Origin of the sequence: Paraburkholderia bannensis (assembly GCF_014200455.1) — a bacterium.
Lineage (GTDB): Bacteria > Pseudomonadota > Gammaproteobacteria > Burkholderiales > Burkholderiaceae > Paraburkholderia > Paraburkholderia bannensis_A.
Window position 1 is genome coordinate 57,364 of record NZ_JACHBW010000006.1, and the last position, 57,671, is coordinate 115,034.

At 63.0% G+C, this 57,671-nt stretch carries 49 protein-coding genes and 1 pseudogene (2 of these 50 only partly in view); 32 read left to right on the forward strand and 18 right to left on the reverse strand.

The genetic code is table 11. The annotated features are described in order from the left end of the window. On the forward strand, positions 1-258 hold the end of the coding sequence (locus F4827_RS11655; RefSeq protein WP_183724100.1) for a glycosyltransferase family 4 protein. The gene continues 900 nt to the left of window position 1, outside the view; the window shows 258 of its 1,158 coding nt (coding positions 901-1,158); the start codon falls outside the window, past its left edge; the stop codon is at positions 256-258. A gap of 96 nt (positions 259-354) precedes the next feature. On the opposite strand, the gene F4827_RS11660 is transcribed toward F4827_RS11655, so the two are convergent. Genes F4827_RS11660 through F4827_RS11670 form a run of 3 tightly spaced genes read right to left on the reverse strand, consistent with a single transcriptional unit; the run spans position 355 to position 3,489 of the window. Next, a complete protein-coding gene (locus F4827_RS11660; protein ID WP_183724101.1) occupies positions 355-1,317 on the reverse strand; it encodes an NAD-dependent epimerase/dehydratase family protein in 963 nt (320 codons plus the stop codon). After that, positions 1,304-2,347, reverse strand: a complete 1,044-nt coding sequence (gene gmd, locus F4827_RS11665) for a GDP-mannose 4,6-dehydratase (RefSeq protein WP_183724102.1) — start codon at positions 2,345-2,347, stop codon at positions 1,304-1,306. The genes F4827_RS11660 and gmd overlap by 14 nt, the downstream gene beginning before the upstream one ends. Positions 2,348-2,391: 44 nt before the next feature. Then, on the reverse strand, positions 2,392-3,489 hold the full coding sequence (locus F4827_RS11670) for an acyltransferase (RefSeq protein ID WP_183724103.1): 1,098 nt from the start codon (positions 3,487-3,489) through the stop codon (positions 2,392-2,394). A 409-nt stretch (positions 3,490-3,898) separates the two neighbouring features. Here F4827_RS11670 and F4827_RS11675 point away from each other — a divergent pair, with 409 nt between their 5' ends. The 3 genes from F4827_RS11675 to F4827_RS11685 are packed head-to-tail and all read left to right on the forward strand — an operon-like array spanning position 3,899 to position 10,092. Beyond that, positions 3,899-6,082, forward strand: a complete 2,184-nt coding sequence (locus F4827_RS11675) for a hypothetical protein (RefSeq protein ID WP_183724339.1) — start codon at positions 3,899-3,901, stop codon at positions 6,080-6,082. Between the two features lie 39 nt (positions 6,083-6,121). Next, on the forward strand, positions 6,122-7,588 hold the full coding sequence (locus F4827_RS11680; protein WP_183724104.1) for a flippase: 1,467 nt from the start codon (positions 6,122-6,124) through the stop codon (positions 7,586-7,588). After that, on the forward strand, positions 7,585-10,092 hold the full coding sequence (locus F4827_RS11685; RefSeq protein WP_183724105.1) for a glycosyltransferase family 4 protein: 2,508 nt from the start codon (positions 7,585-7,587) through the stop codon (positions 10,090-10,092). Before F4827_RS11680 ends, F4827_RS11685 begins: the two co-directional genes overlap by 4 nt. A gap of 129 nt (positions 10,093-10,221) precedes the next feature. Here F4827_RS11685 and F4827_RS11690 read toward each other — a convergent pair whose 3' ends face one another. Further along, positions 10,222-11,379, reverse strand: a complete 1,158-nt coding sequence (locus F4827_RS11690) for an acyltransferase (RefSeq protein WP_183724106.1) — start codon at positions 11,377-11,379, stop codon at positions 10,222-10,224. 269 nt (positions 11,380-11,648) lie between these two features. Here F4827_RS11690 and F4827_RS11695 point away from each other — a divergent pair, with 269 nt between their 5' ends. Then, positions 11,649-11,792, forward strand: coding sequence for a hypothetical protein (locus F4827_RS11695; RefSeq protein ID WP_183724107.1), 144 nt, complete (start codon positions 11,649-11,651; stop codon positions 11,790-11,792). A 334-nt stretch (positions 11,793-12,126) separates the two neighbouring features. Next, entirely contained in the window at positions 12,127-13,017 is an 891-nt protein-coding gene (galU, locus tag F4827_RS11700; RefSeq protein ID WP_183724108.1) for a UTP--glucose-1-phosphate uridylyltransferase GalU, read from the forward strand. A 71-nt stretch (positions 13,018-13,088) separates the two neighbouring features. Here the strand turns inward: galU and F4827_RS11705 are convergent, their stop codons facing one another. After that, the gene (locus F4827_RS11705) at positions 13,089-13,604 is read right to left on the reverse strand and encodes a nucleoside deaminase (protein WP_183724109.1); all 516 of its coding nucleotides are present in this window, start codon (positions 13,602-13,604) and stop codon (positions 13,089-13,091) included. Between the two features lie 42 nt (positions 13,605-13,646). After that, entirely contained in the window at positions 13,647-14,747 is a 1,101-nt protein-coding gene (locus tag F4827_RS11710) for a BMP family ABC transporter substrate-binding protein (RefSeq protein ID WP_183724110.1), read from the reverse strand. Positions 14,748-15,112: 365 nt separating this feature from the next. Here F4827_RS11710 and F4827_RS11715 point away from each other — a divergent pair, with 365 nt between their 5' ends. Further along, entirely contained in the window at positions 15,113-16,711 is a 1,599-nt protein-coding gene (locus tag F4827_RS11715; protein ID WP_183724111.1) for a protease pro-enzyme activation domain-containing protein, read from the forward strand. A 159-nt stretch (positions 16,712-16,870) separates the two neighbouring features. Further along, a complete protein-coding gene (locus F4827_RS11720) occupies positions 16,871-18,538 on the forward strand; it encodes a S10 family peptidase (RefSeq protein WP_183724112.1) in 1,668 nt (555 codons plus the stop codon). 32 nt (positions 18,539-18,570) lie between these two features. On the opposite strand, the gene F4827_RS11725 is transcribed toward F4827_RS11720, so the two are convergent. Continuing rightward, positions 18,571-19,095, reverse strand: a complete 525-nt coding sequence (locus F4827_RS11725; protein WP_183724113.1) for a nucleoside 2-deoxyribosyltransferase — start codon at positions 19,093-19,095, stop codon at positions 18,571-18,573. A 608-nt stretch (positions 19,096-19,703) separates the two neighbouring features. Here F4827_RS11725 and F4827_RS11730 point away from each other — a divergent pair. The 3 genes from F4827_RS11730 to F4827_RS11740 are packed head-to-tail and all read left to right on the forward strand — an operon-like array spanning position 19,704 to position 22,586. Then, complete coding sequence (locus F4827_RS11730) at positions 19,704-20,300, forward strand: contractile injection system protein, VgrG/Pvc8 family (RefSeq protein ID WP_221303663.1); 597 nt, start codon at positions 19,704-19,706, stop codon at positions 20,298-20,300. Beyond that, positions 20,257-22,347: an RHS repeat-associated core domain-containing protein gene (locus tag F4827_RS11735; protein WP_311673190.1), complete on the forward strand. Its 2,091-nt coding sequence runs from the start codon at positions 20,257-20,259 to the stop codon at positions 22,345-22,347. Before F4827_RS11730 ends, F4827_RS11735 begins: the two co-directional genes overlap by 44 nt. After that, positions 22,344-22,586, forward strand: coding sequence for a hypothetical protein (locus tag F4827_RS11740; protein WP_183724115.1), 243 nt, complete (start codon positions 22,344-22,346; stop codon positions 22,584-22,586). Before F4827_RS11735 ends, F4827_RS11740 begins: the two co-directional genes overlap by 4 nt. A 35-nt stretch (positions 22,587-22,621) precedes the next feature. Here the strand turns inward: F4827_RS11740 and F4827_RS11745 are convergent, their stop codons facing one another. Further along, positions 22,622-22,903, reverse strand: a complete 282-nt coding sequence (locus F4827_RS11745; RefSeq protein WP_311673192.1) for a SymE family type I addiction module toxin — start codon at positions 22,901-22,903, stop codon at positions 22,622-22,624. A 14-nt stretch (positions 22,904-22,917) separates the two neighbouring features. Beyond that, a complete protein-coding gene (locus F4827_RS11750) occupies positions 22,918-23,325 on the reverse strand; it encodes a helix-turn-helix domain-containing protein (RefSeq protein ID WP_183724342.1) in 408 nt (135 codons plus the stop codon). Positions 23,326-23,460: 135 nt separating this feature from the next. Between F4827_RS11750 and F4827_RS11755 the strand changes: the two genes are divergently transcribed. Then, positions 23,461-24,897 carry a CHC2 zinc finger domain-containing protein gene (locus F4827_RS11755; protein WP_183724116.1) on the forward strand — a complete coding sequence of 479 codons (1,437 nt, stop codon included), beginning with the start codon at positions 23,461-23,463 and terminating at the stop codon, positions 24,895-24,897. Here F4827_RS11755 and F4827_RS11760 read toward each other — a convergent pair. After that, a complete protein-coding gene (locus tag F4827_RS11760; RefSeq protein ID WP_311735589.1) occupies positions 24,786-25,154 on the reverse strand; it encodes a helix-turn-helix transcriptional regulator in 369 nt (122 codons plus the stop codon). The genes F4827_RS11755 and F4827_RS11760 overlap by 112 nt on opposite strands. A 105-nt stretch (positions 25,155-25,259) precedes the next feature. On the opposite strand from F4827_RS11760, the gene F4827_RS11765 reads away from it, so the two are divergent. From F4827_RS11765 to recD, 15 genes are all read left to right on the forward strand, one after another. Beyond that, the gene (locus tag F4827_RS11765; protein WP_260175135.1) at positions 25,260-25,940 is read left to right on the forward strand and encodes a CHC2 zinc finger domain-containing protein; all 681 of its coding nucleotides are present in this window, start codon (positions 25,260-25,262) and stop codon (positions 25,938-25,940) included. Positions 25,941-26,309: 369 nt separating this feature from the next. Continuing rightward, positions 26,310-26,645, forward strand: coding sequence for a hypothetical protein (locus F4827_RS11770; RefSeq protein WP_183724118.1), 336 nt, complete (start codon positions 26,310-26,312; stop codon positions 26,643-26,645). Next, positions 26,638-27,084 (forward strand): DUF2947 family protein, encoded by a 447-nt coding sequence (locus F4827_RS11775; protein WP_183724119.1) that lies wholly within the window; start codon positions 26,638-26,640, stop codon positions 27,082-27,084. Before F4827_RS11770 ends, F4827_RS11775 begins: the two co-directional genes overlap by 8 nt. A 78-nt stretch (positions 27,085-27,162) precedes the next feature. Then, entirely contained in the window at positions 27,163-27,426 is a 264-nt protein-coding gene (locus tag F4827_RS11780) for a PAAR domain-containing protein (RefSeq protein ID WP_183724120.1), read from the forward strand. 519 nt (positions 27,427-27,945) lie between these two features. Further along, complete coding sequence (locus F4827_RS35815) at positions 27,946-28,110, forward strand: hypothetical protein (protein ID WP_311673198.1); 165 nt, start codon at positions 27,946-27,948, stop codon at positions 28,108-28,110. Further along, on the forward strand, positions 28,098-29,015 hold the full coding sequence (locus tag F4827_RS11785; RefSeq protein WP_311673200.1) for an MFS transporter: 918 nt from the start codon (positions 28,098-28,100) through the stop codon (positions 29,013-29,015). The genes F4827_RS35815 and F4827_RS11785 overlap by 13 nt, the downstream gene beginning before the upstream one ends. Before the next feature lie 194 nt (positions 29,016-29,209). Next, a complete protein-coding gene (locus F4827_RS11790) occupies positions 29,210-30,073 on the forward strand; it encodes a transporter substrate-binding domain-containing protein (RefSeq protein WP_260175136.1) in 864 nt (287 codons plus the stop codon). A 134-nt stretch (positions 30,074-30,207) separates the two neighbouring features. Beyond that, positions 30,208-31,449 carry an NAD(P)/FAD-dependent oxidoreductase gene (locus F4827_RS11795; RefSeq protein ID WP_183724122.1) on the forward strand — a complete coding sequence of 414 codons (1,242 nt, stop codon included), beginning with the start codon at positions 30,208-30,210 and terminating at the stop codon, positions 31,447-31,449. Between the two features lie 180 nt (positions 31,450-31,629). After that, positions 31,630-32,886: an autotransporter strand-loop-strand O-heptosyltransferase gene (locus tag F4827_RS11800; RefSeq protein ID WP_183724123.1), complete on the forward strand. Its 1,257-nt coding sequence runs from the start codon at positions 31,630-31,632 to the stop codon at positions 32,884-32,886. Between the two features lie 95 nt (positions 32,887-32,981). Further along, a complete protein-coding gene (gene ugpA, locus F4827_RS11805) occupies positions 32,982-33,863 on the forward strand; it encodes a sn-glycerol-3-phosphate ABC transporter permease UgpA (protein ID WP_183724124.1) in 882 nt (293 codons plus the stop codon). Beyond that, complete coding sequence (gene ugpE, locus F4827_RS11810) at positions 33,863-34,708, forward strand: sn-glycerol-3-phosphate ABC transporter permease UgpE (RefSeq protein WP_183724125.1); 846 nt, start codon at positions 33,863-33,865, stop codon at positions 34,706-34,708. The genes ugpA and ugpE overlap by 1 nt, the downstream gene beginning before the upstream one ends. Before the next feature lie 45 nt (positions 34,709-34,753). Then, complete coding sequence (locus tag F4827_RS11815; protein WP_409258790.1) at positions 34,754-35,866, forward strand: sn-glycerol-3-phosphate import ATP-binding protein UgpC; 1,113 nt, start codon at positions 34,754-34,756, stop codon at positions 35,864-35,866. A 219-nt stretch (positions 35,867-36,085) separates the two neighbouring features. Beyond that, positions 36,086-39,688, forward strand: a complete 3,603-nt coding sequence (gene recC, locus F4827_RS11820; RefSeq protein ID WP_260175137.1) for an exodeoxyribonuclease V subunit gamma — start codon at positions 36,086-36,088, stop codon at positions 39,686-39,688. Continuing rightward, entirely contained in the window at positions 39,685-43,518 is a 3,834-nt protein-coding gene (recB, locus tag F4827_RS11825) for an exodeoxyribonuclease V subunit beta (RefSeq protein WP_183724127.1), read from the forward strand. The genes recC and recB overlap by 4 nt, the downstream gene beginning before the upstream one ends. Next, positions 43,515-45,746, forward strand: coding sequence for an exodeoxyribonuclease V subunit alpha (gene recD, locus F4827_RS11830; RefSeq protein ID WP_260175138.1), 2,232 nt, complete (start codon positions 43,515-43,517; stop codon positions 45,744-45,746). The genes recB and recD overlap by 4 nt, the downstream gene beginning before the upstream one ends. A 121-nt stretch (positions 45,747-45,867) precedes the next feature. Here recD and F4827_RS11835 read toward each other — a convergent pair whose 3' ends face one another. From F4827_RS11835 to F4827_RS11850, 4 genes are all read right to left on the reverse strand, one after another. Next, complete coding sequence (locus tag F4827_RS11835; RefSeq protein ID WP_183724128.1) at positions 45,868-46,293, reverse strand: organic hydroperoxide resistance protein; 426 nt, start codon at positions 46,291-46,293, stop codon at positions 45,868-45,870. Between the two features lie 290 nt (positions 46,294-46,583). Then, complete coding sequence (locus F4827_RS11840; RefSeq protein ID WP_183724129.1) at positions 46,584-47,150, reverse strand: TetR/AcrR family transcriptional regulator; 567 nt, start codon at positions 47,148-47,150, stop codon at positions 46,584-46,586. A 132-nt stretch (positions 47,151-47,282) separates the two neighbouring features. Beyond that, on the reverse strand, positions 47,283-47,918 hold the full coding sequence (locus tag F4827_RS11845; protein ID WP_183724130.1) for a LysE family translocator: 636 nt from the start codon (positions 47,916-47,918) through the stop codon (positions 47,283-47,285). 101 nt (positions 47,919-48,019) lie between these two features. After that, the gene (locus F4827_RS11850; protein ID WP_183724131.1) at positions 48,020-48,730 is read right to left on the reverse strand and encodes a CerR family C-terminal domain-containing protein; all 711 of its coding nucleotides are present in this window, start codon (positions 48,728-48,730) and stop codon (positions 48,020-48,022) included. 188 nt (positions 48,731-48,918) lie between these two features. Here F4827_RS11850 and F4827_RS11855 point away from each other — a divergent pair, with 188 nt between their 5' ends. The 4 genes and pseudogenes from F4827_RS11855 to F4827_RS11870 form a co-directional block, all read left to right on the forward strand. Next, positions 48,919-49,977: an HlyD family secretion protein gene (locus F4827_RS11855; protein ID WP_233177945.1), complete on the forward strand. Its 1,059-nt coding sequence runs from the start codon at positions 48,919-48,921 to the stop codon at positions 49,975-49,977. Further along, a complete protein-coding gene (locus F4827_RS11860; RefSeq protein WP_311673206.1) occupies positions 49,970-51,574 on the forward strand; it encodes an MDR family MFS transporter in 1,605 nt (534 codons plus the stop codon). The genes F4827_RS11855 and F4827_RS11860 overlap by 8 nt, the downstream gene beginning before the upstream one ends. A 19-nt stretch (positions 51,575-51,593) precedes the next feature. Further along, a complete protein-coding gene (locus F4827_RS11865) occupies positions 51,594-53,081 on the forward strand; it encodes an efflux transporter outer membrane subunit (protein WP_183724134.1) in 1,488 nt (495 codons plus the stop codon). Positions 53,082-53,199: 118 nt separating this feature from the next. Next, positions 53,200-53,307, forward strand: a pseudogene (locus F4827_RS11870) (2-keto-3-deoxygluconate permease); the annotation flags it as partial. A 159-nt stretch (positions 53,308-53,466) separates the two neighbouring features. Here F4827_RS11870 and F4827_RS11875 read toward each other — a convergent pair. Both F4827_RS11875 and F4827_RS11880 read right to left on the reverse strand, forming a co-directional pair. Continuing rightward, positions 53,467-54,000: a cytochrome b gene (locus tag F4827_RS11875; protein WP_183724135.1), complete on the reverse strand. Its 534-nt coding sequence runs from the start codon at positions 53,998-54,000 to the stop codon at positions 53,467-53,469. Next, the gene (locus F4827_RS11880) at positions 53,997-55,055 is read right to left on the reverse strand and encodes a catalase family peroxidase (protein ID WP_260175139.1); all 1,059 of its coding nucleotides are present in this window, start codon (positions 55,053-55,055) and stop codon (positions 53,997-53,999) included. Before F4827_RS11880 ends, F4827_RS11875 begins: the two co-directional genes overlap by 4 nt. A gap of 216 nt (positions 55,056-55,271) precedes the next feature. Between F4827_RS11880 and F4827_RS11885 the strand changes: the two genes are divergently transcribed. Next, a complete protein-coding gene (locus F4827_RS11885) occupies positions 55,272-55,664 on the forward strand; it encodes a GFA family protein (RefSeq protein WP_183724136.1) in 393 nt (130 codons plus the stop codon). Positions 55,665-55,713: 49 nt separating this feature from the next. Here the strand turns inward: F4827_RS11885 and F4827_RS11890 are convergent, their stop codons facing one another. Both F4827_RS11890 and F4827_RS11895 read right to left on the reverse strand, forming a co-directional pair. Next, a complete protein-coding gene (locus F4827_RS11890) occupies positions 55,714-57,156 on the reverse strand; it encodes an NAD-dependent succinate-semialdehyde dehydrogenase (protein ID WP_183724137.1) in 1,443 nt (480 codons plus the stop codon). 280 nt (positions 57,157-57,436) lie between these two features. Further along, positions 57,437-57,671, reverse strand: the 3' portion of a protein-coding gene (locus F4827_RS11895; protein WP_183724138.1) for a phosphocholine-specific phospholipase C. It continues 1,925 nt past the right edge of the window; the window shows 235 of its 2,160 coding nt (coding positions 1,926-2,160); its start codon lies off the right edge, out of view; it ends in the stop codon at positions 57,437-57,439.

Below are 57,671 nucleotides of genomic sequence, written 5' to 3' on the forward strand. Positions count from 1 at the left end.
TCGCTTTCCGCGGGCACGCCGGTGCTGGTCACGCCCGTGGGGGGCCTGCCTGAAGCGGTGGCCGGGTTGTCGCCGGATCTGGTGTTGCCGGAGACGGGCGCGGCGGCGATTGCCGAAGGCATCGACGCGGCGCTGTCGGGCCGTATCAAGCTGCCCGACGAAGATGCGTGCAAGGCGTATGCGCGCGAGCATTTCGATAACGCAGTGATCGCGCGGCGCGTGGCCGATGTTTACGCTGAAGCGATTGCAGCGCATTAAGGTCAAATCGCCGGCTGAAATGAAATCGCCGCCCAAAGGGGCGGCGATTGATTAAACAAGCAAACGAAACAAGCAAATTAAACAAGCAAGCGGGATTCAAAGAGGATGCAGCCGTTTGCGCGCTTCTTCATACATCCAGCGCAGCGTTGCTTCAATCGGCGTGCGTTCGCTTTCGCCCACCAGCGAGCGCAGCTTCGCATCTGAACCCACGAGATGGCGTACCTCATTGGCCCGCACGAAACGCGGATCGACCTTCACTTCGATTGCATAGCCCGCGATGCGCGAAAGCGTCGTCAGCAATTCGCCCAGCGTCCAACCCGTGCCTGAACAGACGTTCACCGTTTTGCCGCGCGGCGCGACTTCAATGAGCTTTGCGTAAGCGTCGACCACATCGCGCACATCGGAGAAGTCGCGGCTCACGTCGGTATTGCCGAGCGAAATCGTGCGATCGCCGCGTGCGTAATGCTCGACGATCTTGGGCAGCAGGAAATCGGTGCTCTGGCCCACGCCCGTGTAATTGAACGGGCGCGCGATCACCAGCGGCAACTGGGCATTCCAGCGCTTCGCAACATATTCCATCGCCAGCTTGCTCACTGCGTAATCGTTGGCGGGCTGTGGCGCAACCGTTTCGTCGATCACGCCAGGCGTGACGTTGCCATAGACGTTCGCGCTGCTGGCGAGCAGCACCGCGCGCGGCACATGGCGCTGATCCGCGAGCGTATCCAGCAGATTGCGCGTGCCGACCACGTTGACGACATAAGTGCGGGCAACGTCGCCATCGGCAACATTGGCGACTGCCGCGAGATGCACCACCACGTCGGGCCGCGCCGTTTCAACCGCCAGTGCAAGCGCCTGGCGGTCGAGCAGTTCGGCGGCGAGCGGCGTGGCGCTGCCCGGCAGTTCGCCGATATTGCCGGCTTCGCCCGCGCGCACGGTGCCCCAGACCTGGTAGCCGCGCGCCGCGAGGCGGGCCGCCATATAGCGCCCCGTGAAGCCATTCACGCCGGTGATGAGCGCGCGCGGCGCCGAGGCCGCGCTGGAAGAGTCAGAACGTGTCATGTCGTTCGTTGCGTGCGAGGTCTGCCGTGACCATCATCTGGCAGAGCTGTTCAAGCGAGGTTTGCGGTTCCCAGCCGAGCTTGCTGCGCGCCTTGTCGGCATTGCCGATCAGCAGTTCGACTTCGGCGGGGCGGTAAAAACGCGGGCTCACGCGCACCAGCGTGCGGCCCGTCGAGATATCCACGCCCGTTTCGCGTTCGGCGCGGCCCGACCATTCGAGCTGGTAACCGGCGGCGGCGAAGGCCATCGTCACGAAATCGCGCACGGTTTCGGTACGGCCCGTCGCGAGGACATAAGTATCCGGATCGTTGGCCTGCAACATGCGCCACATGCCTTCGACGTATTCCGAAGCGTAACCCCAGTCGCGCTTGGCGTCCAGGTTGCCGAGTTCCAGCACGCTCTGCTTGCCGAGCTTGATCTTGGCGACCGCGTCGGTGATCTTGCGCGTGACGAATTCACGGCCACGCAGCGGCGATTCGTGATTGAACAGAATGCCGCTGGTCGCGAAGATATCGTAGGACTCGCGGTAATTGACGGTCGACCAGTGCGCGAACAGCTTGGCGATGCCATACGGGCTGCGCGGATAGAAGGGCGTGTCCTCGCGTTGCGGCACGGCCTGCACCTTGCCGAACATTTCCGAAGTGGAGGCCTGATAGAAGCGCGTACGCGGATTGATCACACGGATCGCTTCGAGCAGATTGAGCGCACCGATGCCAGTGACTTCCGCTGTGGTGACGGGCTGATCGAACGAAACGCCCACGAAGCTTTGCGCGGCGAGATTATAGATTTCGCCGGCCTGTGCGCGTTCGAGCAGGCGAATCGTCGAGCCCGCATCGGTGAGATCGTGTTCGACGAGTTCGAGCGACGGATGATCGGTGACGCCCAGTTCGTTCATGCGCCAGAAGTTGACCGAGCTGGTGCGGCGATAGGTGCCGATCACCTGGTAGCCCTTGTCGAGCAGCAGTTTGGTCAGATACGCGCCGTCCTGGCCGGATACGCCGGTGATGATCGCTTTGCGTCGTTCGTTCATGGTTGTGCCTTTGAAGGTGCGAACATTGAGGTGGAATCGGTCTTTCAGGACTGCGAGCTGGCGGCGTTCACGCTGCTGCGTACCGGGGAAACCGCGACGGCATCGCGACGGGCGGGGCCGCGCGTGAGACGTTTTTCGAACAGGAACCAGCTCGCGCTTGCATAGACGAGCGTGATGGCAAGCGCGATGGCGGCGCTCACCGCGCGGCTGTAGTGCAGAGGCCACACCGCATAGAGAATCGTGAGGTGAATCAGGTAGATCGTGTAGCTGATGGTGCCGATATAAACGAGCACCGGATTGCTGAGCACGCGTTTGACGATGCCCTTCGATTGCAGCGCGAATACGACCGCCGAGGTGCACAGCACGAGCGACACGCTATAGAGCAGCGCATTCGACAGCGGCGTATTCATGCCCCGAAAACGCGGATAGTGCAGATGCAGCCAGGCCAGCACGGCAAGCGCCGCGAAAAACAGCACCGCCGCCGGCAGCTTGAAGGGTTCGAGCGCATTGCGCTCGCGCCGCACCAGCACCGCGAGCAGCGCGCCTGCTGCAAGCAGGTCCATACGGAACGGCGTGAGGTAATAAATCGGCCAGTAGGTGGCGAACCACGGGGTGGCGATGGCGCGCAGCACGGGCACGATAAAGATCAGGGAGGCGGCTGCCACGGCCAGCCAACGTTGCGGCAGCCACAGCACCACGAACGGCCAGAAGATATAGAACTGCTCTTCAACCGCGAGCGACCAGAGAATGTTGAGACTGTCATGACCGCTCTGGCCTAGCGCATCACCGATATTGGTGGCGAAAAACGCATACCAGGGCCAGTAATGCGCCCAGCCCAGGCCGAACAGCAGCGATGAAACGATCATCAGCAGGATGTACGGCGGCAGGATGCGGCGCACGCGGCGCGCATAGAAGTAGCTGAAATACGACTGCCCGCGCGCTTTGCGCTCCATCAGGATGCCGGTGATCAGAAAGCCGCTCAGCACGAAAAACAGATCGACGCCCATCCAGAGCGGCGCGCGCAACGCGTGCTGCGCGAATACGGCGAGCACGGCAATGGCCCGCATGCCGTCGAGCTGGACGATGCGGTCGGCGTGTTGCGTATCTTGTGACGGTGGGCTGGCGAGGCTGTTAACGGTCATCGGTTATCCGGTGGTTTGCATGCATGCGCAGTCCGATTGATTCTAGAAAGAATTTAATAGGCAAAAACGCGGTCAAAAAATCGAAATATATCAATGTGCCATTTTGAAAATCGAATGGATTTTCATTCGGTAAATTCGGCGAATAACTGAATCGGGACGGCAAATATTTCCGCTTTTCGAGGCCTGTCAACCGGCGCTTTCGCTTGCGGAGCGGGCGGTTTCTGCGTTGCGTCATTTATTTCGCATTTACGTCGTAAGTCGTTCAAAAGACATCAAAAATCATTGAATTTTTTTGAATTATTTTCGGATTTTGTGGGGCCATTTTTCATCGTGAATGTGCGGCATGATCCAGCCAGATTGCCGTCACCACGGAGGAATTGCCTTGCCGTTTCCGATTCCCGAGCGCCGTATGCGCAGGGCGCTGGCGTTCGCCGCGCTGGGTGCGTTCGCCTGTACCTCGTCGGTACAGACGATTGCCGCGCCGCAACTCAATGTGACCTCCTCGTGGATCGGTAACACCTATGGTTACGGGCAGGGGACGTGGATGCAGATCAACGTCACCGCGATCGCCGTTACGCCGGAAGGCAAGGTGTATACGGACGCGCCGTGGGACGAGAGCGGCGGCGAAATCAGTGCGTATCAGGACGGCAAGGCATTGGGCTTTGCCGGCGGTACACATGGCTGGGGCGGCCAGGGCGGCAACGCCGTAGCGGTGAATCACCGCTATCTATATGGAGCGGTGGGCGTGGGCAACGAGAAGGGCCACCTGGTGGGCGGCGGCATCTGGCCGGATAAGGGCCGCCAGTGGTTCGGCATCACGCGCAGGCCTCTTGATGAGCCCAGACGCGCCGCGGCCTTTCAGGCCTCTCCACAGCCGCTCAATCCGCATGCGCAGCTTGCGGGCGCATTCCTCAAGATCGCCGATGTGCCGACCGGCACGCAATCGGGTATCGGCGGTCTCGCTGCAAGCGATTCACTGCTCTATGTGAGCAATACGGCGATGAACCGCATCGAGGTCTACGACGCAAACTCGATGCAACGCAAGTCGCAATTCGACGTGCACGAGCCGGGCCGCGTGGCGATTGCCGGTGATGGCACGCTCTGGGTACTCACGGGCACCGCGAGCGATCACGCACCGCAGGTTGCGCATTATTCCGCCGATGGCAAGCCGCTGGCCGAAAGCTTCGATTTGCCGGCCGATTCGGTCGCCGTCGATCTCGCGGTCGATCCCTCCCAACGCATTCTGGTGGCGGATAACGGTCCGCGCCAGCAGATCCTGATTTATTCGCGCAGCGGCAAGGGCTACACGCAGAGCGGCACGCTGGGCGAGCGCGGCGGCATTTTCTCGGGCGTGGCGGGACGTCCCGGTCCTGGGCGCTTCAACGGCCTGACCGGCGTGGGCACGGACGCGAAGGGCAATATCTACGTGTCGACCAACGGCATCGGGCCGCGCCACGACACCATCGGTGCGGGCCTGGGCGCTACGCTCGAAAGCTATACGCCTGCGGGCAAGCGCCTGTGGAACCTCGAAGGGCTGCTGTTCGTGGATGGTGCGTGGATGGACCCGGCGCGGCCCAATAGCGTTTATACGGGCAACAAGCGCTTCGAACTCGATCTTTCTAAGCCGCCGGGCCAGGACTGGAAATATGCAGGATTCCTTTCGAATAGATTCAGATACCCGGACGATCCCGTTTTCCTCACGGACCAATGGCCCGGCCTGCCGACCGCGCGCTCCTTGAACGGTCACACCTTCCTGTACCTGACGGACATGTACGCGGACCACCTCAAGATCTATCGCTTCGATGCGCAGCGTGACGGCGAAGTGGCGATCCCCTCGGGCTTTCTCGCGGGGCGCGAGCGTCCGGTTCTTCATGTGCCGAACGCGCCGCCGGGCGGCGACTGGATCTGGCGCGACAGCAACGGCAATGGCGCTTTCGACAGCGACGAATTCACGCGCAATCCTGGCCGCGAAAAGCTGGGCGGCGGTTGGGGCTGGTGGGTCGATACGCGCGGCGATATCTGGCGTGCGCGCGACGAAAAGGGCATCTGGCGCTGGCGCTTTGGCGGTCTCGACGCCAGGGGCAACCCGATCTACAGCTACGACAAGCTGGACAAGTACGACATTCCCGCGCCGTTCACGGAAGTCCACCGCGCGATCTACGAGCCGGAAACCGACACGCTCTACGTGACGGGCTATACCGCCGATGCGCCGCACGACCCCGGCTTCTGGAAAGAGGCGGGCCGCGTGCTGGTGCGTTACGACAAATGGTCGAGCGGCCATCCGGAGCAGCGCTACATGCTGCGCCTGCCGTGGGACCCGAAGGCGAAGCCGCCGGTCACGCCCGCAGGGCTGACCGTGGAAGGCCGCTACATCTTCGTGGTGGAGCCCGCAGGCGGCGTCCACGTCTATGAAAAGGATTCCGCGAAGGAGATCGGCACCTTCGGTCCCGGCGCGGAAGTGGGCAATACCTCGGGCTGGGTGGACGTGCCGTTCGGCATTACGGCGCATCGCCAGCCCAACGGCGAATACCTGGTTTTCGTCGAGGAAGACGCACGCGGCAAGGTGCTCATGTACCGCTGGAAGCCGGCCTGACGCTGCTTTAGCCCGCAACCGCACGCTACAGGAAACCGCATGGATAAAGGCTTATTACGCAACGTCGCGATCAATCTGGTCGGCCTGGTGCTGCCGACCTTCGTGTCGCTGGTCACCGTGCCGACCTACATCAAGATGCTCGGCGTCGAACGCTATGGCGTGATCGCACTCGTCTGGACGCTGATCGGCTATTTCAGCGTGCTCGACCTGGGCATGAGCATGGCCGCGCAGAACCATATTTCGAAGGCCTACGCATCGAAAGACAGCGAGGCCTGCGAGCGCGTGTTCTGGAGCGCGTTCTGGCTCAACTTCACGACCGGGGCGATTGGCGGTTTGCTGATCTATACGGGAGGCGCGCTGTATACGGCGTATTTCACGCACGTCACGCCCGAATTGCGTCATGAGGTGTATCTCGCGCTGCCCTGGCTCGCGATTGCGATTCCCATCGCCAATGTGTCGTGGGTGTTCGCGGGGGCGATCAACGGCGCGGAGCGCTTTGGCATCTACAACACCAACCAGACGCTCGGCACGTTTCTGTTCCAGTTGCTGCCGCTGGGCGCTGCATGGGCGATTGCACCGAATCTGCAGACCGTGCTGGCCGCCGCCGTGCTCGCGCGCCTTTTCGCAGGTCTGCTGCTGGGGCGGTCGGCGTTGCGCGTGCTCGGCATTCGCCAGATTCGCGGGCCACGTTTCGATACGTCTAAAGCGCTGTTCAATTTTGGCGGCTGGATGCTGATCGCCAGCATCACGACGATGGTGGCCGATTCACTCGACCGCATGATGCTGGGCGCGGGCCTCGGCGCGCGTTTCGTGACCTATTACACAGTGCCGCAGAACCTCGTCACGCGACTGAACATGGTGCCTAACGCGCTGGTGCGCACGCTGTTCCCGCGTCTTTCGGCATTGCGCCGCGAACATGCGGACGAGATCGCGGCGCAGTCGTTGCAATTTCTCAATGCCGTGTTCACGCCGGTGGCAATCGGCGCGATCGTCGTGCTGGAGCCTTTCCTGAAGGTGTGGGTGGGCCAGGAGATCGCCGGGCACGGGGCGCCCGTCGGGCGCTTCCTCATCGTTGCCGTATGGCTGATCGGGCAGGCCGGCGTCACGCGCATTCTGATCCAGTCGCAGAACAATCCCGCCGCCGCTGCGCGCGTGGGCCTGATCGAACTGCCGCTGTTCGCCGGCTTGCTGTGGCTGGGCATCGATCGCTTTGGCCTGCCGGGCGCAGCTGCCGCGGTGCTGTTGCGTTCGCTGTTCGACTACGTGGTGCTGCTGTGGCTGTCACGCATTCAGAGCCGCGCGATCGTCGTCGATATGTTTGCACACCTGAGTTTTCTGGCTGCCGCGCTGGCGATTGCGTGGTGGCTGCCGGACGCGTGGTATGCGATCGGCGCGGGCGTCGTGCTGGCCCTCGCCAACTGCGTCTGGTCGGTGGCCACCACGCCAGTCCTGCGTGGTTATGTCCGTTCCCTCCTGTTTCGACTACATTCACGGAAAAGCGCATGAGTCACGAATTGATCGACGAAGCGGCGTCGTCCGAACGCGCCGCCGTGCCGCTGCAACGGCGCGAAAATACGTTCACCGCGCGCGGTGGATTGCGCGCCGTGAACACCACGGCTGGCAAAGGCGCACCCGAGGTCGAGCGCGAAGCGCGACGCCAGCCGCGCGTGGCCATTGTGCACGACTGGCTCGTCACCTATGCGGGCGCCGAGCGGGTGCTGGAGCAGATCATCGATTGCTTTCCGGACGCGGACCTCTTCTCCGTGGTCGATTTCGTCGACGACAAGGAGCGCAAGTTCCTGCGCGGCAAGCGCGCCATCACCTCGTTCATTCAGCGGCTGCCGAAGGCGCGTACGCGTTATCGCGCGTATCTGCCGTTCATGCCGCTGGCCATCGAGCAGCTCGACGTCTCGGGCTACGACGTGGTTATTTCCAGCTCGCATGCCGTGGCCAAGGGCGTGCTCACCGGGCCGGACCAATATCACATCAGCTATGTGCATTCGCCGATCCGTTACGCGTGGGATCTCCAGCATCAGTATCTGCAGGAGTCGCATCTCACGCGCGGACCGAAATCGATGCTCGCGCGGCTGATTCTTCACTACATCCGCAACTGGGATGTGCGCACCGCGAATTCGGTCGATCAGTTCGTGGCGAATTCCGAATTCATCGCGCGACGCATCCATAAGGTGTATCAGCGCGACGCGGAAGTGGTGTATCCGCCGGTCGACGTCGATTCGTTCGAACTCGAAACGCGCAAGGAAGATTTTTATCTCACCGCTTCGCGACTGGTGCCATACAAGAAGATCGATCTGATTGTCGAGGCGTTTTCGCGCATGCCGGACAAGCGCCTGGTGGTGATCGGCGATGGCCCGGATATGCAGAAGGTGCGCGCGAAGGCTGGCCCGAACGTCGAGGTGATGGGTTATCAGCCATTTTCGGTGCTGCATGATCGCATGCGCCGCGCGAAAGCGTTTGTGTTCGCGGCGGAGGAGGACTTCGGCATTTCGGTGGTGGAAGCCCAGGCGTGCGGTACGCCCGTGATTGCCTACGGCAAGGGCGGGGCGCTCGAAACCGTGCGCGATACCGGCTCGCGTCCCACCGGCCTGTTCTTCGAGGAGCAGCGCGCGGAGGCGATCATTGCTGCGGTGGAAACCTTCGAGCGCGATCCCAGCCGTTTTCGCGCCGAGGATTGCCGCGAGAATGCCGAGCGCTTTTCTTCGGCGCATTTCCGCGAGCAATTCTTTGCGCGCGTTGCGCGCGCGGTTCCGGCCATTGCCGCGGCCGGTCCGGCGTATCGCGATCCTCAGCGCATGCAGGAAGCGATCGAAGCCGCCGCGCTGCAAAGCGCGCCGCGTGTGCTGGCGATCGACCAGAGCGGCGTGCTGGGCGGCGCGGAATTATCGCTGCTTGAAGTGGTGAAGGGTTTGCGCGCGCGCATCGAAGTGCTGTTGTTCAACGATGGGCCGTTTCGCGAAGCACTCGACGCTGCGGGCGCACGCGTGGACGTGATCGATTCGGGAGCGCTGCGCAATGTGCGTCGTGACGCCGGTGCGGTGCCGAAGTTCGGCGTGCTCGCGGGCGTGGCCGCACTGGTGCGCGAGACGCGTCGCCGTGCACGCAAGGCGGACGTGCTCTACGCCAACACGCAGCGTGCGATGGTGATCGGTGTGCTCGCCGGAAAACTCGCGCGTAAGCCGGTGGTCTGGCATCTGCGCGATATCGTCAGCGACGAGCATTTCGGGCGGGTGCAGCGCGCGATCATCAAGGGGTGCGCAAAGCTGGGTCTCGCGCACGTGATTGCCAATTCGCACGCTTCGGCACAGGTCTTCGCCGATCTGACCAAGTTCGATTCCGATAAGATCGACGTGGTGCACAACGGCGTGGACGAATCGCCGTTCCGTGCGCTCGCACGCGTGCCCAGGGATCAGCTGCGTGCGCAGATCGGTCTGCCGCAACGTGCCTTTCTGGTGGGCGCATTCAGCCGCCTCGCGCGCTGGAAGGGCCAGCATGTGCTGCTCGAAGCGCTACTGCACGAGCCGCGCGCGCATGCGGTGCTCGTGGGCGCGCCGCTGTTCGGCGAGGACGAATATGCGCAGGAACTGCGCGATTTCGTGGTCAAGCACGAACTGCAGGAGCGCGTGCATTTCCTTGGATTCCGTCACGACATCGCTGCCTGTATGCGCGCGATGGACGTGGTCGCGCACACCTCGATCACGCCCGAGCCGTTTGGCCGCGTGGTGGTGGAGGGGATGCTGGCGCAGCGCCCGGTGGTGGCTTCGCGCGATGGCGGTGTGAGGGAGATCATCGAACACGGCAAGACCGGGCTGATGTGCACGCCGGGTGACGCTGTGGCGCTGGCCGGGACGATTGCGGCGCTCCATGACGACGAAGCCTTGCGTGAGCGGCTGGCGCGTAACGGTCTGGCGGTTGCGCGTGAACGCTTCGGCAAGGAGCAGTACGTGGAAGCCGTGGGGCGTGTGCTGGACGGGGTAGTGATGCGCGCTCGCTGAGGGTGCGCGAGGCGGCAATCAGATAGCGGCGGGTAGAAGCACGGTAAATAGCGGCGCAAAAGAGGAAGCAGGCGTAAAAAAGCGGGGCCGCCAGATGGGCGGCCCCGCTTGCTTTCAGCGACTGAATCGTTAAGCCGCGCGCTTGCGCAAGCGGGACGCAAGATTGAGCGCGGGGCGCTCGAACAGGCGATAGAAGACCCATGCGACCGGCAACACTGCAAGCGTGAAGCCAAACGAAACCCAGATCGACGTTTGCAGTTCCGAGCGGAACAGCCAGGAGCCGAGCAGTACGAAAAGCGGCAGATGGATCAGATAGAGCGAATAGCTGAATTCGCCGAGCTTCGAAAATACCGGCATCAGCACACCTCCCGATGCGAGCGGACGCGACAGCGCCTTGACGAGATAACAGGCAAACGCGCCGGCCCAGAGCTGGAACGCGCCGTACTGGCCGAAATGGAACGCGACGCAACCGGCCACGGCGAGTGCCGCAGCGGCAACATAGGCGAAGCGAAAGCCTTCGTAGCCACGCAGACGCGCTTCCACGATCCAGGCGCCGAGCATCCACGAGAACCAGTACGAGGTAAACAGCACGATGTCGTGCGGCGCGAGCGTCAATGCCGAAACCACGTTGATCACGGCAACGCCCGCGAGTACCGCATTGAGGCCAACGCGGCGGCGCACGGCAAACAGCAGCGGGTAGAGCAGATAGAACTGCACTTCGAGCGACAGCGTCCAGAGCGCGCCATTGGAGCCGTAAGTCTTTCCGGCCACGCCTTGCAGCGAGAACAGATTGACGAGGAACGCCTGCGGTCCGATATCGAGAATCTTGTGGCTCACCGGCGTCATCGTCAGGCTGATCGAATCGGCCACGAAGGTCAGCGCGAGCGCCGCGAGCAGCACCGGGTAGATCCGCACGAGGCGGCGCAGCCAGAATTGCCCGGCGTCGAGCCGGTAGTCAGGATTGGCGAGCAGACGCGACGCCCCGCTGCGATGAATGCAGTAGCCGCTGATGACGAAAAAAATCGGCACGCCCGCCGATCCCCACGCAATCGGGAAGGTGAGCCACGCGGCGATCGTGCCGGGACTGTCCAGACTCGCGTGCATTTGATGAAAGGCGCCCATGCCGATCCAGGTGACCTGGCGGCAATGGAAATACGCTACCAGCAGGGCGGCAAAGCCGCGCAGCGCATCGATCAGATGGTCGCCCGCGATGGCTGCGGGCCGTGCAGCGGCGGCAGGCATGACAGATGCAGGCGGCAGGATGGTTTCGAGTGCGGGATCGCTCATCTTGACAGGTCGCGTGAAGTAGGCCGGGATGGCGTTCGTGGCTCTGAGGGGAGGCTAGTTCACGATCATAGGGATCTCGCGCGAGGAAATTATGCAAAAGTTTTTCAAAAAGTATTCATAGCGCTTATTGGCTGAAACAGCAGCGTTAAGAAAAAATTGGCTGATCGAGTCGAAATAGGGAAATAAAACCTTGTAACGCAAAAGCGATTTATTTGTTCAATTTGAACTGCTAGTTTTTAGGGGATCGCCTATGGTCGATGGAGATTTCGATGAACCTGCATTTGCTGGCCGGCATAGCCGTGCTATTGATACTCGTCGCGGTGTCGGCGTATCGCGAGGCGCTGCGCAACGAGCCGATCCGGCGTTCGCGCACGCAGGCGGGCCGCTTGCCGCCCGTCGATGAAGTCGAGTAGACTGCGCGGGCATGACATTGTCATTGCGTCGCTATTCGAATCGATGGGCTAATTTCTTCATTAGCCTATCGATAACCGGATCAGGAAATTCATGCCGGTTATCCGGCGCGCATGGCAATAATTTCCGCCGTTCTGCCTGCTCTGCGCCATCGGCTTCACATTCTGGTTTTTTCATTTCTTTATTGCTGAAATGGAAATGCGGTAAAACAAGGCAGTACGAAGCGCAACGATGCCGACGCATTCAATATAAAAACTGCCCAACAGAACCCTCGGGGACGCCGGCTTGCCTTGCTGCGAGACCGTTACTCAAACGATCGAACTGGGAATGGACATCATGCTAAAAGTAACCAAAGCGGTATTTCCTGTAGCTGGACTTGGCACGCGCTTTCTGCCCGCCACCAAGGCCAGCCCCAAGGAAATGCTGCCGATCGTCGATAAGCCGCTGATTCAGTACGCGGTGGAAGAAGCGATCGCCGCCGGCATCACCGAAATGATTTTCGTGACCGGCCGCAGCAAACGCGCTATCGAAGATCATTTCGACAAGTCGTACGAGATCGAAGCGGAACTCGAAGCGCGCAACAAACAAAAGCTGCTCGACGTCGTGCGCAGCATCAAGCCGTCTAACGTGGACTGCTTCTACGTGCGTCAGGCTGAAGCGCTCGGTCTGGGCCACGCGGTGCTGTGCGCGGAAAAACTCGTACAGGGCAGCCCGTTCGCCGTGATTCTCGCCGACGACCTGCTGTATAGCCCGAAGCCCGTGATGCGCCAACTGGTGGATACCTTCAACCACTATCACAGTTCGGTGGTGGGCGTGGAATCCATCGCGCGTGAAAACAGCGCCTCATACGGCATCGTGGACGGCCGCGAGTGGGAGGAGGATGTGTTCAAGCTTTCCGGCATCGTCGAAAAGCCCGCGCCGGAAGTCGCGCCTTCGAATCTGGGCGTGGTAGGGCGCTATGTGCTGATGCCGACCATCTTCGACCACTTGCGCGCACTGAAGCCGGGCGCAGGCGGCGAACTGCAACTGACCGATGCACTGCAATCGTTGCTCACGGACGAGCAGGTGCTGGCCTATCGCTATATGGGCACGCGTTTCGATTGCGGCAGCAAGATCGGCTATCTGAAGGCCACGGTGGAATTCGCGCTGCGTCACCCGGAGGTGAAGGACGAATTCGAAGCTTATTTGCAGAATCATCTGCCGCAGGCGCTGGCCGCAGCGGCCTAAGGCTTAGGTGACCTGGCAGGTCTGACTATGGAAAAGCGGCGCGCGCTGCAACAGCACGCACCGCACTCCCATTACGCGTGCGTTTGCCAGAACGCGCGCTGCACGCGCATCACGTCGTCCTCCACATCGGCTACGGGGCCGATCAGATCGACACGCTTCTGGCAGTGATCGAATACATAACGCGACGACACACTCATCGTGGGATTTTCCGCGTGATTGCCTGTCGCTTCCAGCAGCCTTTGCTCCGTCATGCCGAACACCACGCGGCCGATATTGGCCCAGTAGGCCGTGCCAGCACACATGCAGCACGGTTCCACCGAGGTATAAAGCGTGCAGTCCCACAGATAATCCGCGCTGAAATTCATCGCGGCGATACGCGCCAGCACGGATTCCGCGTGATTGATGGTATCCACGTTGCCTTGCTCGATCAACACGGTTTCGTGATCGGGGCCGACCAGGATCGCCCCGAACGGATGGTGGCCGAACGACGCGGCGCGCTCGCCCACGGCCGCCGCGCGGCGCAGGTGACGCACGATCTGCTCGTGCGTGGGTGCGCTACGCGGTGCGGCCTGCATGTTGCTGCTCATTGGGTGTCTCCTGCATGTTTCGTTTAGCGCCGGTTTTAGGGCTTATTTCGGCACCGTGCCGTCCACGCCCTCGACGAACCAGTTAAGGCGCAGCAGATCCGCATCGCTGAGCGATTTGCCCGCCGCCACCCGGATCGCGCCGCCCTGATCCTTGATCGGGCCCGCGAACGGATCGAACTTGCCGGCGATGATATCGTCGCGCTTCGCCGCCAGCGCCTTTTGCGCGGTGGGCGAAACGGCGCCGGTATTGATATCGGCGAGATCGATGGCCTTTTCCTTGAGGCCCCACCAGACCGGCGCATTGGTCCACGTGCCCGCCATCACCTGCTGGACCAGATGCGAGTAATAGACGCCCCAGTTGCTCACGCACGCGCCCAGTTGCGCATTGGGACCGAACTTCTTCATGTCCGAATCCCAGCCGAAGGCGTGGACTTTTTTCTGCTCGGCGGTCTGCATCGTGGCGGTGGAATCGGTGTTCTGGATCAGCACATCCGCGCCCTGGCCGATCAGCGTTTCGGCGGCCTGTTTTTCGCGGCCCGGATCGAACCAGCTATTGATCCACAAGACCTTCACTTTGGCGTTGGGATTCACCGAACGCGCGCCCATCGTAAACGCGTCGATATTGCGCACGACCTCGGGCACCGGCACGGAGCCGACAAAGCCCAACGTATTGGTTTTGGTCGTGTATCCCGCCACGAGGCCCGCAAGATAGGCGCTCTGATAGGTGCGCACGTCATAGGTGGCGAAGTTCGGCGCTTTCTTGTAGCCGGTTGCGTGCATGAAAACCGCATCCGGATAATCCTTGGCGACCTTTAATTCGAAGTCCTGAAAGCCAAAACTCGAACCGACGATGATCTTGTTGCCTTTCGCGGCCAGGTCGCGGAACACGCGTTCGGAATCGGCGGACTCGGGCACGTTTTCAACGCGCGTGACCTTGATCTTGTCGCCGTACTGCGCTTCGACCGCTTTCACGCCCTGTTCGTGCGCGTAGGTCCAGCCGGCGTCGCCGGGATTGCCCAGGTAGACAAAGGCGACGCCCACGGGCGGGGTGGCGGCGTGGCCGATTCCGCTCGTGAGGGCGGCGAACAAGGCGGTGAGGACGGTGGCGCAGGCGCGCCGGACGCGCGTCTTGGGTGCTTTCATGGGTTCTCCGGAAGGGGCAAACTGCGTGCGATGGGAGCCATCTTCACGAACCAAATATTGGGGAAATATTTGTTGCCGTTATCGTCTGTATAACAAAAAGCATATGAAAGGCGAGCGCGACAGATTTCCGAAGCCATAGTGAGTCGAGCGGGCGGGCACGCGGGTTGCGCGCCGCAGACCGGTTTGCGTGTATCGCACTGCCAGCAGGCCAGCCTGGGGCGATGCGCGATGAATTGTGCCAGGCGTCGCCAGGACACGCACGACCCGCGCGGCGCGTGGAACCTGCACAATCCGGCTCGTGCCTCGCTCGCGAGGGGGCGCGCCTATCGAAAAGAAGCGCAAAGAAGCGCAAAGGAGAAGCGGCCATGACCAGGCATCCCGTGGCAGGCAGTGACCATCCCGTGCCGGCCGGCGCACAATGCATCGGCGCGTGCGACCCCACCGAACATTTCGACGTCGTGCTGATCCTGCGCCGCCAGGACGAAGCGGGTTTCCGTGCGCTGGTGGACGGCATCACGGCGGGCGCCAAGGGCGCCCAGCCGGTTTCGCGTGCCGACTACGAGCAGTGCTTCGGCGCTTCGGCCGCCGATGTGAAGCGCGCCGGGGATTTCGCCAGGGCGCACGGCCTCACGGTCGTGAAGGCCGATGCGGGCGCGCGGCGCGTCGTGCTGTCGGGCGCGGTGCAGCAGTACAACGACGCGTTCGGCGTCGATCTGCAGCGCTTCGAGCATCAAAGCGGCAAGCTCAAGCAGCACTATCGGCAACCCGTTGGCCCCGTGCATCTGCCCGACGATATGCACGACATCGTCACGGCGGTGGTGGGTCTGGACAGCCGCGCGAAGGTGCAGCCGCATTTCCGCATCGAATCCGCCTCGCCCGGCGACAGTCCGATCCACGAGCCGATCCGCGCGGCGCGCGCGGCGAACAACGCGTTCACCCCCTTGCAACTGGCCGAGCTCTACGGTTTCCCCGACGGCGACGGCAAGGGCCAATGCATCGCGCTCATCGAAATGGGCGGCGGCTACGCGCAAAGCGATCTGCAGGCCTATTTCAGCGCGTTGGGCGTGCCGCAGCCCAACGTGCAGGACGTCTCGGTCGATCAGATGAAGAATGCGCCCACCGGCGACCCCAACGGCCCGGACGGTGAGGTCACGCTGGACGTGGAGATTGCCGGCGCGCTTGCGCCCGCCGCGCTTATAGCCGTTTATTTCGCGCCGAACAGCGAGGCCGGTTTCGTCGATGCCGTGAGCGCCGCCTTGCACGACAGCCAGCGCAAGCCCACGGTCATCTCGATCAGTTGGGGCGCGCCGGAATCGTCGTGGTCGCAGCAGTCGCTGGGTGCGCTCAACGACGCACTGCAGACCGCGGTGGCGCTGGGCGTGACGGTGTGCGCGGCCTCGGGCGACAGCGGTTCCTCGGACGGTGTGAGCGATGGTGCGGACCATGTCGATTTCCCGGCGTCGAGCCCCTACGCGCTCGGCTGCGGCGGCACGCACGTGACGGCGGCGAATGGGCGCATCTCGCGCGAAACGGTCTGGAGTACCGGTGACAATGGCGCGACCGGCGGCGGCGTCAGCATCACCTTCGCGCTGCCTACGTGGCAAAAGGGCCTGCGACTCGTGCGGGCGAGCGGCGGCGCGGGCGCGCTGGTGCGGCGCGGCGTGCCCGATGTCGCTGGCGATGCCGATCCAGCCAGCGGTTATGCGGTGCACATCGGCGGCGCGGATACGGTGGTGGGCGGTACCAGCGCCGTCGCGCCGCTATGGGCCGCGCTGATTGCGCGCATCAACGCGAACGCAGGCAAGGCGGCCGGCTTTGTCAACGCGAAACTCTACGCGCAAGCCGATGCCTTCAACGACGTCACGAGCGGCAATAACGGCGACTATGCCGCCGCGCCGGGCTGGGACGCCTGCACGGGGCTGGGTACGCCCGTGGGTACGAAGGTGGCCGCCGCGCTGGCATAGCGCGTCCTTTGGCGCGTTCGGTATAGCATCAGCGTGGGCGCGCGCACGCGATGTCGAGGCAGCGCGTCGCAGCGCCCGGCAGTGCTGGCTTCCTGTTTCCGATGGTATCGGAGGCGCTTCGGAAATTTCCGAAGCGAAACATGCGAGCAAGGAGACGACATGAACGACGAGGCTCATTCCACGAAAGGAAACGGCCATGCGCCGGGACCGGCAGGAGGCAATGGCAAGCACCGCAGCCCGGCCGACCAGCCGTGCTTCGATCCCACCGCCTACGGCAACGGCCCCGACGACTTCGTCACCGACGTGACCGAGAACGCGGCGATCACGCATCACGTGATCCAGATCGGCAGCGAGGTGATCGCCTACACCGCGACGGCGGGCCATCTCGTCACCGTGGACCCGAGCAGCTCGCAGCCGAACGCCAGGATCTTCTACGTGGCATTCACCAGGGACGGCGTGCAGGCGCAGGACCGTCCCGTGACGTTCTTTTATAACGGTGGGCCTGGATCATCGTCCGTTTTCGTGCTGCTGGGCTCGTTCGCGCCCAAGCGCATCAAGACCTCGATGCCGGGCTTCACGCCGCCCGCCCCTTATACGGTCGAAGACAACCCGGACAGCCTGCTCGACCGCAGCGACCTGATTTTCATCAACCCGGTTGGAACAGGGTATTCGGCGGCGATCGCGCCGCATCACAACCGCGACTTCTGGGGCGTGGATCAGGATGCGGATTCGCTCAAGCAGTTCATCAAGCGCTATCTGAGCGCGAACGATCGCTGGAATTCGCCGAAGTTTCTCTATGGCGAATCGTATGGCACGGCGCGCAGTTGCGTGCTCGCGTATCGTCTGCACGAGGACGGCGTGGACCTCAACGGCATCACGCTGCAATCGTCGATTCTCGACTACACGCAAAGCGGCAACCCGATGGGCGCTCTGCCCACGGCGGCAGCCGATGCGTGGTACCACAAACGACTGGGCGTGAAGCCCGCGCCCAAGGATCTGGACGCCTTCGCAGCACAGGTCGCGCAATTTGCGCGCACCGATTATCGGCTCGCGCTGCAAAAATTCCCCGATCCGGACAATGCGGCGCTGCCCGCCACGCTCAAGACGCTTTCGCAATACACCGGCATCGATACGCAAACGCTCGAATCCTGGAATCTGGATATCGCGGCCTACGATAGCCGCGGCAACTCGCTGTTTCTCACCTCGCTGCTCAAGGACAAGGGCGTGGCGCTCGGCTCCTACGACGGTCGCGTGACGGCCATCGATACCGGTATCGCCGGCAATATCGATCCGAACTCGGGCGGCAATGATCCAACCATGACGGCGGTGAGCGGCGTCTACACGGCGATGTGGAACAGCTACCTGAATGAGCAGTTGAAGTTCCGCACCAACTCGTCGTTTACGGATCTCAACGATCAGGCCTTCAAGAACTGGGACTTCGGCCATATCGATCCAACCGGCGCGCAAAAAGGCCTGGATGCGCAGGGCAATATCGTTCTCTACACGGCGGGCGATCTGGCCGCTGTGATGGCGCTCAATCCCGATCTGCGCGTGCTGTCCGCGAATGGCTATTACGACTTCGTTACGCCGTTCTATCAGACCGTGATCGACCTGCAGCAGATGCCGTTGCTCGACCAGAAGGTGCGCAATAACCTGAGCGCACGTTTCTATCCATCAGGTCATATGGTCTATCTGGATGGCGCCTCGCGCACCGCACTCAAGGCCGATCTGACGAAGCTTTATCAGAGCGCGGTGACCGACCAGCCGGCGATCGCGCGCATTCGCGCGTTGCAGCGCATGAGCACGCTGAGCGCGATGCATCATTGAGTGCGTGGAGCAGGGCCGCGCGGCGCCAGGCGCTAGTCGAGGCGCCCGCGCGCCATCGCCTCCAGACATGCGCGCGCGTCGCCCTGCACGATGCGCGCCGCGCAGGCGATCATCAGATTCTTTGGCAGACCGAAATCTTCCACCAGATAACCCCGCTCGCACACGCGTCCCTGCGCGCCCGGCTGCGAGGGCACGCGTTCGCTCAGCGCGCCTTGATCCGTGGTGTAGGCCCAGATTTCCTTGCCGAGCGCGGCGGCGAAGCCGATCTCGAAGGCCGTGCCCGAGTCCGGTTCGCCGGGCCCGCGGAAGTCATCGACGTTGGCCATGACGATATCGGCGCTGCGAATGGCATCGACATTGGCGCGATAGATCCAGGCGGCCTGGCGCGGGCCGTCCAGATCGGCGGGCACCTGCGCGTCGAGCGGATAAAGCCCCTCGAAGCCGAATTCCGCGCAGGCGGCGACCAGACGCGCGCCGTGTTCGACCGCGTCGAGGCGAAACACGTCGAAGCCCGCGAGATAGACGCGCGGACGGCGCGGCGAAGTGGCAAGAGTCATCACGTGTGTTCCTCCAGACGAGTGTTTCGATATACGGCTTGAATACCGTGAAACCCGAAAGCCGATTCTAGCGTGCGGTTGCCGGGCGATGCAGATTGAGCGAAGTTGTTCCATTTCCTGCAACCTTGTCACGCGCCCCCCACCCATTCCTACGTGGTGTGAGTCGGGCCTCTCCAGACAAGGAGACCGACTCTTCGCAGACACCAAAGCTGTCATCAGCGGGAGTGCGCCCGGCCGGGACCGCGCGGATATCCTCTCTGATCTCATCGAAGCTCACGCCGGGCGTTGTGCGCGGTCTCGCGCCTTCTCGAACTCATTGCCACCCTCGCGCCGGTCGTTATGGGCGAACTGCCGCCCGCACTGCGGCGCTGGCCGTTCTTCGTGCAGGGTTCGACGTGGCCATCATGACCCGCCTTCTGCGCGGGTGATTCGCGCGTGACCGCTGGTGCGTCTTGTCAACTGATTCCCGGCGAATTCCCCGACTATTTTGCGGCTTGTCATTCAGCCCAAATTTTTAGCCCGAATCTGATTTTTTCCTAACGAAAGCCGGGGAACGATCCTGAAACTGCGCAACGGATGTTCCGTTATGTGCTGTCAGGAGTCCACACTTGAATTCACGCGATCCATTAGTGGTGCGTCCAGGTATCGACGTTCACCAGTATTACAGCCTCGACATTCCCTCATCGCCGAGCGCCGCCCAGGCCGACATCTATGCGTTCACAGGCACGCGCGGCATGGGCGTTCCAACGAAATACGTGATCCAGTTCACGCACCCGCAGCGTGACCTGCCGCGCAGCGACTTCATCATGAAAACGGCGGCGTTCGTCATCCAGCCGCCGCGCGCAAACACTTGGGATCCGCCCGAGGACGCGCGCAAGGTCTACGGCGTGATTACCGGCTTCGCGCAGCTTGCGGGCAATCACGATCAGACGATGTACGAAGTGACGCTTGAATCGCGTCTGGCGTTATTGCGCAACATGCCGCGCCAGCGCTTTTTCTTTGACAAGAGCGAGCCGGAAATCATCCAGCAGATTCTGGGCGAACACAAATTCAATCAGGTATTCGCGGACTTCGATAACCGCACGCACGATGGAGGGTCCAAAAAACGCGGGCGTGCGCAAGGTTTCGGAACACTTCCATTACGACGCACGCGGCCGGCTCGTGACGGCGCAGACCGAGGGCAGCACCGTCCGGCTGCACCATGACGACGCGGGCAATGTCATCGCCGAGGAGCAGCAGTTCAGCGCCGACTCCGGGCTGGACTACCTCACGGTCACGCGCCACACGTTTGACGCGCTCGGCAACCGCACGGCAACGGTGCTGCCGAACACCCGCACCATTGACTGGCTGCGCTACGGCTCGGGCCACGTTCACGGCGTGCTGCTCGACGGCGCGCCGCTGGTGGACTTCGAGCGCGACCAGCTTCACCGCGAGACAGGACGCACGCATGCGGCGTTCAGCCAGACGCGTGAATACGATCCGATGGGACGCCTGACGCGCTTCGTGGCGAAACCGGCGAACGCAGCGAGCCCGCATGATCGCATCGCCGAGTGGCGGCTCTCGTACAGCGCGGCGGGGCACCTCACCCGCATCGAGGATCACAGCCGCGGCGCGACGGATTACACCTACGACCCGGTCGGGCGGCTGCTGAAGTCGGTGACACCCGATCTGACGGAAGTGTTCGCGTTCGACCGCGCGGGCAATCCGGTCGACCCCGGAAAGGTCGCACCGAGGCCGGTCGTTGAGACACCTGCGGAACTGGCCGAACGCCGGGCCCGCGAGGCGGCCGAGGACGAAGCGTGGATGCGCGCGAATCCGGACGGACTGCTGCCGTTGCGCTACAACGCGCGCGGCAACGAAGACAGGCGCAAGCTCGAGGCGTGGGAGAAGTCACTGCCGCGTTGCGTGGGCGATGTGCTCCGGGAACTGAACCGCACGCGCTATGACTACGACGCGTGCGGCAACCTTGCCAGCCGGGTCGAACCGGACGGCACGACCTGGTTGTACCGCTATGACGCCGCGAACCGGCTGACACAGGCGAGTCGCTACGCGAAGCCGCCGAAGGCAGAGGAACTGCCGCGCATGGAGCCGACTGACAGCGGCGGCGTCCGCTTCATCGAAGCGAGCGTGCGGCCTCAGCTGGAAGTCAGCTTCGGTTACGACGCGTTCGGACGGCGCACGAAAAAGAATGTAACGCGGGCCAATGGCGAGATCGATCGAACGTTCTTCACGTGGGACGGCGATGTGCTGCTGATGGAGGAGCGCTTCCACCTGCCGGTTAAGCGCGAGCCCATCTATCGCGGCCCCGAATATCGACGGTCGAAGATCGTTCGCGAGGACCCGGAAGATGCGTATTCGCTGCCGGTCGCGCAGCGCATGCACACGCTCGACACGCACCACGAATGGCGCGCAGCGTCGCTGTACCTGCACGAGCCGGGCACGTTCGTGCCGCTCGCGCGGCTCGATGAAAGGCTGGTGGAACCGGCGTTCCTCGCGACCGGTACGGATGGCGGCTTCGTGCAGGTTCCGGCGAAGACGCGGCACGCGACGCTGTTCTACCAGAATGACCACCTGGGCACGCCGCAGGAGCTGGTGGACGCGTCGGGCAAAGTGGTGTGGCTCGCGCGGTACAAGGCGTGGGGCGGGAAACGGAACGCACCCTACGGCAAGATCGATCCGGCTGAGGCGGAAAACCCAATCCGCTTCCAGGGGCAGTATCTTGACGAAGAGACGGGGCTACACTACAACCGCCATCGGTATTATGATCCTGGCACGGGACGGTTCATCAGCAAGGATCCGATTGGGTTGCTAGGAGGGATCAACGCGTATCAATATGCGCCCAATCCGGTGCAGTGGATTGATCCGCTTGGGCTTTCGGGAATAGATGTCTACCGGGCAATGAAGACTGGAGGCGATGGCCTCCCTGTCGCGGAACCGACTGCGCGCGGGCTTGGTGCGCGCCCCGGTGTAGATATTCCGGTTGACTCCAGTGGGATGGTTCATCCAGACACAGGCGGAATTTCAGTTGCGCCAGAATCAGCAAGTAATCTTCCACCACATAGGCGCCCTTCAAATCTAGGCGGCACTGGGAAAGATTGCGCCTGCCGTTTAAACACGGCGAATCTCCCGAAAAATTTAAAATATGTGCAAGATAGTGCTACGCATGGCACTATCCAACCAAGCACAAGCATGTCTTTATCCGATTACCAATCGGCACTTGGTTCGACTCGTGAAAAATGGGTGAAACAATGATGGCCGAACTTGATAGCGTTCTGGATAAAGAATTGCGTGATGCAATAGAGAAAGATTTCGATCTTGCCTTGATGCGGACTATCTTGGTGAAATATCGGGAGAAAGGATTTGGCTCGGCGTCTGTGTATGAAATGCTTGATGCAATGAGGAGTAACGCCGCTGAAGATGCTGAAGACAGAATTCTAGAGCTTATGGATATCGTGTCCGGCTTCTGCTCTTCCAACATGCGAGTATGGTAATGAACGAAGGGCCGCTGACGCGGCCCTTCGTGTGTTTACTCGGCGGTAATGGTCAGCCGCCCATGTTCAACGCTGATCCTTACACGCTGCCCTGCTTCAAATCCCGCGTGCTCGATCCATCGCCCTGCGAGCTTCATCCACGGATAAAGCGGCGGCGTGGTGCGGCTTCGCCAGTTTCGTTGATGGCGTTGCGACTGCTGGATGGTCACGAAGCGTTCCGTGACGGGTGGACGTGCATTAAGATTGGCATCAGCCATGATCAACTCCCTGATTGAGTTGGTGGTGGTCAGCGGGCCGTGAGTGTTGGTAGCACTCACGGCCCGCGCTTCGTTTACCGCTGCGATCTCTTCTCTTCGCTGCCCGCTTTGCGCGTTCTGCGCGCGGGTTGCTTCTCGCTCTCGGTGACGCGCGCCATTGCACCCGCCACCTGATTCTTGAGTATCAAGGCATCAAGCACGCCACGCACGAGCTGCTGTTCCTGCTCGGGCATGCGTGCGATGGTCTCAAACTGATAGCGCAGCACGTCATCGGGGCCGCGCTCGCCTTCATCAAAAACTAACGCATCTGAACTCACGCCGAGCGCAACGGCCAGACGCCGGATGACGTCGAGCGTGGGCTGTGAATTGCCGCTCTCATAGCGGCGGATCTGCAACACGGACAGATCGATGGCTTCAGCAAGAGCCAGTTGGGTAAGACCGCGCGCCTTACGGAGTGCGGTCAGGCGCTCTGGAAATTCCATGTTGGAAAACCAAGGTGACAAGACAGCCATCACTGTAAGACCCCTATCTGGATTGCTTGCTCAATACTATCATATACGGTAGCATAAAAATATCAATTGAGAGTCTTGACAGGTTTTTAGCCGAAGGACGGATTCATGGCGCGCATTGCAGATCAGGAGCTTGAGCTGCTGAAGGTGGAAGTGTCGGTGGAGCAGCTCGTGCGCGCGCAGGGTATCGAGCTCGCGAAGTCAGGCAAGGACTGGCGCGCCCGCTGTCCGTTCCATGAGGACAGTACGCCCTCGCTCGTGGTCACGCCCGCGAAGAACCTGTGGCACTGCTTCGGGTGCGGCGCGGGCGGTGGCCCGGTGGACTGGGTCATGAAGGCCAGCGGCGTGTCGTTCCGGCATGCGGTGGAGCTGCTGCGCGAAGGCATTCCTTCCTTAGCCGCCAGAACGGGCGTGAAGCACTCGACGGTACGCGCGCTCGAAGCGCCGGTGTCGGCGCAGGCCGATGATGCGTCGCTGCTCGTGCAGGTGGTCGATTACTACCACCAGACGCTGAAGGCCTCGCCCGAGGCACTGGCGTATCTGGAGAAGCGCGGCATCGCCGGCGCGGTCGATCACTTCCGGCTCGGCTACGCGAACCGGACATTGGGCCTGCGTCTGCCCGAGAAAAACCGGCACGCTGGCGAAGCGATCCGCACGCGGTTGCAGGCGGTGGGCGTGCTGCGCGAGAGCGGCCACGAGCACCTGAACGGGTGCGTGGTGTTTCCGTGGTTCGATGAGTCGGGACACGTGGCGGGCCTGTACGGTCGCAAGATCGTGGAGAACCAGGCGCGCAACCTGCCGAAGCACCTGTACCTGCCTGGGCCGCGGCGCGGCGTGTTCAACGCTGAAGGGCTGCGCGGCCAGAAAGAGGTGATCGTATGCGAGGCGATCATCGATGCGCTTACGTTCTGGTGCGCGGGGTATGCGAACGTGACGGCGGCGTTCGGCGTGGAAGGGTTCACGGACGATCATCTGGCGCTATTGCGGGCCTCGGGCGTGGAGCGCGCCATCATCGCGTTCGACCGTGACGAGGCAGGCGAAACAGGGGCTGTCAAGCTGGCCGAACGGCTGATGGCCGAAGGCTTCGGCTGTTACCGGCTGAAGCTGCCGCACGGTCTGGACCCGAATGAATACGCGCTGAAGGTCACGCCTGCCTCGAAAAGCCTCGGAGCATTGATACGGAGTGCAGAATGGATGGGAAACGGGAAAGCTCCGGCGCGCACCTCCACGCCTGATGTTGCCGCAGTCGTGAAAGACGCCCCCTCTTTAGCCGCTGAATTAGCCGCTAAAGAGGCGGTTGAAGTGGTGGCGCCAGAAAAATCACACCCTGTGATTCCTGCGCTACCCGCGAGCGTGGAGCCTGCCGCGCCCGCGCTGGATGTGGCGTGCGAGGTGGGCGAAACGGAGATCGTGTTCACGTTCGGCGCGGTGCGTTACCGCGTGCGCGGATTCGATGCGAAGGCAACGGGCGTGCTGAAGGTGAACGTGCTGGCGAGTGTGGCAAACGGCGCGGGCGAGTGCTTGCGTGCGATGGTCTCAAACTGATAGCGCAGCACGTCATCGGGGCCGCGCTCGCCTTCATCAAAAACTAACGCATCTGAACTCACGCCGAGCGCAACGGCCAGACGCCGGATGACGTCGAGCGTGGGCTGTGAATTGCCGCTCTCATAGCGGCGGATCTGCAACACGGACAGATCGATGGCTTCAGCAAGAGCCAGTTGGGTAAGACCGCGCGCCTTACGGAGTGCGGTCAGGCGCTCTGGAAATTCCATGTTGGAAAACCAAGGTGACAAGACAGCCATCACTGTAAGACCCCTATCTGGATTGCTTGCTCAATACTATCATATACGGTAGCATAAAAATATCAATTGAGAGTCTTGACAGGTTTTTAGCCGAAGGACGGATTCATGGCGCGCATTGCAGATCAGGAGCTTGAGCTGCTGAAGGTGGAAGTGTCGGTGGAGCAGCTCGTGCGCGCGCAGGGTATCGAGCTCGCGAAGTCAGGCAAGGACTGGCGCGCCCGCTGTCCGTTCCATGAGGACAGTACGCCCTCGCTCGTGGTCACGCCCGCGAAGAACCTGTGGCACTGCTTCGGGTGCGGCGCGGGCGGTGGCCCGGTGGACTGGGTCATGAAGGCCAGCGGCGTGTCGTTCCGGCATGCGGTGGAGCTGCTGCGCGAAGGCATTCCTTCCTTAGCCGCCAGAACGGGCGTGAAGCACTCGACGGTACGCGCGCTCGAAGCGCCGGTGTCGGCGCAGGCCGATGATGCGTCGCTGCTCGTGCAGGTGGTCGATTACTACCACCAGACGCTGAAGGCCTCGCCCGAGGCACTGGCGTATCTGGAGAAGCGCGGCATCGCCGGCGCGGTCGATCACTTCCGGCTCGGCTACGCGAACCGGACATTGGGCCTGCGTCTGCCCGAGAAAAACCGGCACGCTGGCGAAGCGATCCGCACGCGGTTGCAGGCGGTGGGCGTGCTGCGCGAGAGCGGCCACGAGCACCTGAACGGGTGCGTGGTGTTTCCGTGGTTCGATGAGTCGGGACACGTGGCGGGCCTGTCGTCTTGCACCGCATGGCCGAGCGTCTAACGCCCATCGCCGTCAAGGCCAGGCCCTTCGGGCGCGCTACGCGCGGCCTTGACGGGTTCAGCGCTGGGGCGGTGCGCGACGGCCACCGCGATCATGGAGCCGTGGAGCGCGACGGCCCTGTTCCGCCTGGTTTGCCGTCGCACTATGTGCGCCGTCAAACCAGGCGGCCGATGAGGTTGCGTTGCGAAGCCGATGCGGTGAAACTCGCGTCTGGGGCAAAAACCTGCCGAGCGGTATGCGGGATGGCTGGAAGTCTTGCCGGACAAGGGAAAGCGGCCGATGCGCGTGGCGGATGCGTCTGGGTAAAAAGTCTTTGCATACGGCGTCAACCCTATAAGTTGGATTGATCCGCTTGGCTTGGTCGGTGAAATGCCCGCGAATGCAACGGATCTGCCTATCGTAAGCGCTAATACTTCGGCATGGAATCAAGCGGTTTCAGCGATCAAAACCGGGGGGAAGACGAATTTTCGCGTTGCAAGCAGCGATGATGCAGAAGCGATGCTCCAACAAGCTAAGCCAGGAATTGAATTGAAGCCTACTTACACTGGCTGCCCGTACAAGAAAGGATATGAGCATCATCCAAATGAAGCAGGAACAGTGAACGCTCCTCAAAATAATCTTCCCCATATCAAATGGAAAGATTGGGGAGCCGGGAAGAAGGCAGGCGGTGCGGGTCACATATTCTATGGAGATCAGAATGACTAGTGCGGGAAATCCAATGTTGGACAGATTTCTTGATCCGGATTGCAGATTAAGCGATATTGATAGGGCGAAAATAAATTTCTTGACTGAGGAATTATCGAAGTCTTTGTGGAGGAAATATATTTCCTCCAAGGATCACTTGATGACCTTAGGACCCGGAGACGCTCTTTCTAAGGCGGAGATATCGAAATGGAAAGCGGATTGGTCGGATTTTCTTTCCGTTTCAGATTATCTAAGGGAAAAGCTGATAAACGCTTGGGCGATCATATTTTTCTGGGGGCCTGAGTGTGCATGCGTAACCGATGTGGATGTGCTCGTTAAAGGGTGGGACGATTTTTTCTATATTTCGGATGAAAATTCTATTGCAATTGCAGCTGGTCTTGATGAGGTGATATTCAGTTTCGAGGACGTTTTCATGTCAGGGCGACTATTGAGGCAGTAGTATGCCTCGTGGAAAATCAGGAGCAGCCTAACCATGATGACCTACTCATAGGCGTTGTTCATCAATCGGAATAGAAACATGACATCAATCGCTTGCGTCGGCGACAAGACTACCCATGGTGGGTTCGTTATCTCCGGCTCCGACATGATGGATATCAACGGGCGCAAGGCGGCGCGAATCGGCGACCTTGTGTCGTGCCCGGAACATGGTGTGAATGCGATCATCGAAGGCTCCGACTTCGCCATGGACGCGGACGGCAGGAAGTTCGCGATGCACGGACATCGAACTGCGTGTGGTTGCAGGCTCATCGCACTCGGGGAGCATGCAACCATCCGCGGCTAGTGTGGTGACCGAGGGGTGGATGGCGTCACGACATCGAGTGACGCCATCAAACGATGCGGATACGCGGCAAGTGATAACTCTACCGAAACGATAGAGTTTATTTTGCTGCGACCGCTCTTGTTCCTGTCCAGATAGCACACCTCCCACAACATCCATTTCCGGCCTTTTGCGATGATTCTGAGCAGCGGCGCTGCTGGCGTTAGCGAGCTCTTCTTCGGTGGTCTACCGAGTCGACCACCGAAAGATTCGTTCGTCAATCGGCCGCCCGATTGTGCGGGAGTTCGTCACACGCACTGAAGTCTCCGGCAAGTGCCGTTGTCGACCAAACAGTGGCTGCCGCGTCTGAACGCATGTACTGTCTTGGCCGGGCTAGGAATCGGCTCGGCGCGCGTTTGTCGCGTCCCCGCGCTATCGTTCGGGCTGTAGCGCCTTCAGATGGTTCACCGTACCCATCTGTTGCAAAAATACTACAAAAGCAGTATAGCTAGACTATTTTTCGAAGTCCCAAGCAATCTGTTGATGCGTAGGGTGGGCGCGCGCGTGTGGATCGCACGCATCATGCTGACCTGGGCGGTGATTTCGGCGGCTTCGCTGTTCGTCACCACGCCCGCGCAGTTCTATATCGTGCGATTTTTGCTGGGCGTGGCCGAAGCCGGCTTCTTTCCGGCATCGTGCTGTATCTGACTTACTGGTTCCCTGCCGCACGGCGCAGCCGCATGAACGCGCTGTTCATGATCGGCATTCCGGTTGCGGGTGTGCTGGGAGGCCCGCTTTCGGGCTGGATTCTCGCGGCCTTCGACGGGCGCGACGGCTGGGCAAGCTGGCAATGGCTGTTTTTCATCGAAGCGGTGCCGTCGTTCGTGCTTGGCATCGTCACGCTGTTTTATCTGCCCAACAGCATTCGCGCGGCGAAGTGGCTGACGAACGAAGAACGCGCCGTGCTCGAAAAGAATATCGAAATCGATCAGGCCGGCAAGGGCCATGCGTCGGTGGCTTCGGTATTCGGCAATGGCCGCGTGTGGCTGATGGCGGGCATCTACTTCTGCTGCATGATGGGGCTTTACGGCATCAGCTTCTATCTGCCGACGCTCATCAAGGCGAGCGGCGTGAAGAATGCGCTCGACGTTGGCCTGCTGACCGCCATTCCCTATGCCTGCGCCGTGTTCAGCATGCTGTTCGTGGCGAAGAGCGCGGACCGTCATGGCGAGCGCCGCTGGCACTTCGCCATGGCATCGCTCGCTTCGGCGCTCGGGTTGTATTTCAGTACGGTGTTTGCGAGCAATGTGCCGCTCGCGATGCTCGCGCTTTCCGTGGGCGCGGCGGGCATGCTCGCGACCATGCCGGTGTTCTGGGCCTGGCCGAGCGCGATTCTCGCGGGCGGATCGGCTGCGGCGGCAATCGGCATGATCAACTCGATCGGCAATCTGGCGGGCTTCGTGAGCCCGTCGATCATTGGCTGGATGAAGGACGTCACGCATAGCACCAACGCGGGCATGTATTGCGTGGCGGCGGCCATGGCGCTCGGCGCGGTCCTTGAGTTGCTGCAGCCGAAGGCCGTCGTCAATGGGCAGGCGCAGCGCAGCGCCTGATACGGCGACGCGATGCCATAAAAGCAGCGGATGCGTCCGCTGCTTTTTTTTCGTCCAGAATTTTCGCGGCCCGGTGCGATTGGCATGATCTGAACTGCACGCTAACATCGTGCTCACAACGTTGAAATGGAATAGCGAGCATGAGGGAGCGATACCGGAAACTTGCGGCGCGGGTTTTGGTTTCAGGGCTGGGCATGCTGCTGGCCCTCGTGAGCACGGCGCACGCGCAGATCGCGCAGCCCACGCTGGAGAAGATCCAGGCCGCCAATCGCATCGCCGTGGGTTATCGCGAGGAGTCCCTGCCGTTTTCTTACCGCGACGCCAACGGCAAGGTAATCGGCTTTTCGCAGGACATCTGCAATCGCATCATCGCAGTGGTAAAAGCCAGGACGCAGCGGCCGAATCTCGAAGTACGCTTTATTCCCGTGACATCGCAGAACCGTATTCCGCTGGTGCAGAACGGCACCGTCGATCTGGAATGCGGCGTGACCACGCATTTGCGCGCGCGCCAAAGCCAGGTGACATTCTCGAATACTTTTTTCGTCGCGGGCACACGTCTGCTCACACGCAAGGATTCGGGCATCCACGACTTTGGCGATCTCGTGGGCAAGAGCGTGCTCACCAATCAGGGCACGAATTCCGAGCGCATTTTGCGGACCATGAATCTGCACAGGCAGATGGATATGCGCGTGATCAGCGCGAGAGACTATGTCGAAGGGCGCGAAGTGCTCGAATCCGGGCGCGTCGCCGCTTACATGATGGACGACGTGTTGCTCGCAGGGGTGCGTTCGTTGACGACGCATCCATCGGATTGGGTCATTGTCGGCACGCCCCAATCCCGCGAGGCCTATGCATTCATGATGCGTAATGGCGACCCTGCCTTCCGCCAACTGGTGAACGATACGATGAGCGCGCTGATGAAGAGCGGCGAAATGGCGGCGCTTTATCGCAAGTGGTTCGATGAGCCGGTTCCCCCGCACGGCGTCACGATCGATTTCCCGATGACCGCGCAGTTGCGCGCCCTTTACGCCGCGCCGGACGATCGGGCGCTCGATTGAAGCGCGCTGCACTGAACCGGGCTGCAAGCCTGTGGGCTTTTTAGGGGCTGGCCGCGCAGTCGTGAGATGATCTCGGTCCTGAACGAAGCGCGCCCGCGGGTGGCCGCGCAGCAATTGAACGAGTGGGAGCGGACATGCAGGAACAGGGCAGCACGGTAGTGATCGTCGGGGCAGGGCACGCGGGCGGCAACGCTGCGGCCATGCTGCGTCAGTATGGATTCGAAGGGCGCGTCGTGCTGGTGGGCGAAGAGCCCGTGCCGCCGTACCATCGGCCGCCGCTGAGCAAGGCCTATCTCAAGGGTGAATCGGATGTCGAGCGTCTGTGGCTCAAGCCGCGCCAGTTCTATGAGGACCAGCGCATCGAACTGAAGCTCGGCGTGGCGGCGCAGTCGCTCGACCGCGCCAGTCGTACGCTCACGCTCGCCGACGGCGCCGCGCTGCAGTACGACAAGCTGATTCTGGCGACCGGCTCCACGCCCCGCGCGCTGAGCGTGCCGGGTCACGATCTGGCCGGCGTGGTGGCGCTGCGCTCGCTCGCGGACGCCGATGTCCTGCGCGAACGCGTCAAGCCAGGCGAGAAGCTCGTGGTGATCGGCGCGGGTTATATCGGTCTGGAAGCCGCCGCGGCCGCGCGCCAACTCGGCCACGAGGTGACGGTGCTCGAAGCCGCCCCGCGCGTGCTGGGCCGCGTGACCGGCGAGACGGTCTCGTCTTTCTATGAAAACGAACATCGCGCGCAAGGCGTCGATCTGCGCCTGAATGCGAAGATCGAGGCGCTGGTGGGCGAGAACGGCAAGCTCACCGGCGTGCAACTGGCCGGCGGCGAGATCGTGCCCGCCACGCTGGTGCTGATCGGTATCGGCATTGCGCCGAACGTGGCGCTGGCCGAGGCCGCGGGCATTGTCTGCGCCAACGGCGTGCAGGTGGACGACGACGCGCGCACTTCGGACGCTGACGTGTTCGCAATCGGCGACTGCGCAAGCCGTCCGCTCTCGCACTACGGCCGCACGGGGCGTCTCGAAAGCGTGCATAACGCGGTGGAGCAGGCGAAGCTGGCGGCATCGGCGATCGTTGGCAAGCCGCGCCCCGCCTGCGATGCACCGTGGTTCTGGTCCGATCAGTACGATCTGAAGCTGCAGACCGTGGGTCTGCACGAAGGCTATGACGAAACGGTGGTGCGCGGCGATCCGGCGGCGCGCCGCTTCGCCGTCTATTATCTGAGGAACGGCGCGCTGCTGGCGGTCGACGCCGTGGCCTCGATGCCCGACTTCCTGTGCGGCAAGAAACTCGTGGGTTCGGGCAAGACCCTCGATGTGGCCGCCTTGCGCGATCCGGCCACGGATATCGGCAAGTTCGCCGCGGCTACCCTGGCCTGACTGGGGACGGGAGCAAAGGCAGGGCGCGATCAGGCTTTTCGCATCAAAGCTTGATCTGCATGCCAGGGCGCCCGGGCGGGGCTGCACTATCATCGCGCACGCGCCGCGCCGGCGGGTTTCCCGCGGCGCGGCCGCTATCCGTCGGCGTATGTTGCGCCGCCCGCACGCGAGATCCGCACGATGAATACGCCCGGCCAACCTGAATCCGCTCAATCGCCTGCTGAAATACCGCAAGTTTCCGATCGGCAACGCGGGCGCGCCACCGCCAGTTTCGCGCGCGCCGGCATGCCATCCACGCCGCTGTTTGCCGGGCCCGAGGGCATCCGCTTCGACTTCAATTACGGCTGCCGCGTGCAGGTGCCGGTGGCGGGCTGGCGCGTGCGCATGCACGATCTCGATACCCATAATCTGGTGTTCGACGCCATGCTCGCGCCAGGCGAGGTCGCGGCCAGCCGCCGCAAATACTTCGTGCGCTTTCTGCTGGAAGTGTTCGACGGCGAACGCCGGGTGTTCTCGCACAGGTTCGATGCGCACGGGCGGCGCGTCTGCATGACGCTCGGCTCCGGCGCGCTTGGCGACGCCATCGCCTGGGTGCCGGCCATCGAGGCGTTCCGGCAGCGGCACGGCGGCGAAGTGATCGTCGAGATGAAGCCGTGGCTGCACCCGCTCTTTGCCGAGGGCTATCCGTCGCTGCGTTTTGTATCGGAATCGCCGCAGCAGCAGGAGGAACACGCCGATCCGATCTACGCCACCTACCGCGTTGGCTTCTATTCCCCTTACACCGATCGCGATCATCAACCGACCGATCCCCGCATCAGCAGCCTGCAGGATTTCGCCTCCTACATGCTTGGCGTGCCCGCGGTGGAGCGGCGCACCAACATCGTGGTCGCCGACCGCGCGCGCAGCGTGCCCGAACCTTATGTCTGCATCGCGGTGCAGGCGTCGGCGCAATGCAAATACTGGAACAACCCCGCTGGCTGGCGCGCGCTTGTTGCGCATCTGAAGTCGCGCGGCTACCGCGTGCTGTGCATCGACCGCGACCGTGAATACGGCCTGCCAGTCGCGCTAAACAGGATGCCCGAAGGCGCGGAAGACTTTACCGGCGAGCGGCCCTTGCAGGAGCGTGCGAGCCTCTTGATGCACGCCGACTTCTTCGTCGGACTGGGCAGCGGTCTGTCATGGCTCGCGTGGGCCGTGGGCGTACCGGTGGTGCTGATCAGCGGCTTTTCGCACCCGGGCGCCGAATTCCGCACGCCCTGGCGCATCATCAATTTCCACGCCTGCAATAGCTGCTACAACGATCTCGCCTTCGAGTTCGGCGGCGATTTCAGCTGGTGCCCGCGTCACGCGAACGATGCGCTGCGCTATCAATGCACCACGGCGATCACGGCGGGCCACGTGATCCGCGTGGTGGACGATCTGATCGCCTCGCTGTAGAAGCGTCGTTCATACGGGGAGCGCCGACTCTCGGCTAGAATGCTTGCGCGACGAAAGCGCCGCCATTCGAAACGAAATTCGAGGAGATCGACGCGATGGAACCACGCTCCCGTTTCGGCGCGAGCCTGTTGCCTTATCTGCTGATCGGACCGCAGCTTGCGGTCACGGCTATTTTCTTTCTCTGGCCTGCGGGCGTTGCGCTGCTGCAGTCCACCCAGGCCCAGGACGCCTTCGGTACATCGTCCGAATTCGTGGGGCTGGCGAACTTCACGCGGCTCTTTCAGGACCCGCTCTATCTGGGCTCGGTCAAGACCACGCTGGTGTTTACCGTGCTCGTCACCGTTTGCGGACTGGCGCTGTCGCTCATGCTGGCGGGCATGGCGCACCACGTCACGCGCGGCAAGCGTTTTTACCAGACCTTCCTGATCTGGCCATATGCGGTTGCACCCGTGATCGCCGCCGTGCTCTGGGGCTTCCTCTTCAATCCGAGTATCGGTCTGGTGACCTATGCGCTCGCGCGCGTCCATGTGATCTGGAATCACGCGCTCAATCCGGGCCAGGCGATGACGCTGGTCGTGATTGCTTCCGTGTGGCAGCAAATCAGCTATAACTTTCTGTTTTTTTACGCGGGCTTGCAGGCGATTCCGCAATCGCTGTTCGAAGCCGCGGCCATCGACGGCGCCGGGCCGGTGCGGCGTTTCTTCGGCATTGCCTTTCCCTTGCTGTCGCCCACCAGTTTCTTTCTGCTGGTGGTGAACGTGGTCTACGCGCTCTTCGATACCTTCCCGGTGATCGATGCGGCAACTGGCGGCGGCCCCGGCCAGGCGACGCGCACGCTGGTCTACAAGATCTTCGACGAAGGCTTTCGCGGCCTCGATATCGGCAGTTCGGGCGCGCAATCGGTCGTGCTCATGCTGCTCGTGATCGGCCTGACGATCTTCCAGTTCCGCTTCATCGAGCGGCGGGTGCAATACTGATGGTCGAAAATCGCCGCTTCTTCAATCTCTTCTGCCACGCGATGCTGCTGCTCGGCGTCGCCGTTGTGGCGTTTCCCGTCTACGTTGCGTTCTGTGCGGCCACCATGAACCAGCAGCAGGTATTCAGCGTGCCGCTTTCGCTGGTGCCCGGCACCCATCTGTTCGAAAACGTGGGGACGGTCTGGAAAACCGGCACCGGCAGCGCGGCCAGCCCGTTCGGCACGATGCTGCTCAATAGCGTGATTACGGCGCTCGTGATCTCGGTGGGCAAGATCGTTATTTCGATTCTGTCTGCCTATGCGATTGTGTTCTTTCGCTTCCCGTTCCGGCGCCTGTCGTTCTGGCTGATTTTCGTCACGCTGATGCTGCCCGTGGAAGTGCGTATTTTCCCCACGGTTCAGGTGGCGGCCACGCTGCAGCTGACCAACACCTATGCGGGCCTCACGTTGCCGCTGATCGCTTCCGCCACAGCCACGTTCCTGTTTCGCCAGTTCTTTCTCACGCTGCCCAACGAATTGATCGAGGCCGCGCGCATCGACGGCGCGGGCGCGTTGCGTTTCTTCTGGGACGTGGTGCTGCCGCTGTCGAAAACAAATATCGCGTCGCTCTTCGTCATCACCTTCATTTACGGCTGGAATCAGTATCTGTGGCCGATTTTGATGTCGAGCACGGCGTCGATGACGACGTCGGTGGTCGGCATCAAGAGCATGATCGCGAGCGGCGATGCGGCGACGCAGTGGCAGCTCGTGATGTGCGCGACGATGATCGCCATGTTGCCGCCGCTCGTGGTGGTGCTGGCGATGCAGCGCTGGTTCGTGCGGGGACTGGTCGATGTCGAAAAATAAGCTGAAAACAGGCGTAAAACGGGAGCAGGCATGGCGGCGTTGAGCATGAGGGGCGTGACGAAGTCCTATGACGGGGCGCAGCAGGTATTGCACGGTATCGACGTCGATGTGGCCGACGGCGAATTCATGGTGCTGGTCGGGCCGTCCGGATGCGGAAAATCCACGCTGCTGCGCATGGTGGCGGGCCTCGAAAGCGTGAGCGGCGGCGAGATCGCCATCGGCGGCAAGGTGGTCAACCGCATGGAGCCCAAGGATCGCGACATCGCCATGGTGTTCCAGAATTACGCGCTTTATCCGCATATGACGGTCGCGCGCAATATGGGTTACAGCCTCAAATTGCAGGGCTTGGACAAGCGCGAGATTGAGGCGCGCGTGGCGGCGGCTGCGGGCATTCTCGAACTGGGTGCGCTGCTCGGACGCAAGCCGCGCGAACTCTCGGGCGGCCAGCGTCAACGCGTGGCGATGGGGCGCGCCATCGTGCGCGAGCCCTCGGTGTTTCTCTTCGACGAACCGCTGTCGAATCTCGACGCGAAACTGCGTGTGCAAATGCGCCTTGAAATCCAGCGTCTGCACGCAAGATTGCGTACGACGAGCCTCTACGTCACGCACGATCAGATCGAAGCGATGACGCTTGCACAGCGCGTCATGGTGCTCAACGGCGGGCGCGCGGAACAGGTCGGCACGCCGGGCGAAGTCTACGACCGGCCCGCGTCGATGTTCGTAGCGAGCTTTATCGGCTCGCCCGCCATGAACCTGCTGCACGGGCGCGTGAGCGCGGATGGGCAGCGCTTCGAGACGGCGGGCATGGGGCCGCATCTACCTTTGCCGCTCGACGTACTGGCACCCGCCTTGCGTACGCATCTGGAGCCGGGGCGCGAATGCGTGCTGGGCGTGCGGCCCGAGCATATGTACGAGGGCGAATCCGTGCGCGAATCCGTGCGTGACTGCGCGCCCGGCTCTGGGTCCATCGCGCTCGAAGTCGAAACCTGCGAATTGCTGGGCGCGGATAACCTCGCGCATGGCCGCTGGGGCAGCAATGAAGTGATCGTGCGCCTGCCGCACGAAACGCGGCCCGCGCGCGGCGAGCGCATCGCGGTGCGCCTGCCCGCGGCCCGCCTGCATTTCTTCGATCCCGCTGGGGGAATGCGTCTCGGCTAGGCCGACGATGACGTAACATGTTGCCTTGGGCCGGCGCAGCGCTGGCCCGCACCGTGTTTCGCTTCGGAAAGCGGGCGCGGTGCATGAAGTTTCTTATCGGCAACACACCCGGCAACACACCCGGCAACAGACACGACCAGGCGACATGGCCGCATCCATCACGCTTCGATTCCGCCCGCGCGGCACGCATAGTCCATTCTCCGCGAACGGGAGCCGCATTTGAGCGCGCGCGAACTGCCCACCGGGCTGATGCTCGTTCACGGCAACGAGCCGGAGCGCCTGCGCGACCTGATCGTGAACTGGGTCAGCCAGCATCCGATTGCACCGCTCGAAAAGGAAATGCTGCTGGTGCAGAGTAACGGCATCGCGCAGTGGCTCAAGCTCGCCTTCGCGGCCGACCCTGAAGACGGCGGCTGCGGGATCGCGGCGGCGCTGGAAATGTCGCTGCCTTCGCGTTTCCTCTGGGCCGTTTATCGCGCGGTGCTGGGCGAGGAAGCGGTGCCGGCGGTCTCGCCGTTCGACAAATCGCGCCTTGTCTGGCGTCTCATGCGCATGCTGCCTGCGCTGCTCGACGAGCCGGGTTACGAGCCGCTCAAGCGCTTCATGGCGCATGACGAAGAGCAGCGCAAGTGCTTCCAGCTTGCCCAGCGCGTGGCCGACCTGTTCGACCAGTATCAGGTCTATCGCGCCGACTGGCTGGCCGCGTGGGCCGCGCACGAGGACGTGGTGATCGACGCGCGCAACAACCGCATCCCGCTCGCCGACGACGCGCGCTGGCAGGCCGCGCTCTGGCGCGCCTTGCTGGCCGACGTGAGCGCACGCGATACCGGGGGCCACGCGCTCGCGCAGACGGGCCGTGCCGCCGTGCACGATCTCTTCATGCAGCGTGCGCAAAGCTGGCAGGAAGGCGATGCGCGGCCGCGCGGGCTGCCGCGCCGCCTGGTGGTGTTCGGCATTTCGAGCCTGCCGCGCCAGTCGCTCGAAGTGCTGGCGGCGCTCGCGCGCTGGAGCCAGGTGCTGCTCTGCGTGCACAACCCCTGCATGCACTACTGGGCCGATATCGTCGCCGATCAGGATCTGCTGCGCGCGCGTCACGCACGCCAGCGTCGCCGCGCGGGTGCGCCCGCCGTGCTCGACGATTCGCAGCTGCATCTGCACGCCCAACCGCTGCTGGCGGCATGGGGAAAGCAGGGCCGCGACTTTATTGGTTTGCTCGACGAATACGATAGCGACGAAGCGCGCGAGACCTATACGCCGCATTTCACGCGCATTGGCCAGCGTATCGATCTTTTCGACGGCGCTGAGGCGCATACGCTGCTTCAACAGTTGCAGGACGATATCCGCGATCTGCGGCCCCTGCCCGAGACGCGCGAGCACTGGCCGCCCGTGGACCCGCAGGTGGACGATTCGATCCGCTTTCACGTCGCGCACAGCGCGCAGCGCGAAGTGGAAATTCTCTACGACCGACTGCTTGCCGCATTCGCCGCAGACCCGGGATTGCGACCGCGCGATGTGATCGTGATGGTGCCCGATATCGAGGTCTATACGCCGCATATCCAGGCCGTGTTCGGCCTCGTGGATGGCGACGATCCGCGTTATATCCCGTTCAGCATCGCAGACCGCGCGCAGCGTGCGTTCGATCCGCTGATCGGCGCGCTGGAGATGCTGCTGTCGCTGCCGCATGCGCGCGTGACGGTCAGCGACGTGCTCGATCTGCTCGAAGTGCCGGCCGTGCGCTCGCGCTTTGGCATCGACGCCGAAGACGTGCCGACGCTGCGTCACTGGATCGACGGCGCGAATATTCGCTGGGGGCTGCATGCGCAGCAGCGCGCGAGTCTCGGGCTGCCGCCCGGCGACGAGGACAGCGCGCCCAATAGCTGGATGTTCGGCCTGCGCCGTATGTTGCTGGGTTACGCGGCGGGCGAGCGCGCGGGCGCGTGGCGCGGCATCGAACCGTACGCGGAAATCGGCGGTCTGGACGCCGCGCTGCTCGGGCCGCTCACGCGCCTGATCGATGCGCTGGACTACGCCTGGCGCACGCTCAGCGAACCGGCCACCGTTGAAGACTGGTGCGTGCGTCTGCGCGCGCTGAAAACCACGTTCTTCGCCGCCGGCGAGGGCGAGGACGCCTATACGCTGGAGCGCCTCGACACGGCGTTGCAGACGTGGCGCGAGGCCTGCGATGAGGCGGCGCTTACGCAGACGCTGCCGCTGGCGATCGTCGCGGAGAACTGGCTGGGTCAGCTCGATGGCGGTGGTCTCGCACAGCGTTTCTTCGCGGGCGCGGTGACGTTCGCGACCTTGATGCCAATGCGCGCGATTCCATTTCGCATTGTTTGCCTGCTCGGCATGAACGACGGCGATTATCCGCGCAGCCGCACGCCGCTCGACTTTGATCTGATGCGCCGCGACTATCGTCCAGGCGACCGTTCGCGCCGCGAGGACGACCGCTATCTGTTCCTCGAAGCGCTGCTGTCCGCGCGCGATCATCTGCATATCTCGTGGGTGGGCCGCAGCGTGACCGACAACACGCCGCGACCGCCTTCGGTGCTGGTCGGACAGCTGCGCGATCATCTGAAGGCGGGCTGGCGGCTCGAAGACGACGAGGCGGACAGCTCGCACAAACTTGTCGATGCATTGACGATCGAGCATCGGCTGCAACCGTTCAGCGCCGAATACTTTCCAGCCGATCCGCAGCACGCGCCGCTCTATACCTTTGCGCATGAGTGGAGCCGTCCTGCGCCGCTCGCAGGCGCGACGCAGGCCGATACGGTGCTGCCCGCAGCTCAGCGCGACGAACCGCTTTCGATCCGCGAACTAGGCGAATTCCTGCGCGACCCCGTGCGCAGTTTCTTCCGGCAGCGCTTGCGCGTGGGCCTGGAAATGCAGGACGAAGCGAGCGAGAACCACGAGCCGTTCGAGGTCGATGCATTGCAGGCGTGGCAGTTGCAGGACGAACTGATTCGCGCGCAATTGCGCGCGATGGAGCGCGGCGAAGACGATCTCGATGCGGTGGCGCGCGAGCAGCTCGAACGCATGCATCGCAGCGGTGAACTCGCGGCGGGCGGCTTTGGCGAAGTGATCGGCGAAGAACTGCTCAAGCCAATGGAGGAATTGTTCGGCGAATATCGCAAGGCGCTTGCGCGCTGGCCGACGCCGCTGTCGCATCAATACGAAATTCGTCTCGATCTGCAGGACGCGCAGCGCGACGGCCGCACGCTCGACCTGCTGGACTGGATCGACGATGTGCGCGAAGGCGAGGACGGTGCGCTCGGGCGCGTGATTCTCGACGCCGGCACCCTCATCAAGGACAACAAGTATCGCGGCGACCGCCTGGTGGCCTATTGGGTGGCGCACGTCGCTGCGCAACTGGCGGCGGGCGAGGTGACGACGGTGATCGTCAGCAAGGTGGGCGTGGCGGAGTTCGCGCCAGTGTCGCCCGATGTCGCGCGCGCATGGCTGCTGGCCTTGATGGCGGCCTGGGAAGAAGGTTCGCGTCGGCCTTTGCCGCTGGCGGTCAAAACCGCTTTTGCGTGGTTGCGCAAGCTGCCCGTGGATTTTGCTGCGGATACCACGCCCATTCCCGCCGAGGCCTGGGACGCGGCGCGCACGGCGTTTGAAGGCGCGGCGCGCCTCGCGGGCGAGTGCGATACCAATCCTTATCTGCGCAGGGCGTTTGCGGATTTCGACGCGCTCGTTGCCAATGGCGAATTCGTTGCGCTCGCAACGTTACTGCTGATGCCGATACAGCGTGCGCCGCTTTCGTCGTCGAAGAATAAACGCACGGCCAGTTCTGCCGATCCGGTTGGAGAAAACGCATGACCCCGGCAGACGACATGATCGCCGATGTGCTGGAGCCGCTGAATTTTCCGCTTTATGGCAGCCGCCTGATCGAAGCGAGCGCGGGCACCGGCAAGACCTTTACGATCGCGATGCTGTATGTGCGGCTCGTGCTGGGCCACCACGGCGCGACCGAGCCACGCGATCTCTTTGAACACGACGAAGCGGCTGTCGAACAGGGCGGCATGCGGCCACTTACGCCGCCCGAAATTCTCGTCGTGACCTTCACGGATGCCGCGACGAAAGAACTGCGTGAGCGTATTCGCGCGCGTTTGATCGAAGCCGCCGACTATTTCCGCGCGCTGCCCGATGAGGTGCCGTTTCGCGCGCCGGGCGTGGACCTGCTGCACGATCTGCGCGAAGCCTACGCGCCCGAACAATGGCCCGCTTGCGCGCGACGCCTGCAACTGGCCGCCGAATGGATGGACGAGGCTGCAGTGTCGACGATCCACGGCTGGTGCAATCGCATGCTCAGCGAGCACGCCTTCGATAGCGACAGCCTGTTTTCGCAGACGCTCGAAACCGACCAGACCGAACTGCGCGCCGAAGTCGTACGCGATTACTGGCGAACTTTCATGGCCCCGCTGGACGCCCAGGCCGCAGGAGAAGTGCGCGCATGGTTCGCGAGTCCCGATGCGCTGCACAAGGCGATTTTGGGTCTTCTCCCGCACGCGGAACAACTGCCCGATGCCGCTGCGCCCGCAGCGACTTTGCTCGAAGCGCGCACGCAGGCGCATGAAGAACTCGAAGCGCTGAAAGCACCGTGGCGCGAGGGGATCGACGAAGCGCAAGGCTTGATCGAAGCGGCACGTGAAAAGAAGCTGTTCGACGCCAAAAAACTGAATACGCGCAATTGCGAGAACTGGTTCGCGAAGCTGCGCGAATGGGCCAATGATCCGCAGAGCGTGCATCCGGGTTTCAAGGACGATGCTGCGGTGTGGACGCGTCTGACGCCGGACGGTCTCGCGGAAATCTGGAAGGACGGCAAGCCGCCTTCGCACCCTTGCTTTACAGCGATGGAAACCTTGCTGGAGTCGCTCGGCGCGAAACCCGAAGCGAAGCTGCCGGTTCTTTGCCACGCGGCGCGCTGGGTTGCGCGGCGGTTCGAGGAGGAAGAAGCGCGCCGCTCGCAGATGGGCTTCGACGACCTGCTCACGCGCTTGCTGGCCGCGCTGAAAAAGCCGAATGGTGCGCGCCTCGCGGAGATTATTCGCAAACAGTATCCGGTCGCCTTGATCGACGAGTTCCAGGACACGGACCCGGTGCAGTATCAGATCTTCGATTCGGTCTATGCGATCGAGTCCAACAACATCGAGACGGCAATCGTCTTGATCGGCGATCCGAAGCAGGCCATCTACGCCTTTCGCGGGGCGGATATCTACACCTATCTGCGCGCGCGGCGTGCCTGCGCGGGACGGCTCTATACGCTGAAGAAAAATTTCCGCTCGACGCGCGCGATGGTCGATGCGGTCAACCGCTGTTTCGAGGCGGCGGAAAAACGCCCCGAAGGCAGCGGTGCGTTCCTGTTTCGCGGCGCGCAAGGCGAGGCAAACGCCTTGCCTTTCGTCGCCGCCGATGCGAATGGTCGTCCCGACGAACTGGTGGCTAACGGCAATCCTCTGCCGGCGCTCAACGTCTGGTGGTTGCCAGGCGCGGAGGATGGCAAGGCCATGAGCAAGAGCGCCTATTTCGCGAGCATGGCCGCGAGTTGCGCGACCGAGATGGTGCGCCTGCTCAATCTGGGCCAGATGGGCGCGGCGGGTTTCGAAGGCGAACACGGCTTGAAACCGCTGCGGCCCGCGCATATGGCGGTGCTCGTGAACAACCGTGACGAAGCGCGGGCGATTCGCGAAGCGCTCGCGGTGCGTGGCGTGCGCAGCGTTTATCTCTCGGATCGCGATTCGGTGTATCGCACCCCGCAGGCGGAGGAATTGCGTTACTGGCTGGGCGCGTGCGCGGAGCCCGACGACGGGCGGCTCATACGCAGCGCGCTCGCTACGGCGTCGCTGGGATTGAGCTGGAGCGAGCTGGATGCGCTGGGCCGCGATGAAATTGCCTGGGAGGCGCGCGTGCTGCAATTCCGCGGCTATCGCGAAGTCTGGCGCAAGAAGGGCGTGCTGCCGATGTTGCGGCGCTTGCTCAACGATTTCCATGTGCCACAGCGTTTGCTGGGCGAGCACGCGGCGGCGGGTCTGAACGGTGAGCGCGCGCTGACGAATCTGCTGCATCTGGCGGAATTGCTGCAACAGGCGAGCACGCAGCTCGACGGCGAGCATGCGTTGATCCGCTATCTCGACGAGCAGCGCGCAGACGAAACTGCGGGCGGCGGCGGTGACGCGCGCCAGTTGCGCCTGGAAAGCGATGCCGGGCTCGTGCAGGTGGTGACGATCCACAAGTCGAAGGGTCTGGAATATCCGCTGGTTTTCCTGCCGTTCGCGTGCGCGCATCGAGCGGTGAAGGCCGACGATGTGCCGTTCAAATGGCATGATCAGGATGGCGAACTAAAGATCACGCTGGAACCGGAGCCTGCCGTATTGGCGCAAGCCGATCGCGAGCGTCTGGGCGAAGATCTGCGCAAACTCTATGTGGCGCTCACGCGCGCGTGCTACGCGACGTGGATCGGCTATGCGCCCGTGCAGAACGTGGAGGGGAGCGCCTTCGGCTATCTGGTGGGCGGCGGCGCGGCGTTGCCGGCGGAGCAGACCGATAGCTTGCTCGAAGCGCTGCGCGGGCCGTGCCACGATATTGCAGTGACGACGGCGCCAGCGCGGGGCAATGAAGTATTCGCGACGCAAGGGCCTGCCGCAGCACGCGGAAAGGCACGTACATTCCCGCGCCGCACGCGCACGCCGTGGTGGATCGCGAGCTATTCGAGCCTCAAGACGGTGGAGGGCGCGCACGATGCTTATGCGACGAAGCTCGAAGAAGAGGAGCGCGCCGCGCCCGACACGCGCGGCGAAGATGTATTTCTCGAATTGCTGGGCGCGAGTGCGCCGCAAGACGACGAGTTCGACGCAAACGCACTCGCGCCCGCCGGTGCGCCGATGCATGGTTTCGAGCGTGGCGCCGACGCAGGCAGCTTTCTGCACGAATTGATGGAGTGGGTGGCGAACGAGGGTTTCGCGGAGATCGCGCACGAATCCGCGCACGCGCGGTTGCGCGACATGATCGCACGGCGCTGCACGGTGCGTGGCTGGGACCGGTGGATCGAGACGCTTACCCAATGGATGCTCGCCTTTATCCGCACGCCGCTGAATCTGCCGGATTTCGAGGGCGAACCGGTGTCGCCGGTTTCGCTCGCGTCGCTCGATAAATCGGCTTATATGGCGGAAATGGAATTCTGGGTGGCTGCGCATAGGGTGGAGACGCTCGAACTCGATGCACTTGTGACGTCGCTGACGCTCGACGGAGCCGATCGGCCGCTGCTGGATACCGCGCGGCTGAACGGCATGCTCAAGGGCTTTATCGACCTTGTTTTCGAGCACGAGGGGCGCTACTACGTGGCCGACTACAAATCGAACTGGCTTGGCCCCGACGACGCTTCCTACACCGTGGAGAAAATGCGCTCGCAGATTCTGCATTCGCGTTATGAGTTGCAATATGCGCTCTATCTGTTCGCGCTGCATCGCTTGCTGAAGTCGCGCTTGCCCGACTACGACTACGACCGGCATATCGGCGGCGCGGTCTATATGTTTCTGCGCGGCGGCAATTCGCCGAGCCAGGGACTGCATTGCGAGCGGCCGCCGCGCGAGTTGATCGAAGGGCTCGATGCGCTGTTCTCGCATCATGGCACGCTGGAGGGCGCGGTATGACGAGGCGACGTACCACGGCGACCACGGGGCCGAAAGATGGCATCGGCGTGACGGGGGATCTGTTCGCGCAATTCGAAGTGCAGACCGAAGCCCAACTGCCCGAACCGGCGCGCGCGCTCGAACCTCAGAGATCGGTTGCACGCGCAACGTCTCAGGAATCGGCGGCGCAAATGCTTGCCACGCTGGAGCGTTGGGTCGAGCGAGGCTGGCTGCGGGCGCTCGACGGCGCGTTTGCGCGTTTCCTGCTGGAAGAGACGCCGCACGCGCCGCCGTTGCTGTTGCTTGCCGCGGCGCTGGCCAGCCATCAACTCGGGCGAGGGCATGTTTGCCTCGATTTGCGGGCCACGCTCGAAGACCCTGCGTTTGCCTTGTCCTTGCCGCCCGACGGCCCACAGGTGCAGACCGACGAGCCGCCTCAACCGCCCGCTGACGTGCTGGCGGGCGTGACGCTCGAAGACTGGCTTGCGGCGCTCGATTGCCCTGAGCTGGTGGGCGCGCGGGAGGGCAATACGCCGCTCGTACTGAGCGGAACGCGCTGCTATCTGCGCCGCTACTGGCAATACGAGCAGGACGTGCGGGCGGGCATCGATGCGCGCCTGGCGCAACGCGCGCGCATCGAGGCGCAACTGCCTGCCGAAGCAGCGCGCGTGGCGCTCGACGCGCTGTTTGCGCCGCGGCAATCATCGAACCCGGCTAGCCAGGCTGAACGCGCCGACTGGCAAAAGCTCGCCTGTGCGCTCGCGGCGCGCAGCGCCTTTAGCATCATCACGGGCGGACCCGGCACGGGCAAGACCACCACCGTGGTGAAGTTGTTGGCACTCCTGCAAACTTTGGCGCTTGCCCACAAGGTGTCCGCGCGACCATTGCGAATTCGCCTGGCGGCCCCCACGGGCAAGGCGGCGGCGCGGCTGAACGAATCGATCGCGGGCGCGGTCGCGCGTCTGCCTTTCGAGGCACTCGCGCAAGGCGTGGATGCGCAGGCGTTGCGCAACGCCATTCCCACGGCCGTGACGACGCTCCATCGCGTGCTGGGCACGCGCCCTGGCAGTCGGCGTTTCCGTCACGATGCGGCCAATCCGCTGCCGGTGGACGTGCTGGTGATCGACGAAGCCTCGATGGTCGATCTGGAAATGATGGCGGCGGTGCTCGACGCCTTGCCGCCCACGGCCCGTCTGATTCTGCTTGGCGACAAGGACCAGTTGGCGTCGGTGGAAGCGGGCGCGGTGCTGGGCGAGCTTTGCGATCGTGCACGCGAAGGCCACTACACCGAGGCGACACGCGCATGGCTGGAGGCGGCGACGGGCGAGCGCATCGACGCGGCGATGCTCGACGCGCACGGCACGCCGCTCGATCAGGCCGTAGCGATGCTGCGCCAGAGCCACCGTTTCGCATCGGAAAGCGGCATCGGCGCGCTTGCCGAACTGGTGAATACCGGTGACGCCACGGGCGTGGCGAAGATCTGGCGGCACGGCTATGCGGATCTCGCGCGCCTCATCTGTCCCGCGCACGACGACGCTGCGCTGCGCGCGCTGATAATCGACGGCAACGTGGGCGAATCGCACGAGGGACAGCGCCGCGGTTACCGCCACTATCTGGCAACGATGCGCTCCCTGCGTCCCGAGCCGGGTGCAGCGCCGGAGCAACTCGTCGAGTGGGCGGCCGGCGTGCTCAAGGCGCATACGGAGTTTCAGTTGCTGTGCGCCTTGCGGCGCGGCACATGGGGCGTGGAAGGACTGAACCGGCGCGTCGCGCGGTTGCTGCAGGAGGAAGGCTTGATCGAGCCGTTGGGCGACTGGTATGCGGGGCGGCCCGTGCTGGTCACGCACAACGACTACGAACTGGGCCTGATGAACGGCGATATCGGCATTGCGCTCGATTTGCCGGTTGAGCAAGGGAGGCCGCCGGTGTTGCGCGTGGCGTTTCCTTCGGGAGACGGTACGGGCGGTGTGAAGTGGGTGTCGCCCAGCCGCCTGCAAGGTGTGGAGACCGTGTTCGCGCTCACCGTGCACAAATCGCAGGGCTCGGAATTCACCCACGCGGCGCTTGTGCTGCCGGACACCTACAGCCCTATCTTGACGCGTGAACTCGTCTACACCGGCATCACGCGTGCGCGCGCGTTTCTGACGCTGGCCGTGCCGGAAGGGCGCTCGGTGCTCGACCGCGCGGTGCTTGCCAAGGTGCAGCGCGCGAGCGGCTTGATGGCGGGTCTCGCCCGCGACGCCCAGTGAACTGCCTGCAGTTTCCGATCCGATAAAGAGAAAACGCGTCGGGCGCTGATGCGTCCGGCGCGTTTCATCCTGTTTCCAGTTGGAATCGGAACAACTGCGCAGGAAAACTGTCGCTGTGTCCTTAGACGATCGTCAGCGTCACGTCGATGTTGTTGCGCGTGGCGTTCGAGTACGGGCAGACGATGTGGGCCGCGTCGACCAGCTTCTGAGCGTCGGCGCGGTCCAGACCCGGCAGCGAGATGCGCAGTTCGACCTGGATGCCGAAGCCGTTGGGAATCTGGCCGATGCCCACATGGCCGTTGACCGAGACGTCAGCCGGGATCGCGATCTTGTCGCGCGCCGCCACGAACTTCATCGCGCCAATGAAACAGGCGCTATAGCCCGCTGCGAACAACTGTTCCGGGTTCGTGCCGTCCCCGCCTGCGCCGCCCAGTTCGCGCGGCGTCGTGAGCTTGAGGTCCAGGTTGCTGGCGGGGACGACAGCGCGGCCATCACGGCCTCCGGTTGCGGTGGCTTCGGCGGTGTAGAGGACTTTTTCGATCGACATGACTGACTCTCCAGTGTGAGCAATGCAGCTAGAAAACTGCGGTGATGAATCATTAGTCGTCCAGACCGATAGCGGTCTTCGCGACAAGTGCGTGACTGCGTGACTTCGACGATAGCGTTCGATCGTGGCGTCTGCGTGATTGTGATCGGGTCACCATCGTCTTTCTTCAAATACTATCTATCACTAGATAGATATGGGGCGACGACATCAACATACATTAGCCTCTGTCTGACTTCGCGTCCCTTAGCGCGGCCTATCTATCAGAAAATAGATGGGCCGCCCTGCAAGGCTCAGGGAGCGGCTTTCCACATCGCTTCGACGTCTTCCAGACGCGTCTTCGTGTGAAACAGCCGGCTTGCCAGCACACTGCCCTGCAACGCGGCGAACAGCGTACGCGCCGCGCTTTCCGGCTTGCCTCGCGCCACCAGCGTGCCTTCCTTGACACCTTGGGCCAGCACTTTTGCCAGCCACGTTTCATTGGTGCGGAAGAAAGCCTGCACAGCTTCGCGCACGGCTTCGGGCAGCGTCTCGATGTCGGCGGCCAGCATGCCGCACAGACAGATCTGGTTGCCGTCGCCCAGCGTCTTGCCGAAAAAGCGCGTGTACATCGCGAGTTTCTGGTCGGCCGGCAGAGCCGGATCGACCGCTTGCAGCGCCTGCACGACTTCGTCGCTGTACTGCTTCACCGCTTCCAGCACGAGATCGTCTTTCGACGGGAAGTAGTAGTGAATGCTCGACGTCTTTACGCCCACGAGTTCAGACAGATCGCGATAGCTAAACCCGTTGTAGCCCCGCAGCATCATCAAGGTGATGGCGTGGTCGAGAACCTGTTCGCGTACTGTCAACTTCGTGTTCATGAGCTCTAATTTATCTACTGGAAGGTAGACTGTCAAGCGCTCCCCGGAAATTTTTGTTTTGCTGCGGAGTTTCCTTTGGGAAACGGGCGGCTGGATGCCGCCCAGACAAGGATTCAGAGGACTCCGCGAGCTTCAGAGTCCGCGATGGCCCGCGCTGACGATCAGTCGCAGGCCAAGCGCAGCAATCGCACCGGCGGCAATGCGGTCGATCCAGCGCTTCGCACGCAGATAGAGATCGCGCGGACGCTGGCTCGAAAAGCTGAGCGCGACCACCGTGTACCAGCCCGTCTCGATGGCGAACACCAGCGGCGGCAGGGCGAAGTAGCACCAGAGCGGCGGGTGCTGCGGCAGCAAGGCCACGAAGATGCTGCCGTAGGCCACGGCCGTTTTCGGGTTGCTGAGTTGGGTCGTCAGGCCGGTCCAGAACGATTTGCCGGGATGCGCGGCCTGCGTTTCACTCTTGCCCATCGACACCGGTTGGCCAGCGCCGCGCCAGATGCGCGCGGCGATGCAAAGCAGATATACGCCGCCCGCTATCTTGAGCCCCGCATAGAGCCAGGCAACGGTCGCGAGCAAGGTATACAACCCGGCGAGCGCGATGCCCGCAAAGCAGATTGCGCCGATCCCCATGCCCAGCGCCGTCGCCACGCCGTCGCGCCGCGATAGCCCGATCGAATTGCGCGCGACCATCACGAAGCTGGGTCCGGGACTCATCGCGCCGAGCAGAATGGCGGCGAGGATGCTGATAACGGCGGTAGTGGGCGACATGGCGGCCTCGGGTGCCTGGAAGTAGTGTTTGACAGTAGCACGCGTTTCCTGTGTGGCGGTAAACGCCGTTCAATGCTCTTATCGGAAACGCATGGCTACCTTCAGGCCTTGTTGCGCTGCCGGCTCCAGTGCTCCAGCAGCACGCGCGTCTGTTCGCAGACGCTGGCCTTCAGAAACTCGGCTTTCTCGCGATCGATCTCGTTCCATTCCAGCGTCGTCAGCGCCGAGCGGCGTGCGATATGGAACACCAGCAATTGCCCATACAGGCTGAACATGCGCACGGTGGTCAGCGTGTCGTCCGAGGGGGTGCCGGTGATGCGCGCCAGCAGTTCGACGTTCACCGTATTGAGCGGCGTACGCACGCGCTCGCGCAGCACTTGCGAGCCGACTTCCGGCTCGCCGCCGCCTTGCTCGCGCGCGAAGAAGAGGCGCTGATCGGGTTCGCTGCTCTTGATGAAGGTGCGGTCGGCCACCGCGCGCTGGATGTCGAGAAAGGCTTCGATCAGCGCTTCGGTGTCGCCGTTACGTTCGAGTACGGCGCGTGCGCGTAGCACGGCGGGTTCGAATGCTTGCCACGATTCGTCGGCGATCGACTCGGCGCACGCTCGATAAAGCCCTTCCTTGTTTTCGAAGTAGTACTGCAGCGCGGGGGCATTCACGCCCGCGCGTGCGGCGATATCGCGCGTGGAGGCGCCTTCGAAACCATGTTGCCCGAACAGGCTGATGGCGGCTTCGATGATCTTGCGGCGGGTTTCGTCTCCGCGCGCATAACCGCCCGCCGATGGGCGGCGCAGTCGTTTCGGTTCGTTCATGTCAGGTGAGGTTGCGGCTTGGCTGACGAAAATATAACACTTGACAGAATTTTTCCGAATGGAATAATTTTGCCAACTGGAAATAATCTTTTACTGGGGTTGTGAAAATCATGTCAACGACTGCGGGAGCGCCCGGGCGCGAAGTGCCGGGCGACGTCGTTTCGCCGGAAAAGCGTGGCAATAAGCGCATGGTGCTGATCGGTCTCGGTCTCGGGGCGCTGGTTGCCGCCGGCGTCTGGGGCGGTCACTGGTGGCTCGTGGGCCGCTTCATCGAAAGCACGGACGATGCCTATCTGCAGGCGGATAGCGTGACCGTCGCGCCGAAAGTCAGCGGCTATGTCACCGATGTCTACGTCGCCGACAACCAGGCGGTGAAGGCTGGCGATCCGCTCGTGAAGCTCGACGCGCGTCAGTATCAGGTCGCGCTCGATCAGGCCAACGCCACCATCGACGCTCGCGCCGCCGACATCCAGCACGCCGACGCGCAGCTCGCGCAGCAGCGCGCCAACATCGCGCAGGCGCAGGCCCAGCAGGAAGTGGCGCGCGTGAGCTTGCGTCATGCACAGGACGAAGTTGCACGCTACACGCCGCTCGCAGCGACCGGCGCGGAAACCACTGAACGTCTCGCTGAACTCAAGAGCAATCGCGACCAGGCGCAAGCCACCCTGGCCGCCGATTCTGCCGCTGTCGAAGCGCAGCGTTCGCAGGTCGCGGCACTGACGGCGCAGCAGGCGCAGGCGCGTGCGCAACTCGAAGCGGCGCGCGCCAGTGCAGCGCAGTCGCAACTCGATCTGGACAACACCGTGGTCAAGAGCGCGCTTGCAGGGCGCGTGGGCGATCGCACGGTGCGCGTGGGCCAGTACGTGCAACCCGGCACGCGCATGCTGACGGTCGTGCCGGTGCAGAAGACCTATCTCACCGCGAACTTCAAGGAAACGCAGATCGGCCGCATGCGTGTCGGTCAGCCGGTCGAGCTGTACGTCGACGCATTGCCGGGCCATACGCTGCATGGCGTGGTGGACAGCTTCTCGCCGGGAACGGGTGCGCAGTTCGCACTGCTGCCGCCGGAAAACGCCACGGGCAACTTCACGAAGATCGTGCAGCGCGTGCCGGTGCGTATCCGCCTCGATACCGGTCCTGAAACGCGCGGCGTGCTGCTGCCGGGCATGTCCGTGACCGTCGATGTCGATACGCGTTCCGCGCGCGACGACGATCGCCGTATCGACGCCGAGAATCATCGTGGCTGATCCGGCAAGCGCGGCAACCGGCGCGGCTCCCGCGCCGCACCCGCACGGCGAGCGCGCCAGCGCCGCCGACTGGATCGCCGTGGCGGCGGGCGCATTGGGTGCGCTGATGGCGACGCTCGACATCTCGATCACGAATTCGGCGCTGCCGCAGATCCAGGGCGAAATCGGTGCGACCGGTACGGAGGGTACGTGGATCTCCACGGGTTACCTGATGTCCGAGATCGTGATGATTCCGCTCGCGGCGTGGCTTACGCGGGTATTCGGACTGCGAAATTTTCTGCTGGTGAATGCGGCGCTCTTTATCGGCTTTTCGATGATGTGCGGCTGGTCGGGCACGCTTGGCCTGATGATCGCCGGGCGCATCGGCCAGGGCTTCACGGGCGGCGCGATGATTCCCACCGCGCAGACCATCATCCGCACGCGGCTGCCGTTATCGCAATTGCCAGTCGGCATGACGGTTTTTGGTTTGATCGTGCTGCTCGGGCCGCTGCTGGGTCCGGTGCTGGGCGGCTGGCTGGCGGAAAACATCAGCTGGAGCTGGTGTTTCTTTATCAATCTGCCGGTGTGTATCGCGCTCATCACGCTGCTGATCGTGGGGCTGCCGAAGGACAAACCGCATTGGGAAGCCTTCCTCAAGGCCGACTGGCTCGGCATCGTGGGCCTCGCCGTGGGCTTGAGCACGCTCACAGTGGTGCTCGAAGAAGGGCAGCGCGAACGCTGGTTCGAATCGCACATGATCGTGACGCTAACCTTTGTCTCGCTCGCGGGCATGGTGCTGATCGGCATTTCGCAGTTCGTGGCGGAGAAACCCATTCTGCGGCTGTCGCTGATGCGCAATCCGCGTTACGCCAGCGTGATCGTGATCGTGTCGGCGGTGGGGGCGGGTCTTTACGGCATTTCCTATCTGTTGCCGCAGTTCCTCAGCATCGTGGCGGGCTACAACGCGGAACAATCCGGCGCGATCATGCTGTTGTCCGGCTTGCCCGCATTTCTGGTGATGCCGATCCTGCCGCGCCTGCTGGGCAAGGTGGATTTCCGCGTGCTGGTGGTGAGTGGTCTGCTGCTTTTTACCCTCAGTTGCATGCTCGATATTTCGCTGACCGCGCAGAGCGTAGGCCACGATTTCGTCTGGTCGCAGCTGATTCGCGGCGTGGCGCAGATGCTTGCGATGATGCCGCTCAATCAGGCTTCGATGGCGGCGGTGGCGCGCGAAGATTCGGGCGATGCAGCGGGGCTGTACAACATGGCGCGTAACCTCGGCGGCTCGATTGGCCTTGCAATCATCGGCACGCTGATCGACCGGCGCGAGACTTATCACACGGCCGTTTTGCGCGAGTCCCTGAGCGGCAATTCGCTGATCGGGCAGGAACGCCTCGCCTCGGGCGCGGCGAACTGGTTCGCGCAGACCGGCGATATGGCTTACTCGCAGATGCAATCGCTCGGCCAGATTGCCACGCAGATTCAGCAGCAAGCCACGGTCATCACGTACTCCGAAACATTCTGGGTGCTCGGCATTGCACTCGCTGCCTGCGTGCCGCTCGCGCTCCTGCTCAAGAAACCGCAGCCCGGCGTGAAGGCGCCGTCAGCCGGCCACTGATGCTTCTTTTTTCCGACTCATGACGGCAATACGTTCGTATCAACTTACATTTCGGTCGGCATTCGCGCCGTTCACGGCGCTGGCAGCCGCCTGCGCGCTTGCCGCATGCACGGTCGGCCCCGACTATCACGGTGCGCCCGCGGTGGCGCCCGAAGCGGCCGGCGCGGCCACCTTCGTGCGCACACCCGCGCAGGGCGTGACGCCCACGCGCGCGCCCAGCCAATGGTGGCTGGCATTCAACGATCCGCAACTCAACGCGCTGATCGCCGCGGCATTCGAGCACAACCCGGACCTGCGCGCCGCCCAGGCGCGGCTGCGCGAATCGCGCGCGCAACTGCAGACGCAACGCGCGGCGCAAATGCCGAAGGTATCGGCCACTGTCGCCGCGCCGCGTATGCGCGAGCCCAGTCTCAGCGCGTTCTCGCAGTCCGATGGCAGCAGCAGTTCGAGTTCGGGCGGTGGTGGCCCTCTGCAGTTCTACACGGCGGGTTTCGATGCCTCGTGGGAAATCGATCTGTTTGGCGGCACGCGTCGCGCGGTGGAAGCCGCGAGCGACGAAGCCGATGCCGTGCAGGCCGATCTCGCCGATGCTCAGGTCTCGCTCGCCGCCGAAGTGGCGCAGGCCTATATCGACCTGCGCGATGAGCAGCAACGTTTGTTGATCGCGCAACGAACCGCAGAATTGCAGCAGCAATCGCTCACGCTGACGGAACAACGCCGCGCCGGCGGCACCGCTGCGGACGTGGACGTCGAGCGTTTGACCACGCAGGTCGAAAACACGCGTTCGACGATCACGCCGCTCGCATCGCAGGTGGAAACGTCGCTCGATCAACTGGCGGTGCTCACGGGTAAGGCCCCCGGCGCACTCGACGCCGAACTGGCGACGCCGCAGGCGTTGCCGGTGTTGCCCGCGTCGGTGCCGGTGAGCGATCCGGCCACGATGTTCGCGCAACGTCCCGACATCCGCGCCGCCGAACGCCGTCTGGCATCGAGCAATGCGCAGATCGGCGAGCATGTGGCCGATTTCCTGCCCAAGCTCACGCTGTTCGGCGACCTGGGCTTTACGGCTGCGGACCCGGGCCATCTGCTGCGCAAGAACAATTTCAGCTGGGTGGGCGTGCCTTATCTGCAATGGAATCTGTTCGACTTTGGTCGCACGCTTGGCGCGGTGCATGGCGCCGAAGCCTCGCGCGACGAAGCAGAAGCGCGTTATGAAAAAGCCGTTCTGGCCGCCCTGCAGGACGCGAACGGCGCGCTCTCGCGTTATGGCTATCAGCGCGAACACCTCGTCACGTTGCAAAAGGTGCAGGATTCGGCGCAGCGCTCGGCGGTGTTGATGCGTCAGCGTTATCGCGCGGGCACCTCGACGCTCGTCGATCTGCTGGACACCCAGCGCGCGGAATTTCTCGCGCAGCAGGACGTGATCTCGGGGCAGGCCGAATTGCTCAAGGACTTCATCTCCATTCAGAAAAGCCTGGGCCTCGGCTGGCACAGCAACGCCAGTTAATCACCTTTCATGAAGGGACGCGATGCCGCGCCGCGTTCGCGCTCCCTGAATCAAATAATGAGAAATCTCCGCGAATTAGCGGGTTAATGCCGAGCACCGGCGCGAGAAAAATCAAAACGCTACTGCTAAATGGTTCTTCTGCATGGGCGCGACTATCGATATGCGCGCCACCGGCACCGTGCTGCGTAAATCCGGCACTTTGCTGCTCACCAAGATGGCGGTCGCCTGATTCTCGTGCCGATACTTACTGCGCTGTGGGTGCGCAGAAGGAGCGCGCGTGACGCACTGCGCGATAGTCTTGGCCGAAGCGCTGCCATGATGAGTTCATGGGGCCGCAGCCCATCGCAGGCCTCGACGCTCACGTATAGCGGATGATCGTTCGCGATCAACTTCGCGCCATGCTCTCCAGCACGCCGTCGCGCCGGATCAGCCCATGAAACAGCGCCGCGCCCAGATGAAGCAGCACGGTCGCAAACAGCAACATGGCGAGCCACGTATGTGCCGCGCGCAGGAAGGCGTAGAGCGCAACGCCAGGCGGCGTGATGGGCGGTAAATGGAGTGCGCCCGCGAGCACGACGGGGTAACCGGCTGCAGACAGCATGGCCCAGCCGATCAACGGCATCGCAATCATGAGCGCGTAGAGCACCAGATGCGAGGCGTGCGCTGCGACGCGCTGCCATGCGGGCATCGCGTTGGGCATTGCGGGCGTGCCGCGTGTTAGCCGCACGACGATGCGCACGATCGCGAGCACAAGCAAAGCGATGCCCAGTGGCCGATGCAACGCAATCAGACTGTTATGCAGCCGCGAGACGGTTGAAACCATGCCCACGCCCACGAACAGCATCGCAACGATCAGGACTGCCATCGACCAGTGCAGCAGGCGGGCGAGGCCGCAGAAATGCGCTTGAACGGTTTTCATTGCTGGGCTTCTCCGTGTGCATGGGCGAGCGCCGCTTCTTCTTGCATGCGACGGTTGAACGAGACCGAATAGGCGGCCGAACGTGCGGCGAGAAGCGGGTCGTCCGAGGGCTTCAATCCATCGGGCAAGATCGTCGGGTCGTAATTGACGTCGCGGCAAGCGCCAGAGCGCTGCGGCGTGGCCTGCCGCAAGACGAGCGTGCCCGCATCGATCTGCTCGCGCGAGGCCGGCCATTGCTGCGTGGCATCGTTGGTGGGGTCTCCGGGCGCAGCCACGGTGAGTACGAGATGCCAGCGCAGCGGGCCTTGCGCGAGACGCGCTGCGAGATCGTCGGCGAGGAAGTCGGCATTGCGCTTCTGATCGGCCGATTCAGCCTCGTAAGCCGATTGCGGCACCATCTCCCACCTTACCGCGCGCGTATTGCCATCGGTATCCGTGGCGATGAACGCATTGATGCCCCAGAACGCCGTGTTCGCGAAACTCGATGAAGGCGGGTGCGCCTTGAGCCATTGACGAAACGGCAGTGTTTCCGGATTGGCGCTAAAGAATGCATCGAGTTTCGCGGTGTCGGGCTTGCCGGTCCTCGGATCGGGTTTCGACGCGAGCAGTTGCTGATAGAACTGCTTCGGGGTACGAACCACGAAGACCGGCGCCGAATTCATGCCGGTGCGCCACTGCTCGCCATCGGTCAACTGAAAAAGCAAGGCCATGCTGCGCACGGGTATGCTGGCGTCGGGGGCGGACGGATTGCTGCCGGGAATCGCGAAGCGGCCGATCACAGGCGTCTCGCCCGGCGCAAACAGCGCCGCGCGCGAGACCTTTGCGCCATTGCCGTTGCTCTCGAATTCGCCTTCCACGCACAGGCCTTTGGCGTGATTGCGCCGCAAGCCTGCGTGAATGCCGTAGTTCGATTCAAAGGTATTGACGATGTGTGGAGCGTCCACGCGTTTGGGCGTGAGCCAGCCTGCGGTCCATGCGAAGGCGGCCGCCGTGCAACCCATCACCGCCGCGATGGCGGCAAGCCGGCATGGCATGCAGATATTGGCGCGACTCATGATGCGCCGCCGACCTGCGCGCGGGCGCGCGTGAGACGCGCGAGGACGATCGGTGTCCGGGGATAGAGCGAAGCGCGATGGGGCATGATCGGTCCTGTCGAAGGGTGTGGTGGCCGTTACAGGCGTCAACAGGGCGAAGGCGCGTTCTATTCCCCGTGAGTGTGAAGAATGCACAAGTGTAAGCTGCGTGCAAGAAAGCGTGCGAAGGAGCAGGCGATGCTAAAGGGCGGTTGTTTATGCGGGAAGATCCGCTATGAAATCACCGGCGAGCCGATCGGCACGACCGCATGCCATTGCGTGGATTGCCGCCGCGCATCGGGTGCGCCGTTTGTCGGCTGGATGAGCGTGGCGCGCGATGCATTCCGTTTTGTTGCGGGAGCAACAAAATCCTATGCGTCGAGCGAGGGTGTGGAGCGGGGCTTTTGCCCCGATTGCGGCACGCCGCTTACCTACCGTAGCGCGGCGTTTGGCGAGGAAATCGATATTGCCACCGGTACGCTGGATGCGCCCGGCGATGCGCCGCCCGAAGACCATACGTGGACGTCGCAACAACTCGCCTGGGTGCGGCTGGCGGATGGATTGCCGAGGTATCCGCGCAGCCGTCCATGACGTTCAAGCGATACAACAAGGTCGATGCGGCGCGCGCCGCATCGAACGATCAACGATGCTCGGTGACGAACTTGGTCACGAGGTACGGCTCCATCGCTTCGGTACCGCCTTCCGAGCCGTAGCCCGAATCCTTGACGCCGCCGAACGGTACTTCGGGCAGCGCGAGGCCGTGATGGTTGATCGACAGCATGCCGGTTTCGAGATCTTCCGACAGCGCCGCCGAAGTCGCGCTCGAACGCGTGTACGCGTAGGCGGCGAGACCGTAGGGCAGGCGGTTCGCTTCGGCGATCGCTTCTTCGTAGGTGGAGAAGCGCGAGACCAGCGCGAGCGGGCCGAACGGCTCTTCATTCATGATGCGCGCGGAAAGCGGCACATCGGTCAGCACGGTCGGGGCAAAGAAGTAACCTTCGCGGCCAATGCGTTCGCCGCCCGTGAGCACCTTCGCGCCCTGTTCGCGCGCATCGGCTACGAGGCGTTCCATTGCGGCGAGGCGGCGGTCGTTCGCGAGCGGCCCCATTTGCACGCCTTCAGCCAGACCATTGCCGACCTTGATGGTTTTCGTGGCCGCGACGAAGTGTTCGAGGAACTCGTCGTAAGCCGCGTCCTGGACCAAGAAACGGGTGGGCGAAATGCAGACTTGCCCGGCGTTGCGGAACTTCGCGCCCGCCAGCAGTTTTGCTGCGCGCGCAATGTCGGCGTCGGCGAACACAATGGCCGGCGCGTGGCCGCCCAGTTCCATGGTGGCGCGCTTCATGTGCTCGCCGGCCTTCGCGGCCAGCAGTTTGCCCACCGGCGTCGAGCCCGTGAACGAAATCTTGCGGATGGCCGGATGCGCGATCAAATACGACGAGACTTCGGCGGGCACGCCGAACACCAGATTGAGCGCGCCTTGCGGCACGCCCGCATCGATGAAGACTTGCACGAGCGCCGCGCAGCTTGCGGGCGTTTCCTCCGGTCCTTTGAGCACGACGGTGCAGCCCGAGGCAAGCGCTGCCGAAACCTTGCGCACCGCCTGATTGAGCGGGAAATTCCACGGCGTGAAGCAGGCGACCGGGCCCACCGGCTCGCGCGTGACGATCTGGCGGACCGCGTCCGTGCGCGAAGGCACCACGCGGCCATAGGTGCGGCGGCCTTCTTCGGCGAACCAGTCGATAATGTCGGCGCCTGCGAGCGTTTCGCCCCTGGCTTCGGCCAGCGGCTTGCCTTGCTCGCGCGTCATGATGGCGGCGATCTCGTCAGCGCGTTCGCGCAGCAGGTCGGCGGCGCGACGCATCGTCTTGCTGCGTTCGAGCGGCGAGACCTTGCGCCATGCGCTGAAGGCCCGCGCGGCGGCTTCTGCGGCGTCCGAGAGGTCCTGCTCGCTCGCGAGGCTCAGGCGTCCGATCTCCGCCTCGGTAGCGGGGTCGATCACGGCAATCGTCTTCGCGCCGGCGCGCCATGCGCCATCGACGTAAATCTGGGTATCCGGATAAGGCTTCACGCTCGAAGTCATGATGGGACGATCCTCTCAACGGTGCAACGGTGGGGGAGCAGGCGCCGCGCGCAGCAACGCGGGGCGTGTGGATCGGCGAACACCGCTACAACACCGATATCGCCGGGCGCCTGGCAGCCGACTATTTTGCCACCGCTGCGCGCGTTTTGCAGAAGACGCCAATGGCCGGGGTCTGCGGGAGGCGCGCAGCCCCTGGTTTTAACGCCCGGGTTTAACCCCTTCGATCAAGCCCTTGTTGCGCGCGACTCGACCGGTGGCGCGCGCAACGAAGGCTTACGCGTCAGCTCAGTTGCGTGATGGGCGCAACGGCTGCCGGATCGCTGATGCTCGGGCGACCGGTTTCGACGTGACCTGCGTAGCGGCGGGCAAAGGTCGAATCGTCGGGGCTGGTCACCGTGAGGTCATACCAGTGATGGCTCGACGCGAGCACCCACGGCTCCTCGATACGCGCGTGAGCGGGCACCACCACGAGGCGCTCGCGCGCGCCGTAGGCGTTGTCCGTCACCGTGAGGCGG

Bases quoted from the DNA above. Each gene is read 5' to 3' on its own strand.
- F4827_RS11660 (WP_183724101.1), bottom strand. From the start codon at position 1,317: ATGACACGTTCTGACTCTTCCAGCGCGGCCTCGGCGCCGCGCGCGCTC.
- gmd (WP_183724102.1), bottom strand. From the start codon at position 2,347: ATGAACGAACGACGCAAAGCGATCATCACCGGCGTATCCGGCCAGGAC.
- F4827_RS11670 (WP_183724103.1), bottom strand. From the start codon at position 3,489: ATGACCGTTAACAGCCTCGCCAGCCCACCGTCACAAGATACGCAACAC.
- F4827_RS11675 (WP_183724339.1), top strand. From the start codon at position 3,899: ATGCGCAGGGCGCTGGCGTTCGCCGCGCTGGGTGCGTTCGCCTGTACC.
- F4827_RS11680 (WP_183724104.1), top strand. From the start codon at position 6,122: ATGGATAAAGGCTTATTACGCAACGTCGCGATCAATCTGGTCGGCCTG.
- F4827_RS11685 (WP_183724105.1), top strand. From the start codon at position 7,585: ATGAGTCACGAATTGATCGACGAAGCGGCGTCGTCCGAACGCGCCGCC.
- F4827_RS11690 (WP_183724106.1), bottom strand. From the start codon at position 11,379: ATGAGCGATCCCGCACTCGAAACCATCCTGCCGCCTGCATCTGTCATG.
- F4827_RS11695 (WP_183724107.1), top strand. From the start codon at position 11,649: ATGAACCTGCATTTGCTGGCCGGCATAGCCGTGCTATTGATACTCGTC.
- galU (WP_183724108.1), top strand. From the start codon at position 12,127: ATGCTAAAAGTAACCAAAGCGGTATTTCCTGTAGCTGGACTTGGCACG.
- F4827_RS11705 (WP_183724109.1), bottom strand. From the start codon at position 13,604: ATGAGCAGCAACATGCAGGCCGCACCGCGTAGCGCACCCACGCACGAG.
- F4827_RS11710 (WP_183724110.1), bottom strand. From the start codon at position 14,747: ATGAAAGCACCCAAGACGCGCGTCCGGCGCGCCTGCGCCACCGTCCTC.
- F4827_RS11715 (WP_183724111.1), top strand. From the start codon at position 15,113: ATGACCAGGCATCCCGTGGCAGGCAGTGACCATCCCGTGCCGGCCGGC.
- F4827_RS11720 (WP_183724112.1), top strand. From the start codon at position 16,871: ATGAACGACGAGGCTCATTCCACGAAAGGAAACGGCCATGCGCCGGGA.
- F4827_RS11725 (WP_183724113.1), bottom strand. From the start codon at position 19,095: ATGACTCTTGCCACTTCGCCGCGCCGTCCGCGCGTCTATCTCGCGGGC.
- F4827_RS11740 (WP_183724115.1), top strand. From the start codon at position 22,344: ATGATGGCCGAACTTGATAGCGTTCTGGATAAAGAATTGCGTGATGCA.
- F4827_RS11750 (WP_183724342.1), bottom strand. From the start codon at position 23,325: ATGGAATTTCCAGAGCGCCTGACCGCACTCCGTAAGGCGCGCGGTCTT.
- F4827_RS11755 (WP_183724116.1), top strand. From the start codon at position 23,461: ATGGCGCGCATTGCAGATCAGGAGCTTGAGCTGCTGAAGGTGGAAGTG.
- F4827_RS11760 (WP_311735589.1), bottom strand. From the start codon at position 25,154: ATGGCTGTCTTGTCACCTTGGTTTTCCAACATGGAATTTCCAGAGCGC.
- F4827_RS11765 (WP_260175135.1), top strand. From the start codon at position 25,260: ATGGCGCGCATTGCAGATCAGGAGCTTGAGCTGCTGAAGGTGGAAGTG.
- F4827_RS11770 (WP_183724118.1), top strand. From the start codon at position 26,310: ATGCCCGCGAATGCAACGGATCTGCCTATCGTAAGCGCTAATACTTCG.
- F4827_RS11775 (WP_183724119.1), top strand. From the start codon at position 26,638: ATGACTAGTGCGGGAAATCCAATGTTGGACAGATTTCTTGATCCGGAT.
- F4827_RS11780 (WP_183724120.1), top strand. From the start codon at position 27,163: ATGACATCAATCGCTTGCGTCGGCGACAAGACTACCCATGGTGGGTTC.
- F4827_RS35815 (WP_311673198.1), top strand. From the start codon at position 27,946: ATGCGTAGGGTGGGCGCGCGCGTGTGGATCGCACGCATCATGCTGACC.
- F4827_RS11790 (WP_260175136.1), top strand. From the start codon at position 29,210: ATGCTGCTGGCCCTCGTGAGCACGGCGCACGCGCAGATCGCGCAGCCC.
- F4827_RS11795 (WP_183724122.1), top strand. From the start codon at position 30,208: ATGCAGGAACAGGGCAGCACGGTAGTGATCGTCGGGGCAGGGCACGCG.
- F4827_RS11800 (WP_183724123.1), top strand. From the start codon at position 31,630: ATGAATACGCCCGGCCAACCTGAATCCGCTCAATCGCCTGCTGAAATA.
- ugpA (WP_183724124.1), top strand. From the start codon at position 32,982: ATGGAACCACGCTCCCGTTTCGGCGCGAGCCTGTTGCCTTATCTGCTG.
- ugpE (WP_183724125.1), top strand. From the start codon at position 33,863: ATGGTCGAAAATCGCCGCTTCTTCAATCTCTTCTGCCACGCGATGCTG.
- F4827_RS11815 (WP_409258790.1), top strand. From the start codon at position 34,754: ATGAGGGGCGTGACGAAGTCCTATGACGGGGCGCAGCAGGTATTGCAC.
- recB (WP_183724127.1), top strand. From the start codon at position 39,685: ATGACCCCGGCAGACGACATGATCGCCGATGTGCTGGAGCCGCTGAAT.
- recD (WP_260175138.1), top strand. From the start codon at position 43,515: ATGACGAGGCGACGTACCACGGCGACCACGGGGCCGAAAGATGGCATC.
- F4827_RS11835 (WP_183724128.1), bottom strand. From the start codon at position 46,293: ATGTCGATCGAAAAAGTCCTCTACACCGCCGAAGCCACCGCAACCGGA.
- F4827_RS11840 (WP_183724129.1), bottom strand. From the start codon at position 47,150: ATGAACACGAAGTTGACAGTACGCGAACAGGTTCTCGACCACGCCATC.
- F4827_RS11845 (WP_183724130.1), bottom strand. From the start codon at position 47,918: ATGTCGCCCACTACCGCCGTTATCAGCATCCTCGCCGCCATTCTGCTC.
- F4827_RS11850 (WP_183724131.1), bottom strand. From the start codon at position 48,730: ATGAACGAACCGAAACGACTGCGCCGCCCATCGGCGGGCGGTTATGCG.
- F4827_RS11855 (WP_233177945.1), top strand. From the start codon at position 48,919: ATGGTGCTGATCGGTCTCGGTCTCGGGGCGCTGGTTGCCGCCGGCGTC.
- F4827_RS11865 (WP_183724134.1), top strand. From the start codon at position 51,594: ATGACGGCAATACGTTCGTATCAACTTACATTTCGGTCGGCATTCGCG.
- F4827_RS11875 (WP_183724135.1), bottom strand. From the start codon at position 54,000: ATGAAAACCGTTCAAGCGCATTTCTGCGGCCTCGCCCGCCTGCTGCAC.
- F4827_RS11880 (WP_260175139.1), bottom strand. From the start codon at position 55,055: ATGAGTCGCGCCAATATCTGCATGCCATGCCGGCTTGCCGCCATCGCG.
- F4827_RS11885 (WP_183724136.1), top strand. From the start codon at position 55,272: ATGCTAAAGGGCGGTTGTTTATGCGGGAAGATCCGCTATGAAATCACC.
- F4827_RS11890 (WP_183724137.1), bottom strand. From the start codon at position 57,156: ATGACTTCGAGCGTGAAGCCTTATCCGGATACCCAGATTTACGTCGAT.